Source organism: Streptacidiphilus pinicola (assembly GCF_003258295.1).
GTDB lineage: Bacteria > Actinomycetota > Actinomycetes > Streptomycetales > Streptomycetaceae > Streptacidiphilus > Streptacidiphilus pinicola.
Window position 1 is genome coordinate 1 of record NZ_QKYN01000086.1, and the last position, 57,671, is coordinate 57,671.

General features: G+C 71.5%; 48 protein-coding genes and 1 pseudogene. 9 read left to right on the forward strand and 40 right to left on the reverse strand.

Annotation, left to right across the window (positions count from 1 at the left end; all coding sequences use genetic code 11):
* The 5 genes from mltG to DN069_RS21815 all read right to left on the reverse strand — a co-directional run.
* A partial coding sequence (gene mltG / locus DN069_RS21795; RefSeq protein WP_111503353.1) for an endolytic transglycosylase MltG occupies nt 1–1,596 on the reverse strand: 1,596 nt, incomplete at its 3' end.
* A gap of 211 nt (nt 1,597–1,807) precedes the next feature.
* Nucleotides 1,808–2,275, reverse strand: a complete 468-nt coding sequence (gene ruvX / locus DN069_RS21800; protein WP_111503355.1) for a Holliday junction resolvase RuvX — start codon at nt 2,273–2,275, stop codon at nt 1,808–1,810.
* Between the two features lie 12 nt (nt 2,276–2,287).
* Nucleotides 2,288–4,960, reverse strand: coding sequence for an alanine--tRNA ligase (gene alaS / locus DN069_RS21805; RefSeq protein ID WP_111503357.1), 2,673 nt, complete (start codon nt 4,958–4,960; stop codon nt 2,288–2,290).
* Nucleotides 4,960–5,319 carry a DUF6167 family protein gene (locus DN069_RS21810; protein ID WP_111503359.1) on the reverse strand — a complete coding sequence of 120 codons (360 nt, stop codon included), beginning with the start codon at nt 5,317–5,319 and terminating at the stop codon, nt 4,960–4,962. The genes alaS and DN069_RS21810 overlap by 1 nt, the downstream gene beginning before the upstream one ends.
* Nucleotides 5,320–5,323: 4 nt before the next feature.
* Nucleotides 5,324–5,809 (reverse strand): DUF948 domain-containing protein, encoded by a 486-nt coding sequence (locus DN069_RS21815; RefSeq protein WP_111503361.1) that lies wholly within the window; start codon nt 5,807–5,809, stop codon nt 5,324–5,326.
* Between the two features lie 262 nt (nt 5,810–6,071).
* On the opposite strand from DN069_RS21815, the gene DN069_RS21820 reads away from it, so the two are divergent.
* Complete coding sequence (locus tag DN069_RS21820) at nt 6,072–8,234, forward strand: ATP-binding protein (protein ID WP_111503363.1); 2,163 nt, start codon at nt 6,072–6,074, stop codon at nt 8,232–8,234.
* On the opposite strand, the gene rpsD is transcribed toward DN069_RS21820, so the two are convergent.
* Entirely contained in the window at nt 8,222–8,836 is a 615-nt protein-coding gene (gene rpsD / locus DN069_RS21825) for a 30S ribosomal protein S4 (RefSeq protein ID WP_111503365.1), read from the reverse strand. The genes DN069_RS21820 and rpsD overlap by 13 nt on opposite strands.
* Before the next feature lie 395 nt (nt 8,837–9,231).
* Between rpsD and DN069_RS21830 the strand changes: the two genes are divergently transcribed.
* The gene (locus DN069_RS21830) at nt 9,232–10,677 is read left to right on the forward strand and encodes an amidase (protein WP_111503367.1); all 1,446 of its coding nucleotides are present in this window, start codon (nt 9,232–9,234) and stop codon (nt 10,675–10,677) included.
* Here the strand turns inward: DN069_RS21830 and DN069_RS21835 are convergent.
* The 5 genes from DN069_RS21835 to DN069_RS21855 are packed head-to-tail and all read right to left on the reverse strand — an operon-like array spanning nt 10,651 to nt 15,779.
* Nucleotides 10,651–12,075, reverse strand: coding sequence for a replication-associated recombination protein A (locus DN069_RS21835; protein ID WP_111503369.1), 1,425 nt, complete (start codon nt 12,073–12,075; stop codon nt 10,651–10,653). The two genes, DN069_RS21830 and DN069_RS21835, sit on opposite strands and share 27 nt — an antisense overlap.
* A gap of 30 nt (nt 12,076–12,105) precedes the next feature.
* Entirely contained in the window at nt 12,106–12,771 is a 666-nt protein-coding gene (locus DN069_RS21840) for a GNAT family N-acetyltransferase (protein WP_111503371.1), read from the reverse strand.
* A gap of 53 nt (nt 12,772–12,824) precedes the next feature.
* Entirely contained in the window at nt 12,825–13,439 is a 615-nt protein-coding gene (locus tag DN069_RS21845) for a cupin domain-containing protein (RefSeq protein ID WP_111503373.1), read from the reverse strand.
* Between the two features lie 16 nt (nt 13,440–13,455).
* Complete coding sequence (locus DN069_RS21850; protein WP_111503375.1) at nt 13,456–14,142, reverse strand: response regulator; 687 nt, start codon at nt 14,140–14,142, stop codon at nt 13,456–13,458.
* Nucleotides 14,139–15,779, reverse strand: coding sequence for a sensor histidine kinase (locus DN069_RS21855; protein WP_111503377.1), 1,641 nt, complete (start codon nt 15,777–15,779; stop codon nt 14,139–14,141). Before DN069_RS21855 ends, DN069_RS21850 begins: the two co-directional genes overlap by 4 nt.
* Nucleotides 15,780–15,938: 159 nt before the next feature.
* Between DN069_RS21855 and DN069_RS21860 the strand changes: the two genes are divergently transcribed.
* The gene (locus tag DN069_RS21860) at nt 15,939–17,288 is read left to right on the forward strand and encodes a cation:dicarboxylate symporter family transporter (RefSeq protein WP_111503379.1); all 1,350 of its coding nucleotides are present in this window, start codon (nt 15,939–15,941) and stop codon (nt 17,286–17,288) included.
* Between the two features lie 40 nt (nt 17,289–17,328).
* Here DN069_RS21860 and DN069_RS21865 read toward each other — a convergent pair whose 3' ends face one another.
* A complete protein-coding gene (locus DN069_RS21865) occupies nt 17,329–18,822 on the reverse strand; it encodes an MFS transporter (protein ID WP_111503381.1) in 1,494 nt (497 codons plus the stop codon).
* Between the two features lie 163 nt (nt 18,823–18,985).
* On the opposite strand from DN069_RS21865, the gene DN069_RS21870 reads away from it, so the two are divergent.
* Entirely contained in the window at nt 18,986–19,633 is a 648-nt protein-coding gene (locus DN069_RS21870) for a TetR/AcrR family transcriptional regulator (protein ID WP_111503383.1), read from the forward strand.
* A gap of 66 nt (nt 19,634–19,699) precedes the next feature.
* Here the strand turns inward: DN069_RS21870 and aspS are convergent, their stop codons facing one another.
* The 3 genes from aspS to DN069_RS21885 are packed head-to-tail and all read right to left on the reverse strand — an operon-like array spanning nt 19,700 to nt 23,488.
* A complete protein-coding gene (gene aspS / locus DN069_RS21875; protein WP_111503385.1) occupies nt 19,700–21,481 on the reverse strand; it encodes an aspartate--tRNA ligase in 1,782 nt (593 codons plus the stop codon).
* Complete coding sequence (gene hisS / locus DN069_RS21880; protein ID WP_111503387.1) at nt 21,478–22,758, reverse strand: histidine--tRNA ligase; 1,281 nt, start codon at nt 22,756–22,758, stop codon at nt 21,478–21,480. The genes aspS and hisS overlap by 4 nt, the downstream gene beginning before the upstream one ends.
* A 22-nt stretch (nt 22,759–22,780) precedes the next feature.
* Nucleotides 22,781–23,488, reverse strand: coding sequence for an MBL fold metallo-hydrolase (locus DN069_RS21885; RefSeq protein ID WP_111503389.1), 708 nt, complete (start codon nt 23,486–23,488; stop codon nt 22,781–22,783).
* Between the two features lie 214 nt (nt 23,489–23,702).
* On the opposite strand from DN069_RS21885, the gene DN069_RS21890 reads away from it, so the two are divergent.
* Both DN069_RS21890 and DN069_RS21895 read left to right on the forward strand, forming a co-directional pair.
* A complete protein-coding gene (locus DN069_RS21890) occupies nt 23,703–24,569 on the forward strand; it encodes a peptidylprolyl isomerase (protein WP_111503391.1) in 867 nt (288 codons plus the stop codon).
* A gap of 208 nt (nt 24,570–24,777) precedes the next feature.
* Complete coding sequence (locus DN069_RS21895) at nt 24,778–26,007, forward strand: DUF349 domain-containing protein (RefSeq protein ID WP_111503393.1); 1,230 nt, start codon at nt 24,778–24,780, stop codon at nt 26,005–26,007.
* A 63-nt stretch (nt 26,008–26,070) separates the two neighbouring features.
* On the opposite strand, the pseudogene DN069_RS21900 reads toward DN069_RS21895, so the two are convergent.
* The 18 genes and pseudogenes from DN069_RS21900 to DN069_RS21985 form a co-directional block, all read right to left on the reverse strand.
* A pseudogene (locus DN069_RS21900) lies at nt 26,071–28,470 on the reverse strand (RelA/SpoT family protein); the annotation flags it as partial.
* A 154-nt stretch (nt 28,471–28,624) separates the two neighbouring features.
* Nucleotides 28,625–29,170 (reverse strand): adenine phosphoribosyltransferase, encoded by a 546-nt coding sequence (locus tag DN069_RS21905; protein WP_111503397.1) that lies wholly within the window; start codon nt 29,168–29,170, stop codon nt 28,625–28,627.
* Nucleotides 29,171–29,195: 25 nt separating this feature from the next.
* Complete coding sequence (gene secF, locus DN069_RS21910) at nt 29,196–30,317, reverse strand: protein translocase subunit SecF (RefSeq protein ID WP_111503399.1); 1,122 nt, start codon at nt 30,315–30,317, stop codon at nt 29,196–29,198.
* 4 nt (nt 30,318–30,321) lie between these two features.
* Nucleotides 30,322–32,169 carry a protein translocase subunit SecD gene (secD, locus tag DN069_RS21915; protein WP_424556313.1) on the reverse strand — a complete coding sequence of 616 codons (1,848 nt, stop codon included), beginning with the start codon at nt 32,167–32,169 and terminating at the stop codon, nt 30,322–30,324.
* Nucleotides 32,170–32,315: 146 nt separating this feature from the next.
* Nucleotides 32,316–32,801: a preprotein translocase subunit YajC gene (yajC, locus tag DN069_RS21920; RefSeq protein WP_243639558.1), complete on the reverse strand. Its 486-nt coding sequence runs from the start codon at nt 32,799–32,801 to the stop codon at nt 32,316–32,318.
* 208 nt (nt 32,802–33,009) lie between these two features.
* Entirely contained in the window at nt 33,010–34,080 is a 1,071-nt protein-coding gene (gene ruvB, locus DN069_RS21925; RefSeq protein WP_111503401.1) for a Holliday junction branch migration DNA helicase RuvB, read from the reverse strand.
* 29 nt (nt 34,081–34,109) lie between these two features.
* Nucleotides 34,110–34,730: a Holliday junction branch migration protein RuvA gene (gene ruvA, locus DN069_RS21930; RefSeq protein ID WP_111503403.1), complete on the reverse strand. Its 621-nt coding sequence runs from the start codon at nt 34,728–34,730 to the stop codon at nt 34,110–34,112.
* The gene (gene ruvC / locus DN069_RS21935) at nt 34,727–35,251 is read right to left on the reverse strand and encodes a crossover junction endodeoxyribonuclease RuvC (protein ID WP_111503405.1); all 525 of its coding nucleotides are present in this window, start codon (nt 35,249–35,251) and stop codon (nt 34,727–34,729) included. Before ruvC ends, ruvA begins: the two co-directional genes overlap by 4 nt.
* 327 nt (nt 35,252–35,578) lie before the next feature.
* A complete protein-coding gene (locus tag DN069_RS21940; protein ID WP_111503407.1) occupies nt 35,579–36,340 on the reverse strand; it encodes a YebC/PmpR family DNA-binding transcriptional regulator in 762 nt (253 codons plus the stop codon).
* A 54-nt stretch (nt 36,341–36,394) separates the two neighbouring features.
* The gene (pdxT, locus tag DN069_RS21945) at nt 36,395–37,018 is read right to left on the reverse strand and encodes a pyridoxal 5'-phosphate synthase glutaminase subunit PdxT (protein ID WP_111503409.1); all 624 of its coding nucleotides are present in this window, start codon (nt 37,016–37,018) and stop codon (nt 36,395–36,397) included.
* A gap of 99 nt (nt 37,019–37,117) precedes the next feature.
* The gene (pdxS, locus tag DN069_RS21950) at nt 37,118–38,029 is read right to left on the reverse strand and encodes a pyridoxal 5'-phosphate synthase lyase subunit PdxS (RefSeq protein WP_111503411.1); all 912 of its coding nucleotides are present in this window, start codon (nt 38,027–38,029) and stop codon (nt 37,118–37,120) included.
* Between the two features lie 156 nt (nt 38,030–38,185).
* The gene (locus tag DN069_RS21955; protein WP_111503413.1) at nt 38,186–39,145 is read right to left on the reverse strand and encodes an ABC transporter permease; all 960 of its coding nucleotides are present in this window, start codon (nt 39,143–39,145) and stop codon (nt 38,186–38,188) included.
* Between the two features lie 15 nt (nt 39,146–39,160).
* Nucleotides 39,161–40,135: an ABC transporter permease gene (locus DN069_RS21960; RefSeq protein ID WP_111503415.1), complete on the reverse strand. Its 975-nt coding sequence runs from the start codon at nt 40,133–40,135 to the stop codon at nt 39,161–39,163.
* The gene (locus DN069_RS21965; protein ID WP_111503417.1) at nt 40,132–41,223 is read right to left on the reverse strand and encodes an ABC transporter ATP-binding protein; all 1,092 of its coding nucleotides are present in this window, start codon (nt 41,221–41,223) and stop codon (nt 40,132–40,134) included. The genes DN069_RS21960 and DN069_RS21965 overlap by 4 nt, the downstream gene beginning before the upstream one ends.
* Entirely contained in the window at nt 41,220–42,269 is a 1,050-nt protein-coding gene (locus tag DN069_RS21970) for an ABC transporter ATP-binding protein (protein WP_111503419.1), read from the reverse strand. The genes DN069_RS21965 and DN069_RS21970 overlap by 4 nt, the downstream gene beginning before the upstream one ends.
* Before the next feature lie 122 nt (nt 42,270–42,391).
* Nucleotides 42,392–44,236, reverse strand: a complete 1,845-nt coding sequence (locus tag DN069_RS21975) for an ABC transporter substrate-binding protein (protein WP_207892224.1) — start codon at nt 44,234–44,236, stop codon at nt 42,392–42,394.
* A 206-nt stretch (nt 44,237–44,442) separates the two neighbouring features.
* On the reverse strand, nt 44,443–44,982 hold the full coding sequence (locus tag DN069_RS21980) for a LemA family protein (protein ID WP_111503423.1): 540 nt from the start codon (nt 44,980–44,982) through the stop codon (nt 44,443–44,445).
* A 93-nt stretch (nt 44,983–45,075) separates the two neighbouring features.
* On the reverse strand, nt 45,076–46,278 hold the full coding sequence (locus DN069_RS21985) for a citrate synthase (RefSeq protein ID WP_111503425.1): 1,203 nt from the start codon (nt 46,276–46,278) through the stop codon (nt 45,076–45,078).
* Between the two features lie 77 nt (nt 46,279–46,355).
* Between DN069_RS21985 and DN069_RS21990 the strand changes: the two genes are divergently transcribed.
* Nucleotides 46,356–47,342: a DUF2332 domain-containing protein gene (locus tag DN069_RS21990; protein WP_111503427.1), complete on the forward strand. Its 987-nt coding sequence runs from the start codon at nt 46,356–46,358 to the stop codon at nt 47,340–47,342.
* Between the two features lie 7 nt (nt 47,343–47,349).
* Here DN069_RS21990 and DN069_RS21995 read toward each other — a convergent pair whose 3' ends face one another.
* The 3 genes from DN069_RS21995 to pgsA are packed head-to-tail and all read right to left on the reverse strand — an operon-like array spanning nt 47,350 to nt 50,143.
* Nucleotides 47,350–48,513, reverse strand: coding sequence for a glycosyltransferase family 4 protein (locus tag DN069_RS21995; protein WP_111503429.1), 1,164 nt, complete (start codon nt 48,511–48,513; stop codon nt 47,350–47,352).
* Nucleotides 48,510–49,478: a phosphatidylinositol mannoside acyltransferase gene (locus DN069_RS22000; protein ID WP_111503431.1), complete on the reverse strand. Its 969-nt coding sequence runs from the start codon at nt 49,476–49,478 to the stop codon at nt 48,510–48,512. The genes DN069_RS21995 and DN069_RS22000 overlap by 4 nt, the downstream gene beginning before the upstream one ends.
* Nucleotides 49,475–50,143, reverse strand: coding sequence for a phosphatidylinositol phosphate synthase (gene pgsA, locus DN069_RS22005; protein WP_111503433.1), 669 nt, complete (start codon nt 50,141–50,143; stop codon nt 49,475–49,477). Before pgsA ends, DN069_RS22000 begins: the two co-directional genes overlap by 4 nt.
* A 257-nt stretch (nt 50,144–50,400) precedes the next feature.
* Between pgsA and DN069_RS22010 the strand changes: the two genes are divergently transcribed.
* On the forward strand, nt 50,401–52,551 hold the full coding sequence (locus tag DN069_RS22010; RefSeq protein WP_111503435.1) for an elongation factor G-like protein EF-G2: 2,151 nt from the start codon (nt 50,401–50,403) through the stop codon (nt 52,549–52,551).
* Nucleotides 52,552–52,625: 74 nt separating this feature from the next.
* Here DN069_RS22010 and DN069_RS22015 read toward each other — a convergent pair whose 3' ends face one another.
* A complete protein-coding gene (locus DN069_RS22015; RefSeq protein WP_111503437.1) occupies nt 52,626–53,033 on the reverse strand; it encodes a thiol-disulfide oxidoreductase DCC family protein in 408 nt (135 codons plus the stop codon).
* Nucleotides 53,034–53,131: 98 nt separating this feature from the next.
* On the opposite strand from DN069_RS22015, the gene DN069_RS22020 reads away from it, so the two are divergent.
* Nucleotides 53,132–54,769 (forward strand): hypothetical protein, encoded by a 1,638-nt coding sequence (locus tag DN069_RS22020; protein WP_111503439.1) that lies wholly within the window; start codon nt 53,132–53,134, stop codon nt 54,767–54,769.
* Here the strand turns inward: DN069_RS22020 and DN069_RS40200 are convergent.
* The 3 genes from DN069_RS40200 to thrS form a co-directional block, all read right to left on the reverse strand.
* The gene (locus tag DN069_RS40200) at nt 54,741–54,899 is read right to left on the reverse strand and encodes a hypothetical protein (RefSeq protein ID WP_165845591.1); all 159 of its coding nucleotides are present in this window, start codon (nt 54,897–54,899) and stop codon (nt 54,741–54,743) included. The genes DN069_RS22020 and DN069_RS40200 overlap by 29 nt on opposite strands.
* Before the next feature lie 60 nt (nt 54,900–54,959).
* A complete protein-coding gene (locus tag DN069_RS22025; RefSeq protein ID WP_207892225.1) occupies nt 54,960–55,517 on the reverse strand; it encodes an HIT family protein in 558 nt (185 codons plus the stop codon).
* Nucleotides 55,518–55,590: 73 nt separating this feature from the next.
* Nucleotides 55,591–57,567 (reverse strand): threonine--tRNA ligase, encoded by a 1,977-nt coding sequence (gene thrS, locus DN069_RS22030; RefSeq protein WP_111503441.1) that lies wholly within the window; start codon nt 57,565–57,567, stop codon nt 55,591–55,593.
* Nucleotides 57,568–57,671 lie beyond the last annotated feature (104 nt).

Consider the following 57,671-nt stretch of genomic DNA (forward strand, 5'->3'; position numbering starts at 1 on the left):
GCCTACTTCGTCGCGGTCGACGTTCTGACCGTGCTTGGCACAGTAGGCCTGCACGTCGTTGAGGAACTGCGCCCAGGTCGCGGAGAAGCGGGTGTCGTTGGCGTCGACCGCGACGAAGTAGGCCCAGTCGCCCGGGGTGGGGTTGAGCACGGCCTGGATCGCGGCCTGCCCCGGGTTGTCGATGGGCGTCGGCGGCAGGCCCTTGACCACGTAGGTGTTGTAGCCGCCCTGCGGGAGCGCCTTCTGCGCATTGGTGAAGGTCTTGCTGCCCAGGCGGTACTGCAACGGCGTGTCCAGCTCCAGCCGTCCCCAGGTGACGTTGGTGTTGAGGCGGTTGTAGAGGACGCGGGCGATCTTGCCGAAGTCGCCCAGGTTGTTGCCCTCCGCCTGCAGGATGCTCGCCTCCTTCAGCACGTCGTAGGCGTTGTTGAGGTTGGCGCCCTTGCCGGCCGTGTCCAGGTTCAACGACTGAATCTCGCCCTTGGCGTTGCCGACCATCTGCTTGAGCAGGTCGATCGGCTGCATGCCCTTGGTGATCGAGTAACGCGCCGGCCACAGGAAGCCCTCGGGGTTGCCGTTCGCCTCGGAGGGCAGACCGAGCTGTGCGACGTCGTCCTTGGCCGACTTGGCCGTCGTGCCCGCGGGCAGTTTCAGCCGCGAGTCGAGGAGCGCGTAGATCGCCTTCGACGTCATGCCCTCAGGGACGATGACGACCGCGCCGCCCGCCTGGTCCTCCAGCGACTTGAGGGCGGCCGCGCCCGACATCTGCAGCTTCAGCGTGTAGTAACCCGGCTGGATGGTCGAGGCCTTCTTGAGGTCCCCGTTGTAGGCGTTGACGAAGGCCTGCGCGGACTCGACCACGCCGGCTGCCTTCAGGGCGTTGCCGATCACCCATCCGGTGGCGCCGTCCGGCACCTGGACCTGCACTTCGGTCGTTCCGTCACCCGTGAAGTCCGCAGGCGCCCCGTAGTGGCTCTTGTAGTACTGGTAGCCGAAGTACCCGCCACCGCCGAGAAGGCCCAGCAGCAGCACCGTGACGCCGAGACAGGCCACACCGCTGCGCTTGCGCTCCTTGCGGCCCTTGGCCTCGTCCTTGCGACGACCCGAGCGGCTCTCGTCGTCGTCGGAGAGGAACTGCATGTACTCGTCGTCGCCGAGCTCCCCCTGCTCCTCGACGTAGACGTCCTCGTCGGACTGGTACGCGTACTCGTCCTCGGCGGGAGCCTCGCCGCGCCCCTCGGCCTCCAGCTTCGCGGCCTCGGCGACCCAGTCGATCCCGTCCGGCCCCGGGCCGGAGGGCGGCGGGGTCTGTGGACGCGGGCGCTGCGGCGGCTGCGGGGGCTGCTGCTGATAGCCGGGGTACTGCTGCGGCTGCTGACCGTACGGAGGCTGGTTGTACTGCGGCTGACCGTACGGAGGCTGGCCGTACTGCGGCTGCTGCTGCCCGTACTGCGGTTGCTGCTGCCCGTAGGGGTAGGGCTGCTGCGGCTGCTGTCCGTAAGGATGGGGAGCCTGCGGGGGGTACCCGCCCTGCCCGCCGTACGGGCCGGCCTGGCCCCACGGTTCGGAGCCGTAGCCCCGGCCCTGGTCGGTCATGCGTCCCCTCGGATTCGGCGGAAGCGGCAGGTGGTTCGACGTGGCGAATCGAACCGGCGTGCCCATGGGCCCGCTGTGGACGGAACGTTACCCGACCGAGGCCAAGCCGTGTCGGCGGGCACGTCCGCGCCACGCAGAGCTCTCACAAAGCGTCGCTCACAGTGACGAAAGGGGCCCACCAGACGGTGGACCCCCTTGAACCGGCGTCAGCCTACAGCTCCTCGGTGACCGGAAGAACGGTTTCGCCCGGAGGACGTCCGCTGGACTTCTCGGTCTCCAGCGCGGCCTGCAGGATCACCACGGCCGCCGCCTGGTCGATCCGCGAGCGCCCCTGCTTCGACTTCACCCCGGCGGCGCGCATGCCCGCCGCCGCGGTGACGGTCGTCATCCGCTCGTCGACCAGCCGCACCGGCACCGGGTAGACCCGACCGGCCAGCCGGGCGGCGTAGTCGCGCACCTTGGCGGCCGCCGGGCCCTCGCGCCCGCTCAGCGAGCGCGGGAGCCCGACCACGACCTCGATCGCCTCGTACTCCGCGACGATGGCGGTAAGCCGTCCGAGGGATTTCTTACCTGCCGGGACCGTCTCCACCGGGGTGGCCAGCAGCCCGTCGGGGTCGCAGGAGGCGACCCCGATCCGGGCGTCGCCGACGTCCACCGCGATCCGGCGTCCTCGACGCATCGGCGACCGACCTCAGGCCTTCTCGGCGACCAGCGCGCGCACGGCCTCGACGGCCTGCGGCACCGCGGTCGCGTCCTGGCCGCCGCCCTGGGCGACGTCGTCCTTGCCGCCACCGCCGCCGCCGAGCGTCTTGGCCGCGGCGCGGACCAGCTCGCCCGCCTTGATGCCGCGCTCGCGGGCGGCCTCGTTGGTGGCGATGACGGTCAGCGGACGGCCGTTGGCGACGGTGAACAGCGCGACGACAGCGGCGCGGCCGCCCTGGGCGACGCGGTTGCGCACGTCCAGAACCAGCTTGCGCAGGTCGTCGGCGCCGGTGCCGTCCGGCACCTGACCCGTCACCAGCGCGGCGCCGCGGATGTCCTCGGCGCCCTCGGCCAGCCCGGCGGCGGCCTGCAGCACCTTCTCGGCGCGGAAGCGCTCGATCTCCTTCTCGGCGTCCTTGAGCTTGGCGAGCATCCCGGAGATCTTCTCCGGCAGCTCCTCCGGGCGGCCCTTGACCAGCTCGGTCAGCTGGGCCACGACGGTGTGCTCGCGGGCGAGGAAGTTGTAGGCGTCGACGCCGACCAGGGCCTCGACACGGCGCACGCCGGAGCCGATGGACGACTCGCCGAGCAGCTTCACCAGACCCAGCTGGGCGGTGTTCTGCACGTGCGTGCCGCCGCACAGCTCCTTGGAGAAGTCGCCGATGGTGACGACGCGGACCTTCTCACCGTACTTCTCACCGAACTCGGCGATGGCGCCCTGCTTCTTGGCCTCGTCGATGCCCATGATCTCGGCGGTGACGTCCAGCTCGCGGGCCAGCACCTCGTTGATCTTCTGCTCGACGTCGGTCAGCACCCCACCGGGGACGGCGGTCGGCGAGCCGAAGTCGAAGCGGAAGCGGCCCGGGGAGTTCTCCGAACCGGCCTGGGCGGCCGTGGGACCGAGCGCGTCGCGCAGCGCCTGGTGGGTCAGGTGGGTGGCGCTGTGGGCACGGGCGATGGCCCGGCGGCGGCGCACGTCGATCTCGGCGTGCACCGAGGCGCCCACGGTGACCTCGCCGACCTGGACGACACCCTTGTGCACGACGACGCCGGGCACCGGCTTCTGCACGTCGTGGATCTGGATGACGGCGCCGGTGTCGGTCTTGATCCGGCCGTGGTCGGCGAGCTGGCCGCCGCCCTCGGCGTAGAAGGGGGTGCGGTCGAGGACGAGCTCGACGTCGTCGCCCTCGGACGCGGCCGGCGAGGGCACGCCGTCCACGAGCAGGCCGACGACGGAGGCCTCGTTCGCGTTGCTGGTGTAGCCGGTGAACTCGGTCTCGCCGGAGCTGTCGGCGATCGAGCGGTAGGACTGGACGTCGGCGTGGCCGGTCTTCTTGGCCTTGGCGTCCGCCTTGGCGCGGTCGCGCTGCTCCTTCATCAGGCGGCGGAAGCCGTCCTCGTCGACGGAGACGCCCTGCTCGGCCGCGATCTCCAGGGTGAGGTCGATCGGGAAGCCGTAGGTGTCGTGCAGTTGGAAGGCGTTCTGACCGGACAGCACCGTGCCGCCGCCGGAGCGGGTCTCGGTGATGGCGGTGTCGAGGATGTTGGTGCCCGCGCGCAGCGTCTTGAGGAAGGTGGCCTCCTCGGCGAGCGCGACGGTCTCGATGCGCTTGCGGTCGGTGATCAGCTCCGGGTACTGCTGGCCCATCGTGGTGATCACGACGTCGAGCAGCTGCTCGACGACCGGGCCGGTGGCGCCCAGGATCCGCATGTTGCGGATGGCACGGCGCATGATGCGGCGCAGCACGTAGCCGCGGCCCTCGTTGCCCGGCGTGACGCCGTCGCCGATGAGCATGGCGGAGGTGCGCATGTGGTCGGCGACCACGCGCAGCGAGACGTCCGAGTTGTGGGCGGCGCCGTAGTGGACGCCGGTCAGCTCGGTGGCCTTGTCGATGACGACGCGCAGGGTGTCCGTCTCGTACATGTTCTGGACGTTCTGCAGGATCATCGCCAGGCGCTCGAGACCGAGGCCGGTGTCGATGTTCTTGGCCGGGAGGTCGCCCAGGATCGGGAAGTCCTCCTTGCCGTCGCCCGCGCCGCGCTCGAACTGCATGAAGACCAGGTTCCAGATCTCCACGTAGCGCTCGTCGTTGACGGCCGGGCCGCCCTCGACGCCGAACTCCGGACCGCGGTCGTAGTTGATCTCCGAGCACGGACCGCAGGGGCCGGGGACACCCATGGACCAGAAGTTGTCCTTCTTGCCCAGGCGCTGGATGCGCTCGGCGGGGACACCGATGACGTCACGCCAGATCTGCTCGGCCTCGTCGTCGTCCAGGTAGACGGTGACCCAGAGCCGCTCCGGGTCCAGGCCGTAGCCACCGTCGGCGAGGGAGGAGGTCAGCAGCTCCCACGCGTACTTGATGGCCCCCTCCTTGAAGTAGTCGCCGAAGGAGAAGTTGCCGCACATCTGGAAGAAGGTGCCGTGCCGGGTGGTCTTGCCGACCTCCTCGATGTCCGGCGTGCGCACGCACTTCTGCACGCTCGTCGCGCGCGGGAAGGGCGGCTTGACCTCACCCAGGAAGTAGGGCTTGAACGGCACCATGCCGGCCGGGACCAGCAGCAGGGTGGGGTCGTCGGCGATGAGCGACGCCGAGGGGACGACGGTGTGGCCGCGCTCCTCGAAGAAGCGCAGCCAGCGGCGGCGGATCTCAGCCGACTCCATTACAGGTCCTCATTCCGGTCGAGCTTGGTGATGACGTTGTCGATTGGTACAGGGGTGCCGGGCGGGAGCGCCGCACGGACGGCTGCGGCGCGCAGCACGCGGGCGTCCTCGGAGTAGCCGGGCGTGGCCAGCACGCTGCCGTCCAGGCCGAGCTGACGGTTCAGCTGGAGCTCGCGCTGGAGCATCCCGGCGCGCACCTCGTCCCTGAAACTCCGCACGGCCTTGCCGACTTCGAGCGAGCCGAGGGCCGCACCCTCGGCCAGGCTGCCCGGGGTGAGCGAACGCGCCACGCGGTTCGCCTTGTTGATGGTCCAGACGGTGGCGCCGGCGCCCACCGCCATCCAGAAGATCCTGCGCATCGGCTCAGCCCCTCCTTCCGAGGCCCACCAGGCGCAGCAGCCCGTTGCGACGTACCGTCGCCCGCTGCACCTCGGCCTTCACCATCCGTTCGATGATCTCCCGCTCCGACTGGTGCGGGACGTACTTCTCCGGACGTCCGGCCGCGCGCTGCTTCGCCACCGCGCTGCGCACGCCGTAACTGAACGCGGAGAGCTTGACCAGCGGCCCGCCGAGGGTCGCGGCCATCGTGGAGGAGAGCGCCTGCGCGTTCGCGGCGGCGTCCTGGACGTCGGCGGTGATCGCGTCGACGCGCGCCAGCTGGTCGTTGGCGGCGCGCAGGGTCTGCGCGGCCTCGTCGAGCAGCGGCACGGCCCGCTCGGTCACGGACTCGACCAGCGCGGTGGCCTCCCGCAGGGCGCGCGCGAGGCGCACCAGCACCACGGCGAGGAGGGTGACCAGCACCGCCCAGAACACGGCGACGACGAGGCCCGCAACCTCTCCACCCGACACCTTGGCGCTCCCTCGCAGCAAAAGCTGGTCTATCTGCGAAACCCTATCGCGCCGAACGCCCTAATCCCGACTGCAATAACCGGCGCCGCCCGGGGCATGACCAGCCAGCCAATCAGCCGGCGCAGCGATCGCGCAGGGTTATCCCCGTGTCGGTGGTTGCTCGCGCAGTTCCTCGCGCCCCTGGGGGCACTGCCACGTAACCTACCGATCAGTCAGCTCGTTGGGCCGTCCAGGGGACGATCAACCTCCGGAGGAGGTCACGGTGACAGCCAACGGCAATCTGCCCGCCGAGCTCACCGGGTTCGTGGGCCGCACGGTCGAGCTCGCCGTCGCGCAGCGCCTGCTGCGCCGCGCCCGGCTGGTGACCGTCGTCGGTCCCGGCGGCGTGGGAAAGAGCCGGCTGGCCCGGCGAGCCGCCGCGGGCGCGCTGCCCGACTTCGCCGACGGCGCCTGGCTCGTCCCCTGCGCCGAACTGAGCGACCCCGCCCTGCTCTGCCACGCCGTCGCCGAGGCGCTGCGGCTGACGGACGGCACCGCGCGCCCGGCGCGCGAGGCGCTGCGGGACTTCCTCGCGCCACGCCGCCTGCTGCTGGTCCTCGACGGCTGTGAACACCTGGTCGAGGAGGCCGCGCCGCTGCTCGCGTCGCTGCTGACCACGGCGCCGGGGCTGAAGGTGCTGGCGACCAGCCGCGAGCCGCTGGGCGTGGAGGGCGAGCAGCAGCTGCCGCTCTCGCCGCTGCCCACCGAGGGCCCCGACGCGGACGCGGTGACGCTCTTCGCACAGCGCGCCGTGGCCGCTCTGCCCGGCTTCGCCGTCACGCCGGAGAACGCCGAGCAGGTCGGCGCGCTCTGCCGCCGGCTCGACGGCATCCCGCTGGCCCTCGAGCTGGCCGCGGGCCGGCTGCCGCTGCTCTCGGTGCAGCAGATCAACGAGCGGCTCGGCGACCGCTTCGCCCTGCTGACCGGCGGGGCGCGCACCGCCCTGCCGCGCCACCAGACGCTGCGCACCGCGATCGGCTGGAGTCACGAGCTGTGCAGCGCCCAGGAGCGCCTGCTCTGGGCGCGTCTCTCGGTCTTCGTCGGCACCTTCGACCTGGACGCCGCGCAGTACGTCTGCTCCGGCGAGGGCCTCACCGCGGAGGAGGTGCTGGAGACGCTCGGCGCGCTGGTCGCCAAGTCCGTGCTGCTGCGCGAGCCGGGGCTGGTCGACGGCGTGGCGCGCTACCGCATGCTCGACACGCTGCGCGAGTACGGCGCGCAGTGGCTGCGCGCCGCCGACGGCGAACACCTGCTGCGGCGCCGCCACCGGGACTGGTACCTGGGCCTGGCCACCTGGGGCGAGGTCGAGTGGTTCAGCCCGCGCCAGCTGGAGACCTCGGTGCGGACCGAGGCCGCGCACAGCAACCTACGCGCCGCGCTGGAGTACTGCCTGACCGATCCGGGCGAGGAGCAGCTGGCGCTCTTCCTGGCCGGCACGCTCTGGTACTTCTGGGTCGGCTGCGGTCACCTCGGCGAGGGCCGGGTCTGGCTGGACCGCGCGCTGGACCTGGCGCCGGAGCCGACGGAGGCGCGCGCCAAGGCGTTGTGGGTCACCGGCTACCTGTGCATCCTGCAGGGCGACCGCCTGCACGCGATCCGGCTGCTGGAGGAGTGCCGGCAGCAGGCGCTGGACACCGGCGACGACCGGGCGCTGGCCTACGCCGTGCACCGACAGGGCTGCGCGGCGCTGATCGCCGACGACCTCGACCGGGCCGTCTCCCTGTTCGACGAGGCGCTGTGGCACTACGACCAGCTCGGCGAGCTGAACAGCAACGTGCTGATGGGCATGTTCGAGCTGGGGCTCGCGCACACCTTCCGCGGCGACGCGGCCACCGGCGCGGCGTGGATCGGCAAGGTGCTGGTCGAGTGCGAGCGGTTCGGCGAGCGCTGGGCCTACGCCTACGGGCTCTTCGCCTCCGCGTACGCGGCCTGGTCCGTCGGGGACACGGCCAAGGCCCGGGCGCAGGCCCGCGAGTGCGTCCGGCTCAACCACGCCTTCCGGGACCTGGTCGGCCTGGTGCTCGGCATCGAGCTGCTGGCGCTGCTGGCCACCGAGCCGGGCGACGACGGCACGCCGGGCGATCTGCGCGAGGCCGCGTTGCTGCAGGGCGCCGCGCACACGCTGTGGCGCTCGGTCGGCGAACCGCTCTTCGGCTCGGACAGCTTCAACGCCGCGCACCACGCGTGCAAGCAGCGGGTCCGGCACGGCCTGCCCGAGGCCGAGGCCGCCGAGGCGTTCCGCCGCGGCACCACCTTCGCCCTGGACGAGCTGGTCGTGCGCGCCCTGGCGCAGCAGCCGGCCGCACAGGCCGGGACAGCACAGCGCCCCCACGACCGAACGGCCGTGGGGGCGCTGCGAGAACCGCTCGCGGGTCAGCGCGAGTAGTACTCGACGACGAGCTGCTCGTCGCAGATGACCGGAACCTCACGCCGCTGGGGCAGGCGGTCCAGACGGAAGGCCAGGGCCTTCAGGTTGACCTCGAGGTACTTCGCGGTCTGACCCTCACCCGCGTTGCCACCCTCGCGGGCGACGACGAACGGGGTCTTCTCCTTGGAGCGGTCGCGGACCGTCACGACGAAGCCGGGCTTCATCTGGAACGACGGACGGTTGACCTTGTGGCCGTTGACCTCGATGTGGCCGTGGACGACCATCTGACGGGCCTGGTAGATCGTGCGGGCGATGCCCGAACGCAGGACCAGGGCGTCGAGACGGGTCTCGAGCAGCGCGACCAGCGCCTCACCGGTCTTGCCCTCGACCTTGCGGGCACGGTCGAACGCACGGGCCATCTGGGTCTCGGACAGGTCGTACTGGGCGCGCAGACGCTGCTTCTCGACCAGACGGACCTTGTAGTCCGAGTTCTGCTTGCGGCCACGGCCGTGCTGCCCCGGCGGGTACGGGCGGGCCTCGAAGTACTTGACGGACTTCGGGGTCAGCGGAATGCCCAGGGCACGGGCAATCTTGACCTTGGGGCGCTTCTGGTTCGCCATGAACCATTACCTCTTTCGGTTGTTTACTGGCTCACCGCTGTTGAAGGAGGTCGCCTCTCGCGGTCCGGGAAACCGTCCCGCCGTGAAGGCGGGCCGGCAGCCGCTCCCGGGACCGGGCACAACGTGCTGCACGCGAGTGGCCCACCGACCCTGCTGGGTGGTGGGCTGCACGCGACACCCGAAGGGTGCGCGACGCTCCTGCCGTCCGCCCTCGCGGGCAGGCGGCCTGTATGACGCCCCGACGGTGATGCCGCATCCTGCGATGCGACCCGGGACGTCTCGCTCGGGAAAGTCTACAGGCTCGGCCACCCCTCGCTTTCCATGCCCCGCCCAGTGGCTCCATTGCCATTGTCAATGCTATTGACACTGGCGTTGACCCTGGTGAGGGTATCCGCATGGACTCACTCGAACTCGCCTACCTGCCCGCGACCGACGCGCTCCGCGCGTTCCGGCAGCGCCTGCTCTCCCCCGTCGAGCTGATGGAGGCCGTCATCGACCGGGCCGAGCGCACCGAGCCCGACGTCAACTGCCTCAGCGAGCGCCTCTTCGAGGAGGGCCTCGCCGCCGCGCGGGAGGCCGAGCGGCGCTACCTCGGGCACGGCCCGGCACCCCGGCCGCTGGAGGGGCTGCCCGTCGCCGCCAAGGACGAGCACCCGATCGCCGGACGCCTCTGCACCGAGGGCTCGCTGCTCCTCGCGGACGAGATCGCGACGGAGACCCACCCGGTGATCCAGCGGGTCCAGGCGTCCGGCGGCATCATCCACGCGCGGACCACCACGCCGGAGTTCTGCTGCGCCGCGTTCACGCAGTCCAAGCTCTGGGGCGTCACCCGCAATCCCTGGTCGCTCGCGCACTCCTGCGGCGGATCCTCCGGCGGCTCCGGCGCCGCGCTCGCCGCGGGCAACGCGCCGCTGGCGACCGGCTCGGACATCGGCGGATCGATCCGGCTGCCCGCCTCCTTCAACGGCGTCGTCGGCTTCAAGCCGCCCTACGGGCGCGTCCCGGCGCTGCCGCCGTTCAACCTCGACACCTTCTGCCACGACGGCCCGATGGCCCGCACGATCGCGGACACGGCCCTGCTGCAGAACACCATCGCCGGCCCCTGGCCCGGCGACGTCGTGTCACTGCGTCCGAAGCTGGAGCTGCCGACGGCGTACGAGGGTGCGGCCGGCGTCGCGGGGATGCGGATCGCGCTCTGCGTGAACCTCGGCGACTACACCGTGGACCCGGACGTCGAGGCCAACACCCGCGCCGTCGCGGACGCGCTGCGGGACGCCGGGGCGATCGTCGAGGAGGTCGCGCTCGGCTGGACCCGCGAGCTGATCGACCAGGCCGCGTGGGCGCACTTCGGCGCCATCTTCGGGCCGTCCGTCGGACAGGCCGCCGAGGCGGCGCCCGAGCTGCTGACCGGCTACGCCCGCGCTTTCGCGCAGCGCGCGGCCGAGGCGGCCGAGGAGATCACCTTCCTGGAGGGGCTGGAGCTGGAGGGCCGCCTCTACGCCGAGCTCGGCGCCGTCCTGGAGCGCTACGACGCGCTGCTCTGCCCCACCGCCGCGATCCCGGCCCTGGCGGCGGACGACGAGTACACCGAGACCCGGCTCTCCATCGCCGGGGTCGAGCAGGAGCACTACATGGCGATGGCGATGACCATCGGGTTCAACATCTGCTCGCGCTGCCCGGTGCTCTCCGTCCCCTCCGGCTTCGCGGCGAACGGCGTGCCGACGGGTGTGCAGATCGTGGGCCGGACCTACGACGACGCCACCGTGTTCCGCGTCGGCGCGGCGATCGAGGAGACCCGGCCGTGGGCCTACGTCTCAGGCCGACGTCCCCTGGTCGGCTGACGGCTCGGGCTTCTCGGGCTTCTCCGCCGTCTTGGGCTTCTCCGCCGGCGGGTTCTCGCCGCGCAGACGAGCGCGGGTCCAGCTGACGGCGTCGGCGTAGCGGGCCTCGGCGCCGTGGCGGGTGGGGCGGTAGTACTGCTTGCCGTGCACCTGATCCGGCGCGTACTGCTGGGCGGCGATGCCCTCGGGCAGGTCGTGCGGATAGACGTAACCCTGCGCGTGGCCGAGCTTCTTCGCGCCCGCGTAGTGCCCGTCGCGCAGGTGCGGCGGCACCGCGCCGGCCAGCCCGGCGCGGACGTCGGCGAGCGCCTCGCCGATCGCGACGGTGGCGGCGTTGGACTTCGGCGCGAGGGCGAGCGCGATCACCGCGTGTGAGAGCGTCAGCGACGCCTCCGGGAAGCCGATCATCGCCACGGCCTGCGCGGCGGCCACGGCCGTCGGCAGCGCGGTCGGGTCGGCGACGCCGATGTCCTCGCTCGCGGAGATCATCAGCCGGCGGGCGATGAACCGCGGGTCCTCGCCCGCCTCGATCATGCGGGCGAGGTAGTGCAGCGCGGCGTCGACATCACTGCCGCGGATCGACTTGATCAGCGCGCTGGCGACGTCGTAGTGCTGGTCGCCGTCCTTGTCGTAGCGGACGGCGGCGCGGTTGACGGCGGTCTCGGTCAGTTCGAGCGTGACCGTCGGCAGCCGCTCCTCGATCGCGGCGCCCGCGGCGGCCTCCAGCGAGGTCAGCGCCTTGCGGGCGTCCCCGCCCGCGATCCGCACCAGGTGCTCCTGGGCCTCCTCGGCCAGCTCGACGGTGCCGTTCAGCCCGCGCTCGTCCGCGACAGCGCGGCGCAGCAGGACCCGGATGTCGTCGTCGGTGAGGGATTCGAGCGTGAGCAGCAGCGAGCGGGAGAGCAGCGGCGAGATCACGGAGAAGTACGGGTTCTCGGTGGTGGCGGCGATCAGCGTCACCCAGCGGTTCTCCACGGCGGGCAGCAGGCTGTCCTGTTGGGCCTTGGAGAAGCGGTGGATCTCGTCGAGGAAGAGCACCGTCTCCTTGCCGGTGGTGCCGATGGTCCGGCGGGCGCCGTCGATGACCGCGCGGACCTCCTTGACGCCCGCGGTGATCGCGGAGAGCTCGACGAACCGCCGGTCGGTGGCCTGGCTGATCACGTAGGCGAGCGTGGTCTTGCCCGTCCCGGGCGGGCCCCAGAGGATCACGGACGAGGTGGCCGCCGGACCGGTCGTCGCCGCGACGAGCCGCCGCAGCGGCGAGCCCGGCTTGAGCAGATGCTGCTGGCCGGCGACCTCGTCGAGCGAACGCGGCCGCATCCGCACCGCGAGCGGGGCACGCCCGGGCTCCTTGCTCTGGATCTCCTCGGCCGCGGCGGTGAACAGGTCTGGCTCCACGCTCCAGACCCTACCTGCGGCCACCGACAGTCAGTCGCCGTCCGTGCCCGGGCGCACCGGCGGCGGTGCACAGGCGGCCAGCGGGCTGTGCCGGGTCCACCCCAGGGTCTCGTACAACGCCCGCCCGGCATCGCTGGCGCCGAGCACGCCCACCTCCGCTCCGCGGGCCAGAGCCCGGTCGGTCAGCGTGCGCATCACCAGGCTGCCCAGCCCACGACGCCGGTGGGCCTCCTCGGTCCGGACGCGGTCGACCACGGCGGTCCGCCCGACGACGGCCAACTGCCCGTGCGCCGCGACCGCGCCCGTCGCGTCGAGCACCCGAACGTAGGTGACGTCGTCCTCTTCCGTCGTGGTCAGGGCGTAGCCGCCGGGAGCCGGGGCGGCGGACGCACCCAGCTCGGCGGCCATGAGGTGGCCGGACTCCGCGGGATCCACCCGCCAGCCGGCGGGCAGCCGCTCCGCGACCTCGTCCAGCGGGCCCGGCACCTCGAGCCAGACGTCCCCGGTCGTGACCGAGGCGCAGGCGTCCCGAATGCAGGACTCGTCGGCCCGTTCCACCACATGACGCCCCGCCAGTTCGGGTTCCGCCACGTCGATGTAGAGCCCCCACGGCCGCTCGGTCGGCCGGGGCTTGCGGCGGGAGACGGCCCACCCCACCGCCCACGCGCGCACCAGGTCCGCAGTCCTCGGATCCATCACATCCCCCTAGCGTGTTCGATATTAAGCACACTAGAGCAAAATATCGTCCATCAGTAGAGGCTGGAGAAGAGAACAGCCACCATCCGGGCCGGCTCGTCGGTCTCGTTGCGGAAACTGTGCGGGCGGCCGGCGGACCACTGGGCGCAGTCCCCCGCCCGCAGCACGTGGTCGCGGCCGTTGTAGCGCACCACCAGCGTGCCCAGGGTCACCGTGACCAGGTCGGAGCCCTCGTGCTGCAGGTCCTCGACGAGCCCGCTGTGCGGCGCGAAGTCGCCGGTGACGACCTGGTACCCCAGCTCCGGGGCGCGCAGGATCCGATAGACGACCCCGGGAGCCCGCGTCAGCGTCTCCTGCTCCTCGCGCGGGTAGACCGAGGCGCTCGCCCGGCCCTGCGCGAAGCCGAGGAACGAGCCGACGTCGTGGCCGAACACGGCGGCGAGCCGGGCCAGCCGTTCGAGCGCGATGTCGGTCTCACCCCGCTCCAGGGACGCCAGGAAGGACACCGACAGCCCGCACTCCGCAGCCACCTGACGCAGCGACATCCCCCGCTGGGTCCGCAGCCGGGACAGCACCGCCCCGGGCGACGGGAAGCCCAACTCCGGATCCCGCTCGCCCCTCCTGCCCCTGACGTCCGGCTCTCGGTCCCGCTCCCGCTCTGCTTCCATGGGCCCATCCTGGCCCCTAGCGCCAGCGGTAGACGAGCTCCGGCCTGCCCACCTGTCCGTACTGCGGTTCGCGGCGGGCCCGGCCGGTCTCGACCAGGTGCTCCAGATAGCGCCGGGCCGTGATCCGCGAGACGCCCGCCGCCGTGCCGACGGCCGCCGCCGACAGCCCGGTGTCCGCCTCCCGCAGGACGGAGGCGACCGCGTCGAGCGTCGCGGTGGTGAGGCCCTTGGGCAGGGTGGTCCCGCGCGGGGTGCGGAGCTCGGCGAAGGCCTGGTCGACCTCGTCCTGGCCGAGCGCCTCGCCCCCGCGGTCCAGGCTGGCGCGGTAGCGCGCGTAGCGCGCGAGCCGGTCCTGCAGTGTCGCGGCGGCGAAGGGCTTCAGCAGGTACTGGACCACGCCGATGGAGACCGCGCGCCGCACCGTCGCGAGGTCGCGCGCGGAGGTGACGGCGATGATGTCGGCCGCGTGCCCGGCGGTGCGGATCGCGCGGACCAGGTCGAGCCCGTGCCCGTCGGGGAGGTAGAGGTCCAGCAGGATCAGCGCGACCGGAGCCTCCTCGCGCCGCGTGCGGTCCAGGAAGCGCAACGCCTCGGTCGCACTGTGCGCCACGCCGGCGCAGCGGAAGCCGGCCGCGCGCTCCACGTAGCTGCCGTGCGCCTCGGCGGCGACGGGGTCGTCCTCGACGACCAGCACGTCGATCATCCGGCCACCTCGTGCCGGACGGGGATACGCACGGTCAGCACCGCGCCACGGCCGCGTCCGACCTCCACGCTCCCCCCGTTGCGCCGCGCGGTCTGCGCGACGAGCGCGAGTCCGATCCCCCTCCCCCGCGCCTGCTCCGGCCGCTTGGTCGACCAACCGCGCTCGAAGATCCGGTCCACGGCGTCCGGAGCGATGCCCGGCCCGGTGTCGGCGACGCGCAGCAGCAGCTCGCGGCTGTCGGTGCGGGCGGTGACCGTGACGGTCGGCGGGCCCGGGTGCTCCCCGGCGCCCTCGATGGCCGCGTCCGTCGCGTTGTCGATGAGGTTGCCGAGCAGCGTCACCAGATCGCGGGCGCTCAGCCGCTCGGGCAGCGCGTCGTCGATCCGGCTCTCCTCGGTCAGCACCAGGTCCACGCCCCGCTCGGCGGCCTGCGCGGCCTTGCCGAGCAGCAGCGCGGCCAGCACCGGCTCGTTGACCGCTCCCACCACACGGTCGGTGAGCTGCTGCGCGAGCTCCAGTTCGGCCGTGGCGAAGTCGACCGCCTGCCGGTGGCGACCGGTCTCGATCAGCGACACCACGGCGTGCAGGCGGTTGGCCGCCTCGTGCGCCTGCGCGCTCAGGGCCTCGGCGAAGCCGCGGACGGAGTCCAACTCGCCGCTGAGGGCCTGGAGTTCGGTGTGGTCGCGGAGGGTGACCACGGTCCCGAGGTCCGGGCCGTCGCCGATCGGCGAGGTGTTGACGACCACGACGCGGTCGGCGGTCAGGTGCAGCTGGTCACGGACCGGCTCGGGCCCGGCGACGGCCGCGCGCAGCGGTCCGGGGAGGGCGAGCCCGGCGAAGGGGCGGCCCTCGGCCGGGCCGTCCAGGCCGAGGAGCTCGCGCGCGGCATCGTTGCAGAGCACGACCGTGCCCGCGCGATCGAGCAGCACCAGGCCCTCGCGGACGGAGTGCAGCGTCGCCTGGTGGTACTCGTACAGGTGGCTCAGCTCCGCCGCGCCCATGCCGTGGGTGTGCCGCCGCAGGCGGCGGTTGGCGAGCCAGGTGCCCAGTCCGCCGAGCGCGAGGGCGGCCGCGGCGACCACGACCAGCGCGGTGATCGCCCCGCTCAGCTTCCCGCTGAGCTGCTGGACGGTGATGCCGACGCTGACCAGCGCGACGACCGTGCCGGCGGCGTCCCGCACGGGCGCGACCGCGCGCACGGAGGGGCCGAGCGTGCCGGTGTACGTCTCTGTGAAGGTGTGTCCGGCGAGCGCGGGGCCGATGTGCCCCAGGAAGTGCCGGCCGATCTCGGCCGGGTCCGGGTGCGTCCAGCGGACCCCGTGGGTGTCCATGATCGTGACGAAGTCGACGTGCGCGTCCCGGGTGACGCGGAGCGAGTAGGGCTGCAGCAGGGCCGTCGGGTCGGTTCCCTGGACGGCCTGGGCCACGCTCGGCGCGTCGGCGACCGCCGTGGCCGTCGCGACCACCTGCTGCTCGGCCGCCTGCTCGGCGCGGTCGCTGGTCAGCACGTAGGCGAGCACCGCCCCGCCGGCCACCACGAAGGCGACGATCAGCACCTGCACCGCGAACAGCTGCCCGGCGAGGCTCCGCGCGACGCGGTGACGTCGCGCCGGACGCGGGGTGGTGCTGGCAGGCATGTCGGCCAGTGTGCACGGTGAGCACGCCGGATGAGTAGCCGCGTGCCGTGAACGATATGAACGCAAACGTGACGGCCGCCACGCCCGCCCGGATATTCGTCGGAACCGGCCCGCCACCCGAGGCCGGTGGGGACGTCATCCGGCAAGGGAGCCGCAGCCATGAGCAGCGCCGTCAGAAGCACCGCCCGCGAACGCACGCACTATCTGTATCTGGCCGTCATCGCGGCCGTCCTCGCCGGCATCGTGGTCGGCCTCGTCGCTCCGCACTTCGCCGTGCAGCTGAAGCCGGTCGGCACGGGGTTCGTGAACCTGATCAAGATGATGATCAGCCCCGTCATCTTCACCACGATCGTGCTGGGCATCGGCTCGGTCACCAAGGCCGCCAAGGTCGGCAAGGTCGGCGGACTGGCGCTCGGCTACTTCCTGGTGATGTCGACGATCGCGCTCGCCCTCGGCCTCGTCGTCGGCAACCTCGTCGACCCCGGCCACGGCCTCCACCTCACGCAGGAGCTCGCCAAGGCGGGCCACGCCCAGGCGGCTTCGGGCGGCGCCGAGGGCACCTCGGACTTCCTCCTCGGCATCATCCCGACCACCCTGGTCTCCGCCCTCACCGGCGGCCAGGTCCTGCAGACGCTGCTGGTCGCCCTGCTGGTCGGCTTCGCCCTGCAGTCCCTGGGCGCCTCGGGCGCGCCGATCCTGCGCGGGGTGGAGCACCTGCAGAAGCTGGTCTTCCGGGTGCTGTCGATGATCATGTGGGTCGCCCCGGTGGGCGCGTTCGGCGCGATGGCCGCCGTGGTCGGCGCGACGGGCTGGGCGGCGCTGAAGTCGCTACTCATGATCATGCTGGGCTTCTACCTGACCTGCGCGATCTTCGTACTGGTGGTGCTGGGCCTGATGCTGCGCCTGATCGCGGGCGTCAACGTCTTCGCCCTGCTGAGGTACCTCGGCCGCGAGTTCCTGCTGATCCTGTCCACCTCGTCCAGCGAGAGCGCGCTGCCGCGCCTGATCGCCAAGATGGAGCACCTGGGCGTGAGCCGCCCGGTCGCGGGCATCACCGTCCCGGCGGGCTACAGCTTCAACCTGGACGGCACGGCGATCTACCTGACCATGTCCTCGCTCTTCATCGCGCAGGCGATGGACCGTCCGATGTCGATCGGCCAGCAGATCTCGCTGCTGCTCTTCATGGTCATCGCCAGCAAGGGCGCCGCGGGCGTCACCGGCGCCGGCCTCGCCACCCTGGCCGGCGGGCTCCAGTCCCACCAGCCCGCGCTCGTCGACGGCGTCGGCCTCATCGTCGGCATCGACCGCTTCATGAGCGAGGCCCGCGCCCTGACCAACTTCGCCGGCAACGCCGTCGCCACCGTCCTGATCGGCCACTGGACCCACGAGCTCGACCGGGACCGGATGCAGCTCGTCCTCGGCGGCCGGCTCGCCTTCGACGAGTCGGCGGTGGACGCGGCCAAGGACGCCCCGTCGGCCGTCCCGGCCCAGGCCCCGGCCACGGCGTAGGCACGGGCGCCGGACCGGTCGGGCCTGCCTGCCCGGCCGGTCAGGCGGCGGCCTCGTCGCCAGCTGCCGCCTCGCCGTCGTGGGCCTCCTCGACGCTGTGGGAGTCCGTCAGGCTCAGCGCGCCGCCCACCGCGATCAGGCCGACGACGACGGCGAGCAGGGCGTAGGTGATCCGCTCGCCCCGGAAGAACGACTCGACGAGGCCGCTGCCCCAGGCGCCCCTCGGGAGCCGCGTGGTGACCAGCGCGGCGATCATGGTGCCGACGACGGCGGTGCCGACGCTGGAGCCGACCTCCTGGGCGGTGTCGTTGAGGGCCGCGCCGATGGAGGTGCGGTTGCGGGGCATCGCGTCGACGAGGGCGACCGCGCTGATCGTCATCACGGTGCGCAGCCCCACGGTCATGACCACCATGCAGACGGCGATGGCGGCGTAGCCGTGGCCGACACCCCAGGACAGGCCCGCCAGCGCGGCGGCCAGGCAGACCGCGCCGATCAGGCAGGCGATGCGGTGGCCGAACCGGCGCACGAGCCACTCGGACAGCGGGGTCGCGGCCAGCATCGTCACGATGATGGGCAGGTTGGCCAGGCCGGCCCGGACCGGGCTCCATCCGTAGGCGTACTGGAAGTGCAGGATCAGCCCGAACATCACGCTGGCCATGGCGATCGAGGTGCCGACCTGCGCGATGGCGGCGCCGCGCACGGCGCCCCGGGAGAAGAGGCGCAGGTCCAGCATGGGCGCCGGGCTGCGCCGCTCGTGGCGGACGAACGCGACGCCGGCCGCAGCCGCGCCCGCGATCGACCCGAGGGTGATCACGGAGCGCCAGCCGTGCTCCACGCCGCTGGTCAGCGCGTAGCAGGCGAGCCCGATGGCGGTGATGCTCAGGGCCGCACCCGGCAGGTCGAGCGCGTCCTTCGTCAGATCCTGCGGCCGGTCGGCCGGCACGCCCAGTCGGACGCCGATGCAGGCGAGCACCGCGATCGGGGCGTTGACGACCAGCAGCCACTGCCAGCTCACATGGGCCAGCGCGGTGCCGCCGAGCAGCGGACCGAGGACGAAGCCCGACATGCCGACGACGATCATCACCGTCATGGCGCGCATCTGCAGGGCGCGGTCCTCGAACAGCCGGAAGACCAGCGAGTTCGTGATCGGCGCCATCGCCGCCGCGGCGACGCCGAGGGCGGCCCGCAGGGCGATGAGCTCCCCCGCCGAGCTGACCAGGACGACGCACAGGCTCAGCGCGCCGAACACGGCCAGTCCGACCAGCAGCACCCGGCGGCGGCCGAACCGGTCGGCCGTCGACCCTGCGGTGAGCAGCAGCCCGCCGAAGGTCAGCGAGTAGGCCCCGGTGACCCACTGGAGGGCGGTCGTGCCGCTGCCGAGGTCGCGGCCGATGGTCGGCAGCGCGATGGACAGCAGCGTGTTGTCGACCATCTCGACGAAGAAGGCCAGGCAGAGCGCGGCCAGGGGTATCCACGCCGCGCGCAGCGACGCGTAGGTGTGCTGCGCGGGGCGTTGCAGCGTTGCGGTCGTCATGGCAGTCCTCCTCGTCCGATCGAACGCCGTCCGAGTATCGAACGGCGTACGATGAAGTACGATAGAACACCGTTCGATGCTGTGCAAACCCGGAGGGACGCGCGCCATGGCAGCACGCCAGCAGAACCGTTCGAGCCAGGGACGCCGACGGGCCTCGCACTCGATGGAGTCCGTGCTCACGGAGGCCGTGGCCCTGCTCGACGAGGCCGGCGCGCCCGCGCTCACCTTCCGCGCGCTGGCCCAGCGCCTCGGCGGCGGCGTCGCCAGCATCTACTGGTACGTCGCCAACAAGGACGAACTGCTCGACCTCGCCACCGACCACGTGATCGGCTCGATCCTGTCCGACGTCGAGGCGCTGCCGGGCGGCGACGACCCGGTCGACGACCTGCGCGCGATCGCCGTGACCTTGTTCGACGCGATCGTGGCGCGGCCCTGGCTGGGCGCGTACTTCATGCGCAACACCAACGCGCAGAGCAACTCGCTGCGCCTCTACGAACACCTCGGCGCGCAGACCCTCCGCCTCGACCTCACCGCGCGCCAGCGGTTCCACGCCGTCTCCGCGATCATCGGCGTCGTCGTCGGCTCCGCCGTCGACCTGGGCCAGGAGCCACCCCAGGAGGTCCTCGACGGCCACCTCGGCCGCGACGAGTTCCTCGGCCGCGCCGCCCAGGCCTGGCGCGAGCTCGACCCTGCGGACTTCCCCTTCGTCCACGGGATCGTCGACGAGTTCGACGGCCACGACGACGCCGACCAGTTCCGCTCCGCCCTGGACCTCACCCTGGCGGGCCTCCGCCTGCAGGCCGGGACGTGAACAGAACGAAGAGCGGGGCCCCGCCGACGGCAGGGCCCCGCTCTTCGCCACGTACTGCGGTGTGTCCTACTGCTCGGCCTTCGCGGCCGGCTGCTCGGACTTCGGCTTCGCGTCGACGCCGGCCTCCTTGCGCTGCGCCGCCGTGATCGGCGTCGGCGCGCCGGTCAGCGGGTCGCCACCCGTGGAGGTCTTCGGGAAGGCGATCACGTCGCGGATGGTGTCGTAGCCGCCCAGCAGGGTGACCAGACGGTCCAGGCCGAGCGCGATGCCGCCGTGCGGCGGCGGGCCGAAGTCGAAGGCGTTCAGCAGGAAGCCGAACTGCGACTGGGCCTCCTCCTGCGAGAGCCCGATCGCGTCGAAGGCGCGCTTCTGCACGTCCTTCTGGTGGATACGGATCGAGCCGCCGCCGATCTCCGAACCGTTGAGCACCAGGTCGTACGCGTTGGAGAGCGCGCTGCCCGGGTCGGTGTCGAAGGTGGCCATGGACTCGGCCGTCGGGGCCGTGAAGGGGTGGTGCACCGCGTGCCAGCCCTGGAACTCGCCCTTGTCGTCCTCGATGGGCTCGAACATCGGGAAGTCGACGACCCAGAGGAACGCCCACTTGGACTCGTCGATCAGGCCACAGCGCTTGCCGATCTCCAGGCGCGCCGCGCCCAGCAGCTCCTGCGAGGCGGTCTTCTTGCCGGCGGCGAAGAAGACGCAGTCGCCCGGCTTGGCGCCGACCGCGTCGGCCAGACCGGCGAGGTGCTCCTCGCTGAGGTTCTTGGCGACCGGGCCGCGCAGCTCGCCGGTCTCCTCGTCGATCAGGACGTACGCGAGGCCGCGCGCACCGCGCGCCTTCGCCCAGTCCTGCCACGCGTCCAGCTGCTTGCGCGGCTGCGAGGCGCCGCCCGGCATCACCACGGCGCCGACGTACGGGGCCTGGAAGACGCGGAACTCGGTCCCGGAGAAGTACTCGGTCAGCTCGGTCAGCTCGTTGTCGAAGCGGACGTCGGGCTTGTCGGAGCCGTAGCGGTTCATCGCGTCCGCGTAGGACATGCGCGGCAGCGGCAGCGGCACCTCGTAGCCGAGGACCTCGCCCCAGACGCGGGAGACGACCTGCTCGCCCAGCTCGAGGATGTCCTCCTGGTCGACGAAGGAGGCCTCGACGTCGAGCTGGGTGAACTCCGGCTGGCGGTCCGCACGGAAGTCCTCGTCACGGAAGCAGCGCGCGATCTGGTAGTAGCGCTCCATGCCGGCGACCATCAGCAGCTGCTTGAACAGCTGCGGCGACTGCGGCAGCGCGTACCAGTGGCCCGGCTGCAGGCGGACCGGCACCAGGAAGTCGCGGGCGCCCTCGGGCGTCGAACGCGTCAGGTACGGCGTCTCGATGTCGAGGAAGCCGTTCTCCTCCATCACCGTGCGGATGATGTGAGTCGCGCGCGAGCGCAGCCGCAGCGCGCGGGCCGGGCCCTCGCGGCGCAGGTCGAGGTACCGGTAGCGGAGGCGGACCTCCTCGTTGACCGAACCCGGCTCGTACTCGGCGACCTGGAACGGCAGTGCGGCGGCCTCGGAGAGCACCGTCAGCTCGTTGACGACGACCTCGACCTGGCCGGTCGGGATGTCGGGGTTCTCGTTGCCCTCGGGGCGGACCCGGACGTCACCGGTGATCTTGACGCACCACTCGGAGCGCAGCTCGCCCACGGCCTCCAGGTCGCGGAAGACGACCTGGACCGTGCCGGAGGCGTCCCGCACGTCGACGAAGGCCACGCCGCCGTGGTCGCGGCGGCGGGCGACCCAGCCGGCGAGGGTGACGGTGGTGCCGGCGTGCTCCGGGCGGAGCGTGCCGGCCTCGTGGGTGCGGATCACTGGAGCTTCTCCTTCAGGGTGGTGACGAGAGCGTCGAGGGCGACCGGGGTCTGGTCACCGGAGCTGAGGTCCTTCAACTGGACCACACCGTCGGCGAGATCACGCTCGCCGGCGACGACGGCGAAGCGCGCGCCGGAGCGGTCGGCCGCCTTCATGGCGGCCTTGATGCTCTTGCCGCCGAAGACCAGGTCCGCGGAGACGCCGGCGCGGCGCAGCTCGGTGACCGCACCGAACAGCACGCGCCTGGCCTGCTCGCCGAGCGGGACCGCGAACACGTCGGTGACGGCCGGGATGTCGAGGGTGACACCCTCGGCCTCCAGCGCCAGCACGGTGCGGTCGACGCCCAGCGCCCAGCCGACGGACGGCAGTTCGGGGCCGCCGATCATCTCGGACAGGCCGTCGTAACGACCGCCGCCGCCCACCGCGGACTGCGCGCCGAGGCCGTCGTGGACGAACTCGAAGGTGGTGCGGGTGTAGTAGTCGAGGCCGCGGACCAGCTTCGGGTCGTCCTCGAAGGCGACGCCGGCGGCGGTCAGCAGCTCGCGGACCTGCTCGTGGTAGGCCTTGCAGTCCTCGCAGAGGAAGTCGACGAGCATCGGCGCGCCGCCCAGCTGGTCCTGGACCGACTCGCGCTTGTCGTCGAGCACGCGCAGCGGGTTGATCTCCGCCCGGCGCAACGTCTCCTCGTCGAGGTCGAGGCCGCGCAGGTAGTTCTGCAGGGCCTCGCGGTAGACGGGGCGGCACTGCTTGTCGCCGAGGCTGTTCAGCAGGATGCGGAAGTTGCGCAGGCCCAGCGAGCGGTAGGCGTCGTCGGCCAGGATGATCAGCTCGGCGTCCAGCGCCGGGTCCTCGGCGCCGATCGCCTCCGCGCCGACCTGCCAGAACTGGCGGTAGCGGCCCTTCTGCGGACGCTCGTAGCGGTACTGCGAGCCGCTGTACCAGAGCTTGACCGGCAGGTTGCCGATCCGGTGCAGGTTGGCCTGCAGCGCGGCGCGCAGCACGGAGGCCGTGGACTCGGGCCGCAGCGCGAGCTCCTGACCCTCCTCCTTGCGCGTGGTGAGGGTGAACATCTCCTTGGTCACGATGTCGGTGGACTCGCCGACACCGCGCGCGAAGAGGTTCACGTCCTCGAAGACCGGGGTCTCGATGTATCCGTAGCCGGCCCGGCGCAGCGGTGCGGCCAGCGCCTCGCGCACGGCGAGCACCGCGCCCGCGGTGGCGGGGAGGACGTCGTAGGTGCCCTTGGGGGCCTGGAAGGCCTGCGAAGAACTGCTCACGTCTTGTACGTCTCGTCTCTGTCTACAGTCCGCGGCGCTGGGCGCCGGTCGGCGCGGCGCTGCCGGCGACCTGAAGCAGGTACGGGTTGGCGGCGCGCTCGCGACCGATGGTGGTCTGGGGGCCGTGCCCGGAGAGGACCACGGTCTCGTCCGGCAGCGGCAGGCACACGCGGGCCAGCGACCGCAGGAGGGCGTCGTGGTCGCCACCGGGAAGATCGGTGCGTCCGACGGAGCCGGCGAAGAGCAGGTCGCCCGAGAAGAGCACCGGAGGGAGCTCCGGAGCGGCGGGCGTCCTGAAGGTCACCGACCCCCCGGTATGGCCGGGCGCATGCTCGACCGTGAGGCTCAGGCCCGCCAGCCCCAGCACGCTGCTGTCGCTCAGCACCCGGACGTCGTCCGGCTCGCCGACGGTGATCTCGCCCATCAGCTGCGCGCCGAGGGAGCGGCCCAGCGCCTTCTCCGGGTCGGAGAGCATGTAGCGGTCCTCGGGGTGGATCCACGCCGGGATGCCGCGCGCGCCGCAGACCGGCACGACCGAGGCGACGTGGTCGATGTGCCCGTGGGTGAGCACCACCGCGACCGGCTTCAGCCCGTGCTCGCGCACCGCCTCCTCGACGCCGGCCGCCGCCTCGTGGCCCGGATCGACGATGACGCACTCCTCACCGGCGGCGGGGGCCACGAGGTAGCAGTTGGTGCCCCAGGCTCCAGCGGGAAAGCCGGCGATGAACACGTGGGTCCCTACTCACGTCGAGGAATGGCTGCGGATGCTGTCAGCAGGGTACCGGCGGTAGGGGACGGATCGCGAACCGTATCCGGGGGCGCCTGTCGCCCCGTCGGCGGCTTTCACCGCGCGTTTACAGACTTGCTCCCTACACTGGGCCGCCGTCGGGTGGGAAGATCCCCGCGACAGCACGGAAGACGACTTCACGGTAGGAGTGTGGGCGGTGGCCCCCAACGACACGCAGCGGCCGAAGGCTGGGCCTCTCCCCAAGGACCCTGAGAAGCGCCGCCGCGAACTGCAGCGCAGGAAGCTGGAGCGCCAGGCCCAGCTGCGGGCCCAGCGGGTGGCCGAGACCCGCAAGCGGACCCTGATCATCGGCGGGTGCGTCGTCGCGGTCGCCGCGATCGCGGCGGGCATCGTGGCCGTGATCCCGTCGAGCAAGCCCTCGAAGTCGGCCTCCGCGGACACGGCGAGCAGCTCGCCCTCGACGGCCGCCAACACCCCGGCGGCGGCGAAGGCGAACTACACGATCACGCCCAAGAAGAACGAGGGCAGCTGGAAGACCGAGCCGCCGATGACGATCGACACCTCGGCGAACTACACCGCGAAGATCACACTCGGCCAGGGCCCGGTCACCCTCAAGCTGGACGCGGCCGCCGCGCCGCACACGGTGAACTCCTTCGTGTTCCTCGCCAACCAGCACTTCTTCGACGGCGTCTACTGCCACCGGCTCACCACGACCGGCATCTACGTGCTGCAGTGCGGCGACCCGACCGGCACCGGCTCCGGCGGTCCCGGCTACCAGTTCAAGGACGAGAACCTCACCGCCTCCGCCGTCAAGGGCGGCACCTACCCCGCCGGCACCGTGGCGATGGCCAACTCGGGCCCCAACACCAACGGCTCGCAGTTCTTCCTCGTCTACAAGGACAGCCCGCTGCCGGCCAGCTACACGCCGTTCGGCACCATCACCGGCGGCCTCGACGTGCTGAACGCGATCGCGGCCAAGGGATCGGACAGCGCGAACGGGCAGGGTGACGGAAAGCCCGTCGAACCGGTCATCATGAACACAGTGACCGCGTCGAAGAACTGAACGATGTAGGTCACGGGCGGGCGGCGCAGCCAAATCAACCTCGCGGGGATACGGACAGCGCCCCTGCCCGTCGCCTATGTTGGCGTCTTGTAGGGTGCGCTTCTGCGCTTCCCGGCGGCGCGGAATCCAAACCGGCCGGGCAATCGAACGTGGACGGCGGCCGCCCCGCCTGGAGCAGGACCCGCGGCCGCCATATGGAGGAGGCGCTGTGACCAGCGACCCGTGGGGCCGTGTCGACGACGAGGGGACCGTCTACGTGCGGACGGCCGACGGCGAACGCGTCGTCGGTTCGTGGCAGGCAGGCTCCCCCGAGGAGGCACTTGCCTACTTCACCCGTAAGTACGAGGGCATCGCCGTGGAGATCGGCCTGCTGGAGCGCCGCGTGCGTACCACGGACCTCGCCACGAAGGACGCCCAGACGGCCATCGAGCACCTGCAGGCGCAGGTGGACGAGGGCCATGCGGTCGGCGACCTGGACGCCCTGGCCAAGCGCCTGAAGGCGCTGTCCGGGGAGGTCGAGTCGCGCCGCGAGGAGAAGAAGGCCGCGCGCGCCAAGGCCCAGGACGAGGCCCGCGCGTCCAAGGAGGCGCTGGTCGCCGAGGCCGAGCAGTTGGTGGAGTCCACCCAGTGGCGCGAGGCGGGCGACCGCCTGCGGGCCCTGGTCGACACCTGGAAGGGCCTGCCCCGGCTCGACCGCAAGTCCGACGACGAGCTGTGGCACCGCTTCTCGCACGCCCGCTCCGCGTTCTCCAAGCGCCGCAAGGCGCACTTCGCGCAGCTGGACCAGCAGCGCGAGGACGCCCGCCTGAAGAAGGAGAAGCTCGTCGTCGAGGCCGAGTCGCTGGCCGACTCGACCGACTGGGGCGCCACGGCGGCCCGCTACCGCGAGCTGATGACCGACTGGAAGGCCGCGGGTCGCGCGCAGCGCGAGGCCGAGGACGAGCTGTGGACCCGCTTCCGCGGCGCGCAGGACGTCTTCTTCCAGGCCCGCTCGGCGGTCTTCGACGAGCGCGACGCCGGCGAGCGCGAGAACCAGCACGCCAAGGAGGCGCTGCTGGTCGAGGCCGAGGCGCTGCTGCCCATCTCCGACCTGAGGACGGCGAAGAACCACTACCGGGACATCGCGGAGCGCTGGGAGGCCATCGGCCACGTCCCGCGCGACGCCCGCCCCCGCCTGGAGTCCCGCCTCCGCCACGTCGAGCAGGCCATCCGCGAAGCGGAGGAGGCCGAGTGGCAGCGCAGCAACCCCGAGGCGCGCGCCCGCGCCGCGGGCATGACCGGGCTGCTCCAGGCCGCGGTCGACAAGCTCGAGAAGCAGATCGCCGCCGCCGAGGCCAAGGGCGACACCCGCCAGGTCACCAAGCTGCAGTCCGAGCTGGACGGCCGCCGCGAGCTGCTGGCGCAGGCCCAGAAGGGCCTCGAGGAGTTCAGCGGCTGAGGTGACCCCACGTCGAAGGGGGGTACGGGGCTTCGGCCCCGTACCCCCCTTCGCGTTTGTCGCTCAGCGCGCCTTCGCCGAGGTGACCCGGTAGACGTCGTAGACGCCCTCGACGCCGCGGACGGCCTTCAGGACGTGGCCGAGGTGCTTCGGGTCGCCCATCTCGAAGGTGAAGCGGCTCATCGCCACCCGGTCGCGCGAGGTCTGGACCGCCGCCGACAGGATGTTGACGTGCTGGTCCGAGAGCACCCGGGTGACGTCGGAGAGCAGGCGGGAGCGGTCCAGCGCCTCGACCTGGATCGCGACGAGGAAGACCGAGGACTGCGTCGGCGCCCACTCGACCTCGACCATGCGCTCCTGCTGCTGCGCGAGCGAGTCGACGTTGACACAGTCCGTGCGGTGCACGGAGATGCCGTTGCCGCGGGTGATGAAGCCGACGATCGGGTCGCCCGGGACGGGCGTGCAGCAGCGGGAGAGCTTCACCCACACGTCCGCGACGCCCTTGACCACCACGCCCGGATCCTGCGTCGCGCGCCGCTGGCGGCGGTTGCGGGTCGGGGACGGAGTCGTCAGCTCCTCGATGTCCTCGGTCGCGCCCTCCTCGCCGCCGAGCGACTGGACGAGCTTCTGGACGATCGTCTGCGCCGCGACGTGGCCCTCGCCGATCGCCGCGTAGAGCGAGGAGATGTCGGGGTAGCGCATCTCGTGCGCCAGGGTGACCAGCGAGTCGCCGGTGAGGATGCGCTGCAGCGGCAGGCCCTGCTTGCGCATGGCCCGGGTGATCGCGTCCTTGCCCTGCTCGATGGCCTCCTCGCGGCGCTCCTTGGAGAACCACGCACGGATCTTGTTGCGGGCCCGCGGCGACTTGACGAAGGAGAGCCAGTCCCGCGAGGGGCCGGCGTTCTCGGCCTTGGAGGTGAAGACCTCGACCGTGTCGCCGTTCTCGAGGGTGGACTCCAGTGGCACCAGGCGGCCGTTGACGCGCGCCCCTATGGTCCGGTGGCCGACCTCGGTGTGGACCGCGTAGGAGAAGTCCACCGGGGTGGCCCCGGCCGGGAGCGCTATGACGTCGCCCTTGGGGGTGAAGACGAAGACCTCGTTGTTGGAGAGGTCGAACCGCAGCGACTCCAGGAACTCGCTCGGGTCCTCGGTCTCCTTCTGCCAGTCCAGCAGCTGCCGCAGCCAGGCCATCTCGTTGACGGTCTCGCCCTGGCCGGCGGGGGTGTCGGTGCGGATCTTGGAGGCGCCGGCGACGGCCTGCTGCTTGTACTTCCAGTGAGCGGCGATGCCGTACTCGGCGCGGCGGTGCATGTCGAAGGTGCGGATCTGCAGCTCGACCGGCTTGCCCTCGGGCCCGATGACCGTCGTGTGCAGCGACTGGTACATGTTGAACTTAGGCATGGCGATGTAGTCCTTGAACCGCCCCGGCACCGGGTTCCACCGCGCGTGGATGGTGCCCAGCGCCGCGTAGCAGTCGCGGACCGAGTCGACGAGGACGCGCACACCCACCAGGTCGTAGATGTCGGCGAAGTCCCGGCCGCGCACGATCATCTTCTGGTAGACGCTGTAGTAGTGCTTCGGGCGGCCCTTGACCTCCGCCTTGATCCGCGCGGTCCGCAGGTCGTCGGTGACCTGCTCCAGGACCGTGCCGAGGTACTCGTCGCGCTTCGGCGCGCGCTCGGCGACCAGCCGGACGATCTCGTCGTACATCTTGGGGTAGAGGATCGCGAAGGCGAGGTCCTCCAGCTCCCACTTGATGGTGTTCATGCCCAGCCGGTGCGCCAGCGGTGCGTAGATCTCCAGCGTCTCGCGGGCCTTCTTCTCCTGCTTCTCCCGCTTGAGGTAGCGCATGGTGCGCATGTTGTGCAGGCGGTCGGCCAGCTTGATGACCAGGACGCGCGGGTCCTTGGCCATGGCGACGACCATCTTGCGGACCGTCTCGGCCTGCGCGGCCTCGCCGAACTTGACCTTGTCCAGCTTGGTGACGCCGTCGACCAGCATGGCCACGGTGTCGCCGAAGTCCCGGCGGAGCTGGTCGAGACCGTAGTCGGTGTCCTCGACCGTGTCGTGCAGCAGACCCGCCATCAGCGTCGGGGCGTCCATGCCGAGCTCGGCGAGGATCGTCGCGACGGCGAGCGGGTGGGTGATGTACGGGTCGCCGCTCTTGCGCTTCTGACCGCGGTGCCACTTCTCCGCGATCTGGTAGGCGTGCTCCAGCTTGTGCAGGTCGGCCTTGGGATAGTTGCTGCGCACTATCCGGAAGAGCGGCTCCAGCACCGGGTTGAAGGTGCTGCTGCGCTGGCCGCCGAGGCGGGCGAGACGTGCGCGGACCCGGGAGGGCGAGGGCGCGGCAGAGCGCGGCGCGACGGCGTGGGCGCCGCCGGCGGCCTGGAACGTGGCCGGGACGGCTTTCGGAGGCGCGGGCTTCGGCGCGGCGGGTGCCGGCGCCGGGCGCTCCTCCTGCGTTCCAGCGGCTGTGGGCACGACCTCTTCGGGCAACTGCACTCCTCGGGAGCGAGACCGGAACCTCAATGGTACCGAGGGTCACAGACCCCCGCGCTCACCGGCCCTGAAGGGGGGCCCTGAGGTACGTGCAACTACCGGCGGTAGCGAAAGCTCAGATCGAGATGACGGTCCCCAGCGGAGCGTCCCCCAGCAGAGGTGCCAGGCGATCCCGTCCACCGAGGAAGCCGAGCTCCATCAGGACCTCCACCCCCGCCAGCTCCGCGCCCGCCCGCTCGATGAGCGACAGCGCCGCCTCGACCGTGCCGCCGGTGGCGAGGACGTCATCGACGACGAGAACGCGCTCGCCCGGCAGGAACGCGTCGGTCTGGACCTCGATGACGGCGGAGCCGTACTCGAGGTCGTACGCCTGCCGGTAGCAGCCTCCGGGCAGCTTGCCCTCCTTGCGGACGGGCACGAAGCCCGCGCCGGCGGCGTACGCCGCCGGCGCGGCCAGGATGAAGCCGCGGGCTTCGAGGCCGACGATCTTGGAGGCACCCAGCGCCTTGGCGCGTGCCGCGAGGTGGTCCACCAGCGCGGCCAGCGCCTCGGCGTCGGCGAGGAGCGGTGCGATGTCCTTGAAGACCACGCCGGGCTTCGGGTAGTCCGGGACGTCGCGGATCTTGGCGGCGAGAAGGCCCGCCAGGTCGGTGCCGCTCATGCGGTCGTCTGCTCCTCGTACGGTGTCAGCGGCGGCCGCCGGAGGACCGGCGGTCGCTACGGCTGCGGTTGACGGGCTGGTTGCGCGGACCACCGGTCGGCGCCGGCACGGTGACCTCGCCCTGCGGGGTCTCGTCGTCCAGCGTGCGGCCCTCGGCCGCCGCCTTGGCCTCGGCAGCGCGGCGCTGCTTCACCTTGCGGGCCAGCTCGACGTACTCCGGGCGCTTCTCCTGGAGCCAGGCGACCATCGGCGTGGCCACGCAGATCGAGGAGTAGGCACCGGCCGTCAGACCGACGAACAGCGCCAGCGAGATGTCGTTGAGGACACCCGCGCCCAGCAGACCGCCACCGATGAACAGCAGCGCGGCGACCGGCAGCAGGGCCAGCACCGAGGTGTTGATCGAGCGGACCAGGGTGCTGTTCAGCGAGAGGTTCGCCGCGTCGCTGTAGGTCAGCTTGTTCTGACGGGTCAGCTTGTTCGTCGCCGACTTGAGACCGTCGAAGACGACGACCGTGTCGTAGAGCGAGTAACCGAGGATCGTCAGGAAGCCGATGACCGTACCGGAGGTGACCTCGAAGCCGACCAGGGCGTAGACGCCGATGGTGATCACGAGGTCGTGCAGCAGCGCGACCAGCGCGCCCACCGCGAGCCGCCACTCGAAGGCGAAGGCCAGGTAGAGCGTCACCAGCACCATGAAGGCGATCAGACCGTAGAGGGCCTTCTGGCTGATGTCCTGACCCCAGCTGGCGCTGAGCGACTGGGTGCTGATCTGGTCCGTGCTCAGGCCCAGCGAGGACTTGAGCGCGTCCTGGCCGACCGTCGGGTCGATCTTCTCGGCCGAGCTGATCTGGATGAGGATCTGCTCACCCTTGCTGCTGTTGGCCGTCTGCACCAGGGCGGAGGTGTCGCCCGTGAGCTTGTTCGCAGCCGTCTGGGCCTGAGAGACCGTGACGCCGGGCTTGGTGACGGTGTAGATCTCACCGCCCTTGAACTCGATGCCGAGGTTCAGGCCCCGGACCGTGAGGCCCAGGATGGCGGCGACCAGGATGACGCCGGAGATGATCGTCCACAGCTTCCGCCGACCGACGAAGTCGAAGCTGACCTCACCGGTGTAGAGGCGGTGGCCGATATTGCCGAAGCGAGACATCGGGTCAGGCCTCCTTGCCGGCGGCGGGACGAGCCGGACGCCGCGAGTTGCGGCTGTCGCGGAGCGGGTTGCGGACGCCGAGGCGCTCGGGCGAGAGCCCCGACCACGGGTGGCCGGAGTTGAAGAACTTCCGGCGGGCGAGCAGGGTCATCAGCGGCTTCGTGAAGAGGAAGACCACGACGACGTCGAGCAGGGTGGTCAGGCCCAGCGTGAACGCGAAGCCCTGCACCTTGCCGACGGTGAAGAAGTACAGCACCGCGGCGGCCAGGAAGGAGACGAAGTCCGACACCAGGATGGTACGTCGGGCTCGCGGCCAGGCGTTGCGGACGGCCGGACGCAGCGAGGCGCCCTCGCGCAGCTCGTCACGGACGCGTTCGAAGTAGACGACGAACGAGTCGGCGGTGATACCGATGGCGACGATGGCACCGCAGACGGCGGGCAGGTTCAGCGCGAAGCCGATCGCGCCACCGAGGAGCGACATCAGCGACCAGGTGAGGACCGCGGAGACGATCAGCGAGGCGACCGCCACCAGGCCGAGGCCGCGGTAGTAGGCCAGCGAGTAGAGCACGACCAGGATCAGACCGATCAGGCCGGCGATCAGGCCCGCGGTGAGCTGGCTGCTGCCGAGCTCCGGCGAGACCGTCACGACCTCCTGGATCTGGAAGTTCAGCGGAAGCGAGCCGTAGCTGAGCACGTTGGCCAGGGAACTGGCGCTCGCCTGGTCGAAGCTGCCGGAGATGGTGGCCTGGCCGCCGGTGATCGCCGAGCTGACGGTCGGCGCGGACTGCACCTTGCCGTCGAGCTGGATGGCGAACTCGTTGGTCGGGGGCTGCGGGTTCTTCGCCAGCTGACCGGTGACGTTGGCGAACTGGCCGCTGCCGTGCGAGTCGAAGGAGAGGTCGACCTCCCACTGCCCGGTCTGCGTGCTCAGGTTGGACTGGGCCTTGGTGATCGAGGTGCCGTCGACGGCGACCTTGTCCAGGGCGTACTTGACCCAGGTGCCGCCGCTGGCGTCCTGGGAGCAGGCGACGACCTGGTCGGTCTCCGCGGCCTTGTTCGCGGCGAGCTGCGCGGCGGCCTGGCCGGCCTCGGTGGTGCAGTCCGTCGCGGCGAACTGCGTCTGCAGCGCGGCCGGGACCGTGCCGCCGACCTGGCCGGAGACGGCGCCGGTCGGCGCGGCGCTCGGGGTCGCGGCGGCCTTCGGGGTGCCCGCGGCGGCCGCGGACGAGGAGGCGTGAGCGGTGGCCGAGGCGGAGGCGTGCGGCGAGGCGGACGAGCTGGCCTTCAGGTCCTGCGAGACCGCGTCGCCCTGGGTCTTGCTCGCACTCGGCGAGGCGGTCGCACCGCTGCCCGTCGCCTGCGGCTTGCCGGACGCGCTCGCCGAGGCGGACGGTTTGGCACCGCCCGTGGACGAGGCGGACGGCGAGGCGCTGCTCTTCGGCAGCGTCGCCGCGTTGGCCTGCACCTGCTCGGCCAGCACCGGACGGAAGAAGAGCTTGGCGGTCTGGGCCAGCTCGTTCGCGAGCTGCGTCGAACTGGTGCCCTTGGGGGCGTTGACGACGATCTCGTCGTTGCCCTGGACCTGCACCGTGGCCTCGGTGACGCCGGTGCCGTTGACGCGGTCGCGCATGATGCCGGCGGCGGTCGCCATGTTGGCGGGGTTGATCGCGCTCTGCTGATTCGACGTCGCCTTGAGCGTCACACTGGTACCACCGGCGAGATCGATGCCGAGCCGCGGCGTCGTGTTGCCGGTCCCGAGCATGACCGCCACCAGGGCGACCATGACCACCAGGATCAGGCTCAGCGCACGCCCCGGGTATCCGTCACGGGGACGGGACTTGGGTGATGCCACCTTCTCGATTCTCTCTGTCCATGCCGTGGGCAGGTCAAGTCGCCCACACCGGGGTACCGGCGGACAGGGGGCGGCTCGGCCACGACGCAGCGGTCCTTGGTCCCGGTCGGGCGGTTACGACCGACCGGGCTCCGTAGCGCGCAAGGCTACTTGGCGGGAGCGTCCTTGTCGCCACCCACCTTGGCGTCGACCTTGCCGGTCTCGGCCGCGGCCTCAGCCGGGGTCTCCGCGGCGGCGTCGGTCTCGGCCTCGACGGCCTCGTCCTTCGCACCCTCGGCGGGGGTGGCATCCTCGACGACGGCCTCGGCCGCGGCCTCGGTCTCGTCGGTGGCCTCGTCCGTCTCCGGCTCCTCGCCGTGGACGATGCGGTTGTACTCGACCGGGTCCAGGACCTGGGCGATCGCCTGCTTCGAGTACAGGGCGAAGACGCCCGGAGCGACCTCGAGCTCGACGGCCTCGTCGGTCACGTCCTTGACCAGCGCGTACATGCCCCCGATGGTGCGCACACCGGCGCCCGGCTCCAGCTGGGCGCGCAAGTTCTGCGCCTGCTGCTGACGCTTCTTGTTGCTCCGCATCGTCACGAACATGAGTCCGGCCAAGACGATGACCATGAAGAAGAGCGGGTTACCCACGGCTGACAGTCCTTTGCGCGGCCGCAGGGGGGCAGCGGCCAGTCGGTATCGGGGGCCCGCCCCGAAAGGGCGGGAGCGGGCGGAGTCTAGGGGACCGCTCGCAGTACAACAACGTCCAGCATGTCATCCGAGTGAGGCGAATGGCGAGTGACGTGACGGACTCGACGTGTACAGAGCCCGTTCAAGGCTGCTAGAGGAGCCTCTCGACTCACCCTTCCGACGGACCGAACAGCTCCGCCTGCTGCGGGACGGACGTCCCGGCGACCTGCGGCGGCGGGGTCAGGCCGAGGTGCTGCCAGGCCGCCGCGGTGGCGATCCGGCCGCGCGGGGTGCGGGCCAGCAGACCCTCCCTGACCAGGAACGGCTCGGCGACCTCCTCCACCGTCTCGGACTCCTCCCCCACGGCCACAGCCAGCGTGGACAGGCCCACCGGGCCGCCGCCGAAGAGCTTCAGCAGCGCGTGCAGCACGGCCCGGTCCAGCCGATCCAGACCGCGCGGGTCGACCTCGTAGACGGCCAGCGCGGCGGCCGCGATCTCCTCGGTGACCAGGCCGTCGTGCCGCACCTGCGCGAAGTCGCGCACCCGGCGCAGCAGCCGGTTGGCGATGCGCGGCGTGCCGCGCGACCTGCGGGAGATCTCGGCGGCGCCCTTCGGGTCGATCTCGACGGCGAGCAGCCGGGCGGAGCGGTGGATCACCCGCTCCAGCTCCTCGGGCGCGTAGAACTCCATGTGGCCGGTGAAGCCGAAGCGGTCGCGCAGCGGCGGCGGCAGCAGGCCGGCCCGGGTGGTGGCGCCGACCAGGGTGAACGGCGGCAGCTCCAGCGGGATGGCGGTGGCGCCCGGCCCCTTGCCGACGATGACGTCGACCCGGAAGTCCTCCATCGCCATGTAGAGCATCTCCTCGGCGGGCCGGGAGAGGCGGTGGATCTCGTCGAGGAAGAGGATCTCGCCCTCGGTGAGCGAGGAGAGGACCGCCGCGAGGTCTCCGGCGTGCTGGATCGCCGGGCCCGAGGTGATCCGTATCGGAGCGGCCATCTCCGCCGCGATGATCATCGACAGCGTCGTCTTGCCCAGTCCGGGCGGACCGGAGAGCAGCACGTGGTCGGGCGTGGCGCCGCGGTGCCTGGCCGCCTGCAGGACGAGCGAGAGCTGCTCGCGCACGCGCTCCTGGCCGATGAACTCGTCCAGGTCACGCGGGCGCAGCGCCGCCTCGACGGCCCGGTCCTCGCCGTCCGCGGCGGCGGTGACCAGGCGGTCGGCTGCGGCGTCGTCGTACATGCTCTCTCGGCTCCTCGGAAGGGTGGAATTCAGCGGGTGCGGTTGCGGCTCTGCAGGGCGGTGCGCAGCAGCGCGGAGACGTTGGGCTTCTCCATGGTCTCGGCCTCCGGCGTCACCGCCACGACCGCCTCCTCCGCCTCACGCGGCGCGAAACCGAGGCCCACCAGCGCGGCGTGCAGCTGCTCGTGCCACGGCGCGGGCGCGGCGGCGACGGGCCCGGCGGCGTGCTGGCTCGGCACGGCGCCTGTCGGCGCGCCGAGCCGGTCCTTGAGCTCCAGCAGCAGCTTCTGAGCCCCCTTGGGCCCGATCCCGGGCACGGCGGTCAGCGCCTTGGCGTCCCCGCGCGCGACGGCCACGCGCAGCGCCTCCGGGCTGTGCACGGCGAGCATCGCCTGCGCGACCTTGGGCCCGACACCGCTGGCGGTCTGCAGCAGCTCGAAGGTCTGCCGCTCGTCGTCGTCGGCGAAGCCGTAGAGCGTGAGCGAGTCCTCCCTGACGACGAGGGAGGTGGCCAGTCGCGTCTCCTCCCCCAGGCGCAGGCGTGCGAGCGTGCCCGGGGCGCAGTGCACGAGCATGCCCACGCCCCCCACCTGGATGACGGCGCTGGAGGGCGTGAACGCGGCCACGGGGCCGCTGACGAAGGCGATCACGGTCGGGGCTCCCTGACGCGACTGAGGGCGGCGGCGATCCTGTTGTTGGCGGTGCCGCGCCAGATGTGGCAGATGGCGAGCGCGAGCGCGTCGGCGGCGTCGGCCGGCTTCGGCGGCGCGTCGAGGCGGAGGATCCTGGTGACCATGGCCCCCACCTGGGCCTTCTCGGCCCTGCCGGAGCCGGAGACGGCGGCTTTCACCTCACTGGGCGTGTGCAGGGCGACCGGTATGCCGCGCCTGGTCGCACACAGCATGGCGACTGCGCTGGCCTGCGCGGTGCCCATCACCGTCCGCACGTTGTGCTGGGCGAACACCCGCTCCACCGCGACCTTGTCCGGCCGGTGCCGGTCCAGCCACTCCTCGATGCCCTGCTCGATCTGCAGCAGGCGCAGCGCGATGTCCTCCTCGGCGGGCGTCCGCACCACGCCGCAGGCGACCATCGTCAACGGCCGCCCCGGCGCCCCGTCGACGACCCCGACCCCACAACGGGTCAACCCCGGATCCACCCCTAGAACACGCATGCCCGCAGGCTATCGGCTGGGACCGACAGAACTGTTCAGGGGCGCGAGGCTGTACCGACGCGCGGCTCCGCCGCACGGGCGCGAGCCAGGTCGGCCGAGCCCCCGCAGGCCATTGCAACCACCAGGGGCGCGAGGCTGTACCGACACGCGGCTCCGCCGCACGGGCGCGAGCCAGGTCGGCCGAGCCCCCGCAGGCCATTGCAACCACCAGGGGCGCGAGGAACTGCGCGACAAGCCACCCACATAGGTAGAGCCCCGATCGCGCAGGGCCATCCGCTGTCGGTGGTTTCTCGCGCAGTTCCCCGCGCCCCTGAGGAGGTGGTGCGACTACTCGTCGGCGTCGAGTTCGGCCTCGACCTCGGGGGTGAGGTCGAAGTTGGCGAAGACGTTCTGGACGTCGTCGCTGTCCTCGAGGGCGTCGATGAGCTTGAAGATCTTGCGGGCGCCGTCCGCGTCCAGCTGGACCTGGACGGAGGGGACGAAGTTGGCCTCGGCCGAGTCGTAGTCGATGCCGGCGTCCTGGAGCGCCGTACGCACCGCGACCATGTCCGTGGCCTCGGTCTGGATCTCGAACGTGTCGCCGAGGTCGTTGACCTCCTCCGCGCCCACCTCGAGGGTGACCTCCATGATCGTGTCCTCGTCGACCTTGTCGACCTTCGGCACGATGATGACGCCCTTGCGGGAGAACATGTACGACACCGAGCCCGGGTCGGCCATCGAGCCGCCGTTGCGGGTCATCGCGACGCGGACGTCGGACGCGGCGCGGTTGCGGTTGTCGGTGAGGCACTCGATCAGGACCGCCACGCCGTTCGGGCCGTAGCCCTCGTACATGATGGTCGAGTAGTCGGCGCCGCCGGCCTCCGCGCCGGAGCCGCGCTTGACGGCGCGGTTGATGTTGTCGATCGGGACCGAGCTCTTCTTCGCCTTCTGGATGGCGTCGTAGAGCGTCGGGTTACCGGTGGGGTCTCCTCCGCCGGTACGGGCCGCCACCTCGATGTTCTTGATCATCTTGGCGAAGAGCTTGCCGCGCTTCGCGTCGATGACGGCCTTCTTGTGCTTGGTGGTAGCCCACTTGGAGTGGCCGGACATCGAGTTGCTCCTTAAAACAGGCCCAGGTGGAAGTGAACGATGGAGATCTTACCGTCACCCGCCGTGACTGACGGCGCGGACCATCTCCACGAAGAAGGCGTGCACGCGGTGGTCGCCGGTGAGCTCCGGGTGGAACGACGTGGCCAGCAGGTTCCCCTGACGGACCGCCACGATGTGCTCGGCCTCGGTGCCCTCGTGCAGCGAGGCCAGGATCTCGACGCCGGCGCCGACCGACTCGACCCAGGGGGCGCGGATGAAGACGCCGTGCACGTCGCCGCCCTCCAGGCCGGTGAATGCCACGCCCTGCTCGAAGGACTCGTTCTGCCGGCCGAAGGCGTTGCGGCGGACGACCATGTCGATGCCGCCGACCGTCTCCTGGTCGTCGCGGCCGTCGAGGATCTTGTCGGCCAACATGATCATGCCGGCACAGGTCCCGTAGACCGGCATGCCGGCCGCGACGCGGGCCCGCAGCGGCTCCATCACGCCGAAGAGCAGGGCCAGCTTGGACATGGTGGTGGACTCGCCGCCGGGGATGACGAGCGCGTCGATCTCGGCCAGCTCCTCGGGGCGGCGGACCGGGCGGGCGAGCGCGTCGGCCTCGGCGAGGGCGACGAGGTGCTCGCGCACGTCGCCCTGGAGAGCGAGGACGCCGATGACGGGGGTGGAGCTGGACGACACGGGGAGGACCTCTTCAGGGACGTATGGACGAACGGGAGGAGCCCCGGCCCCACTCGGGGGCCGGGGCTACCGCACGGAAAGCGAGCGAGCGCGAGGGAGTTACCAGCCGCGGTTGGCGTAGCGCTCGGTCTCCGGCAGGGTGTCGCAGTTGATGCCGACCATGGCCTCGCCCAGGTTGCGGGAGGCGTCCGCGATGATCTTCGGGTCGTCGTAGAAGGTGGTGGCCTTCACGATAGCCGCGGCGCGCTTGGCCGGGTCGCCCGACTTGAAGATGCCGGAGCCGACGAAGACACCCTCGGCGCCCAGCTGGCGCATCAGCGCGGCGTCGGCCGGGGTGGCCACGCCACCGGCGGAGAAGAGCACGACCGGGAGCTTGCCCAGCTCGGCGACCTCGGCGACGAGCTCGTAGGGGGCGCGCAGCTCCTTGGCGGCGGCGTAGAGCTCGTTGTTGTCGTAGCCGCGCAGCTTGGCGATCTCGCCCTTGATCTGGCGCAGGTGGCGGACGGCCTCGACAACGTTGCCGGTGCCGGCCTCGCCCTTGGAGCGGATCATGGCCGCGCCCTCGGCGATGCGGCGCAGGGCCTCGCCCAGGTTGGTGGCGCCACAGACGAAGGGGGTGGTGAAGGCCCACTTGTCGGAGTGGTTGACCTCGTCGGCCGGGGTCAGCACCTCGGACTCGTCGATGTAGTCGACGCCGAGGGCCTGCAGCACCTGGGCCTCGACGAAGTGGCCGATGCGGGACTTGGCCATGACCGGGATCGAGACCGCGTCGATGATCTCTTCGATCATGTTCGGGTCGGACATGCGGGCGACGCCGCCGTCCTTGCGGATGTCGGCCGGGACACGCTCCAGTGCCATGACGGCCACGGCACCGGCGTCCTCAGCGATCTTCGCCTGCTCGGCGTTGACCACGTCCATGATCACACCGCCCTTGAGCTGCTCGGCCATGCCGCGCTTGACGCGGGCGGTGCCGACGGCCGGCTGGGAGGAGGAGGGGGTGTTGGTGGACACGAATGACCTCACTGAAGACGCGGATTCGGTGCGATAAGCCCAATGGTAGGCGTGTACCGACCTTATCCGATGCTCCACCCGGTCCAGCGGGACGCCACCCCACACGCCACTACGGCGCACTCGGGGCGGCGTCCCGCCGCTGTCCTCGGCCCGTGCTCAGGTGAGCCGCACGCGCGGGTCGAGCACCGCGTAGAGCAGGTCCACCACAATGTTGGCCAGCACGATGAAGACCGCCGCCAGCAGCACCGTCGCGATGACGACCGGCTGGTCCTGGCGGACCACGGAGGTCACCGCGAGCCGGCCCAGCCCCGGCAGCCCGAAGATCTGCTCGGTCACGATCGCGCCGCCGAGCAGCGTGGCCAGGTCGATGCCGAACTGGGTGACCACCGGGGTGAGCGCCGCCCGCAGGGCGTGCCGGATGGTGACCCGGCGCCGGGAGATGCCCTTGGACCGGGCGGTGCGGATGTAGTCCTCGCCGAGCACCTCCAGCATCTGGTTGCGGGTGAGCCGGATGTAGGTCGCGGCGGTGATGAACGCCAGCGCGCACCACGGCATCACCAGATGGTGCGCCCACTCCACCGGATCACTGGTGATCGGGACGTAGCCGGAGGGCGGGAACCAGTCCATGCCGTGCGTGGTGAGCAGGAAGAACAGGAAGTACAGCAGCAGGATGCCGATCAGGAACGACGGCATCGAGAGCCCGATCAGGGCGAGGATGGTGCCGGCCCGGTCGAGCAGGCTGCGCGGCTTGACGGCCGAGATGACGCCGATGGAGACGCCGCCGACCAGCCACAGCACCGCCGCCCCGATCGCGAGCGAGATGGTGACCGGCAGCGCCTGGCCGATCAGGGTGTTGACCGACTCCGAGTTGTAGTACGAGTACCCGAGGTCGCCGTGGAAAAGGCGGTCCAGGAAGTGCCAGTACTGCGTCAGGATCGGCTGGTCGAGGCCGAGTTGCTTGGTGATCAGGTTGATCTGGGTCTGGGTGCACAGGCGTCCGCAGATCAGGCGCGGCACGTCGCCGGGGGCGACGAAGAAGAGCCCGAAGGTGAAGACGCTGATGAGCCAGAGCACCAGGACTCCGGAGAGCAGGCGTCGAAGGAGGAACCGCAGCATCGTCGTGTCTCCCGGTCAGTCCTGGGACAGGCGCCCGGCACGCGGGTCGAGCGCGTCGCGCACCCCGTCGCCGAGCAGGTTGAAGGCCAGCGTGGTGAGCAGCAGCGCCAGGCCGGGGAAGAGCGGGAACCACCAGGCCACCTGGTAGAAGTCCAGCGAGTCGCTGAGCATGTTGCCCCAGGTGGGGGTCGGCGGCACGACGCCGAGACCGAGGAAGGACAGGGTCGACTCGAAGACGATGGCGATCGGGATCAGCAGCGTCGTGTAGACGATCACCGGGGCGAGCACGTTGGGCAGCACGTCCACGAACATGATCCGCATGTCGCCGGCACCGAGTGAGCGGGCGGCCTCGATGTAGTCCTTCTCCCGGATCGACAGCGTCTGGCCGCGCACGATGCGGCCGACCGCGGCCCAGGTGAAGAAGGCGATGACGAAGACGGAGATGCCCAGCCCGCTGCCGTAGATCGAGACCAGCGCGATCGCGAAGAGCAGGAACGGGAAGGAGAGCACCACGTCCATGGCCCGCGACAGCACGCTGTCCACGACCGAGCCGAAGTAGCCGGCCGCGAGGCCGACCAGCACGCCCATGGCGACCGCGAGCAACGTGGAGGCGACGCCGACGAGCAGCGAGACCTGGGTGCCGTAGATGGTGCGCACCAGGATGTCCCGGCCCAGGTTGTCGGTGCCGAAGAGGTGCTGGGAGTTCGGCGCGACGGGCAGTCCGTCCACGGTGATGCCGTTGGTGCGGTCCTGGTCGGTCGGCCCGTAGCCGATCCAGTGCGCCAGCAGCGGCGCGGTGATCGCGACCAGCGCGATGAAGACGATGAACCCGAGGGAGATCATCGCGGCCCGGTCCTTGCGCAGGATGAACCAGGCCAGCTGCCAGGGGCTGCGGCCCTCGATCGCGCCGGCCGGGATCACGGCCGGCGCGGCGGTGGACCCGGTGGCCGTCTCGGTGAGGCTCGCGGCCACGGTCTCGTCGGCACTCATTCGGCGCGCTCCTCCTCGGGGATCGTCGCGGTGACCCGGGTGAGGTCCTCGCCGGGCTCGACCGGGAAGTGGCAGGCCGTCAGGTGCGTGTCCGGGTCGCCCGCCCGGGCCACCAGCGGCGGCTGTTCCTGGACGCAGATCGCCTGGGCCTTCGGGCAGCGCGGGTGGAAGCGGCAGCCGGTGGGCGGCGCGACCGGGGAGGGCACGTCGCCGGTCAGCACGATCCGCTGCCGGGCCGCCGCCTGGTCGGGGTCGGCCACCGAGGCGGCCGAGAGCAGCGCGTTGGTGTACGGGTGCCGCGGCCGGTTGTGCAGTTCCTCGGAGTCGGCGAGCTCGACGACCTGCCCGAGGTACATCACCGCGATCCGGTCGCTCACGTGCCGCACCACGGACAGGTCGTGGCTGATGAACAGGTACGTGAGCCCGAACTCCTGCTGCAGGTCGTCCAGCAGGTTGATGATCTGCGCCTGGATCGACACGTCCAGGGCGGAGACGGGCTCGTCGGCCACGATCAGGCTCGGCTTGAGGGCGAGCGCGCGGGCGACGCCGATGCGCTGCCGCTGGCCGCCGGAGAACTCGGCCGGAAACCGGTTGTAGTGCTCCGGGTTGAGCCCGACCAGCTCCATCAACTCCTGGACCTTGGGCTTGCGTTCGTCCCGGTCCCCCTCGCCGTGGATGGCGAAGGGGTCGCCGATGATCGAGCCGACGCGGCGCCGCGGGTTGAGCGAGCCGTACGGGTCCTGGAAGATCATCTGCATCCGGCGCCGGTACGGGCGCACCCGGGAGCGGCTCAGGTCGGTGATGTCCTGGCCCTCGAAGAGGATCTGACCCGAGGTCAGCGAGTGCAGCCGGGTGACGCAGCGGGCCAGCGTGGACTTGCCGCAGCCGGTCTCGCCGACCAGCCCCAGCGTCTCGCCGCGGCGCACCGAGAGGCTGACGCCCTCGACGGCGTGCACCCGGCCGATCTCGCGTTTGACGACGACGCCCTGCTTGATCGGGAAGTACTTGACCGCGTCGCGGATCTCGACCAGCATCTCGGACGCGTCGTTCGTGGGTCGGTTCGTGCTCTCGTTCACGTTGACGCTCATGCCGCGCCCTCCTCGACCACGCCGCCGCGTCCGGCGGCGCTCGCCGCCCGGCGGTCCTCCTTGACCTGCTCGTTGGTGCCGAGCAGGTCGGGCGGCAGCCAGCACGCGGAGGTGTGCCGGGGGCTCTCCTCGACCACCGCCAGTTCCGGCTGCTCGGTGCGGCAGCGGTCCATGGCGAACGCGCACCGGGGGTGGAAGGCGCAGCCGGAGGGCAGCCGGATCAGGCTGGGCGGCTGGCCGGGGATCGGCCGCAGCCGCGCGCCGGCCCCGCTGGAGGCCGGGATCGACTCCAACAGGCCGTTGGTATAGGGGTGGTGGGCCCGGTAGTAGAGCCCGCGACGGTCGGCCCGCTCGGCGGCCCGGCCCGCGTACATCACCATGACCTCGTCGGCCAGGCCCGCGATCACGCCGAGGTCGTGCGTGATCATGATCAGTGCCATCCCGTGCTCCTGCTGGAGGCGCAGCAGCAGGTCCAGGATCTGCGCCTGGACGGTGGCGTCGAGCGCCGTGGTGGGCTCGTCCGCGATGACCAGCTTCGGCTCCAGTGCGAGGGCCATCGCGATCAGCGCGCGCTGCCGCATGCCGCCGGAGAACTGGTGCGGGTAGTCGTCGATGCGCTGCGCCGGGTGCGGGATGCCGACGGAGCCGAGCAGGTCGATCGCGCGACGCCGGGCGACGGCGCGGCTGACCGGCTCGTGCGCCTGGATCATCTCGACGATCTGCCAGCCCACCCGGTAGAGCGGGTGCAGGCTGGAGAGCGGGTCCTGGAAGATCGCGGCGATCCGCGCGCCGCGGACCGAGCAGAGCTCGTCCTCGGTCATGGTGAGCAGGTCCTCGCCCTCGAACCGGGCGGAACCGGTGACCTTGGCGCCGGTGGTCAGACCGAGCAGCGTCTGGGTGCACACGCTCTTGCCCGACCCGGACTCGCCGACGATGCCGAGCGTGCGCCCGGGTTCGAGGTCGAAGGAGACCCCGCGCACGGCCTGGACCTCGCCGTCGGCTGTGCGGAAGGAGACGCGGAGGTCGGAGACCTCGAGAAGGCTCATCGTGCCTCGCAGGGGATGGCCGGCCCCGGATCCGGGGCCGTGCAGGGATGCCGGACCCGCCCGGCGCGGGTTCACCGCGCCGGGCGGGGTGGTGCGGGACGGGCCGGCGTTGTCGCGTGACGTCAGCTGTTGGGGGACAGCCAGATCTCGGTGACGTCGTAGTTCTGCGCGAAGGGCTCGAAGATCGCGTTGTGCACCCGGTCGGAGCGGAACACCGCGGTGCTCTGCGCCTCGAACGGGACGATCGCCGCGATGGCCATCAGCCGCTGGTCGGCCTGGGCCCAGAAGCCCGCCGCGGTGCTCTCGTCGGGAGCACCCAGCGCCTTGTCGATGAGCGCGTTGACCTGCGTGTCGTTCACGTCGCCCCAGTCGGTCGAGCCGGGGGCGTAGCCGCGGCCGTCGAAGAGCGGCTCGATGTTGGCGCGACCGTTGTTGCCGAACCAGTCCGGGATCCAGCCCGGCTCGCTGATGTCCCAGCCGCCCGACTTGGCCAGGCTCGGCACCGACAGGTACTTGCCGTAGTAGTCACCCTGCGGGACCGGCACGATCTGGGTGGTGACGCCGCACGCCTTCATGTCCGTCTGGATGGACTGCGCCACGGCCGGGTGCTTGCCCGCGTTGCGGACCAGGTCCTTGAGCACCAGCCCGTTCGGGTAACCGGCCGCGGCCAGCATGGACTTGCACTTGGCCGGGTCGCCCTTGCTGCCAGGCGTCGCGTAGGGGTCCATCTTCTGGTAGCCGAGGCTGCCGGGCGGGATGGTCTGGTCCAGCGGCGTGTTCAGCGAGGGGCCGCCGTAGATCTGACCGATCGCCACCTTGTCCACGGCGTACTCCAGCGCCTGCCGCACCGCCGGCTTGCTGAGCGCGCTGCCGTTGCTCGGGCTCTGGAAGTTGAAGACCAGGAACGGGTTGCTGATGCCCGCGGTGTAGATGCCCAGGCGCGCGTCCTTGGTCGCCTTCAGCGCCGGGATGGAGGCGGTGGGCACGGTGGTGTCCCACTCCATGTCCGCCGTGCCGGCCTGGATCTGCTGCTGCACGGCGGCCTCGTCCGGGCCCTCGGTGACGTCGATGTGGTCGACGTACGCGTCACGCACCGGGTCGGAGGCCTTGGCCCAGGCGGGGTTGCGGTCCAGCTTGACGGACTGCCCCGCCGTGTAGGCGGTGATCTGGTACGGGCCGTCGGAGATGGTGTGCTGACGGAAGGTCGCGTCGTCCGGCATGTAGTTCAGGTACTCGACCGGAGCGGGCGAGGAGAACGGCATCGCCAGGATGTTGAGGAAGTCGCTGGCGGGCTTGACCAGCGTGAACTTCACCGTGCTCGCGTCGACGGCCTGGACGCCGGAGATGTCGTGGCCGGTGATGTACGCCTTCATGTCGGCGATGTCCGGCTTCACCTTGGCGAACGCGTTGCAGTAGTCGGCGAAGCCGGCGATCACGCCGGCGTAGTAGCTGAGCGCACCCACGGCGTTCGGGGTGGGGTTGCACAGCCGCTTCATCCCGAGCACCTCGTCCTGCGCGGTGACCGCGCGGGCCGGGGTGGTGTTCCACATCGCGCCCTGGCGCAGGTGGATGGTGTAGGTCAGGCCGTCGGCGCTGAGTCCGCCGTTGGCGGTGGTCGGCAGGTCGGTGGCGAGGTCCGGGACGACCTCGTTGACCTTGTTCGGATCGGTCGAGGCCGGATAGGTGAACAGCTGCCGGGCGTAGGCGCGTTCGACGGTGTAGGAGGTCGCGTAGTAGGCGCTCGCGGTGTCGAGGTGGTCGACGTCGCTGTTGCCGAGGACCTTGAGCGTGCCCCCCTTCGTCGGCGTGCCCGTCGCGTTGACGTTGGCCGAGTCGGAGCTGTTGCCGGGGCTGTTGCCCGGCCCCGGCTTGCTGCCGGAGCTGCAGCCCGCGGCGGCGAGCGCGACGCTCGTCAGCAGGGCGCCCATGGCGAGGGTGCGTGATCTGTGGTGCGTGGAACGTGGCATGAGGAGCGCCTCCTGCGATCGAGTTCGGAAGATCGATGCACAAGTGGCGCCGTGGGGGCGGGCAGGGGTGCCCCGCTCTGAAGTCCACGACGTCGTGATGCCCGGTGAGGCAACGTCAGTAATCTCGGGCTGCCCGGGCCGTCTGTCCACAACACGGACACCATCGAAATCATGGCGTTATACGATCGCCGCTGATTGACACCCCTTCAGGTGCGTACGGCTTCGAGTGTGCGCGGAGCTTCGTCGTCCATCTCGAAGGCCAGCGGGAACGGCGCGCGCCCCGCGAGACGGAAGAGCCGCACGATCCGGTGTCGTCGCACGGCGCGCGCCGCGCGCACCGAGTCGTTGTGGAACCGCCGCGCCATGGGCACGCGCCGGGCGGCCTCGCCCAGTTCCACGAGCGCGTCCGTCCCGCCCGGCAGCGAGGCGAGTTCGTCCACTTGCTCCTGCTCCCTGAAGACCGCGCGCAGCGCCTGCGAGAGCTCACTCTCGGCGATCTCCCGCGCGTCGTCCTGCGCGGTGCGGGCCGCGTGCGCGGCCTGGTACAGCAGGATCGACGCGGCCGGGTCCAGCATCGTCGACGTCGCCAGCTCCAGGGCGCCCGAGGCGCGCCGCAACAGCGCCGCGTCCAACGCGGCTCGCGCGGCGTCGATCCGCGCGTGCAGCCGGTCGAGCCGCCCGGCGGTCCAGCTCAGGTACACCCCGAAGGCGACAACGACAACGCCGATCCAGATCCATGTGCTCACAGGGTGTGACCCTATCGGGAGCGCGAGTGGCAACCTCCAGGGGCGCGAGGCTCGCGCCCCCGAGGGGAGTGCAGCTGCCACGCCTGCCCAAGGTCAGCCACGGGCGCCGGTGTACACCCCGGAGGGGCGGTGGCGGAGGGGAGGGGCCGCGTACTCCTCGAGGGCGTGGGCGAGCCAGCCCGCCGTGCGGGAGAGGGCGAAGATGGTTTCCTCCGCGTCCGGGGGGAAGGCGGCGAGCTCGGTGAGGAGGGCGAGGGCGAGGTCGCTGTTGGGGAAGGTGCCGAAGCGGTCGCGGGCGACCGCGATGAGGTCGGTGCAGGCGGCGCGGAGGCCGCGGGGGTCCGGGAGGGGGTCGAGGAGGCGCAACAGCGTGTCCGCGCGCGGGTCGCGGGCGCGGTAGAGGACGTGGCCGAAGCCCGGGACGGCGCCGGTCTCGCGCAGCGTCGTGGCGAGCGCCGTGACGGGGTCGGTCTCGTGCGCCCGCACGAGCACGCCGCGGGCACGGGCGCCCGCGCCCCCGTGCAGGGGGCCGTCGAGCACGGCGAGCCCCGCGGTGACGACGGCGTACGGGTTGGCGCGCGTCGACGCGGCGAGGCGGGCCGCGTACGTGGAGGTGGCCATGTCGTGGTCGGCGAGCAGGATCAGCGCGGCGTCCAGCGCGCGCAGCGCGTCCGCGCTCGGGGCGTCCGCGCCGAGCCGGGCCCAGAGGCGCTCCGCCACCGACTCCCCTCCCGCGGCGCGGCGTTCCGGCACCGCGGCCAGCAGCGCGCCGATCAGCGCGCGGCCGGTGGCGACGACGCTGTCGGGCCGCAGGTCGAGGCTGAGCGGGTCGGCCACGGACGCGGCCAGCACCGCGGCCTTGAACCGGTCGACCGCCCGCGCGGAGGCGGGCAGCGCGTCGGCGCAGGCGCGTACGGTCTCGGCCAGGCGGGCGGGCGGCGGTGCGAAACGAGCGTCGGGCTCGTCCCGGCCGGTCCACAGCCACACCGCCGTGGCCTCGAAGGTCGACCGCTGGGCCAACTCCGCGGCGTCCAGGCCGCGGTAGCGGAGCCGGTCGTCCTCCAGCAGGGTCAGCCCGGTGCGGATCGCGGGGCCGGCGGCGGCCGGCTCGGCCGGAGCTCCGCCGCGCCCGGCGGCGTTGCGCTCGGCGAGGGCCTCGACGTCGGCGGCGGCGAAGAGGCTGCCCTTGCCGTCCGCGGCCCGCACGCGGGTGATCAGGCCGCGGCTGACGTAGGCGTACAGCGTCTGCGGCTTCACCCCCAGCCGCTCCGCGGCCTCCTGCGTGGTCAGCATCATCGCCCGGGCACCCCACCGTACATTGATTGACTCGATCAACATTGACAACTATGGACGGCCGCGTCGAGATTGGCAATATGACCGCTACAGAGACCGCCGAGGCGTACCGCGTCTTCGGGACCGTGCACACCAAGGGCCACTCCCCCGCCTACGAGCGGGTCGGCGTGGCCGTCGCCGACTCGGCCGAGCTGCTGGAACGGCTGGTGGCGCTGCCGCCCGTCAAGCGGCAGCCGAACCTGCTGCTGGCGGCCGTGCGGTACCTGGACGGCCCGGTCGACTCCGGCGAGGCCTTCGTCGGGTGGGCGCTCGCGCACTGGGAGCAGGTGCGGGCGGTGATCCTGGCCCACGCCACGCAGACCAACGAGGCGGGACGCTGCGCGACCCTGCTGCCGCTGCTCGCGGCGCTGCCGCAGCCCCTGGCGCTGATCGAGGTGGGGGCCTCGGCAGGGCTCTGCCTCTACCCGGACCGTTACCGGTACCGCTACGACGACACGCCCGCGTTCGGCGCGGCCGAAAGCCCGGTGACGGCCGTCTGCGCGACCACCGGGCCCGTCCCGTTCCCCGCGCCGGACCGGATGCCGCAGGTGGTCTCCCGCGCCGGCGTCGACCTGAACCCGCTCGACCCGGCCGACGCCGACGACGCGCGCTGGCTGGAGAGCCTGGTCTGGCCCGGCCAGCAGACCCGCCTGGACCGGCTGCGCGCCGCGCTGACGGTGGCCCGGACCGAGCCGGAGCCGGCCCGGATCGTGCGCGGGGACCTCAATGAACGGATCGCCGAGCTGGTGGCGGGCGCGCCGAAGGGCGCGACGCCGGTGGTCTTCCACACCGCTGTGCTCTGCTACCTGCCGCCGGAGGCCCGCCGCGCCTTCACCACCGCGATGCGGGAGCTGCCGTGCCGCTGGATATCCAACGAGGCGCCCGACGTCCTGCCCGAGATCGACGCCCGGCTGCCCTGCCCGGCCCCGACCGATCGCGGCGTCAACATCCTTGCCCTGGACGGCGAGCCGGTCGCCTTCACCGGCCCGCACGGCGAGCGCCTCGACTGGTTCGCCCAGGCCCGCTGACCCTGGCTCAGTCCCGGGCCAGCCCCAGCTTCGAGCGCCAGCCCGGGGCCGGCTCCGCGTCGGTGACCGCCGCGGCGCCCGTCGCCACCGTCTCGTAGACGGCGAGAATGTCCGCGCCGACCGTGGACCAGTCGAAGCGGCGGACGTGGCGGGAACCGGTGTCGCGCAGCGCCTCGCGGCGCTCCGGATCGGCCAGCAGCCGCAGCACCGTCTTGGCCAGCGAGTCCGCGTCCTCGACGGGGAAGAGCTCGCCGCTGGAGCCGCCGTCCAGGACCTGGCGGAAGGCGTCCAGGTCGGAGGCGACCACGGGCGCGCGCGCGGAGAGGGCCTCGACCAGGATGATGCCGAAGCTCTCGCCGCCGGTGTTCGGCGCGACGTAGACGTCGACGCTGCGCAGCAGCCGGGCCTTGTCCTCGTCGGACACCAGCCCGAGGAAGGTGATCCGGTCGCGGACCCCCTTCGGCAGGTCCTTGACCGCCTCCTCCTCGTCGCCCTTGCCGGCGACCAGCAGCCGCACCTGGGGGCGGGCGGCGAGGATGGTCGGCAGCGCCTCCAGCAGCGTCGGCAGGCCCTTGCGCGGCTCGTTGATCCGGCCGACGAAGCCGATGGTGTCGCCCTGCCACTCCGGCCGCGGCTCCGCGCTCGCGAAGAAGTCGACGTCGACGCCGTTGGGGATGACGACCGCGTCACCGCCCAGGTGCTCGACGAGCGTGGTGCGCGCGTACTCGCTGACCGCGATCCGCGCGGAGATCTTCTCCAGCGCGGGCTGCAGGATCGGGTAGGCCGCGATCATCGCGCGCGAGCGCGGGTTCGAGGTGTGGAAGGTGGCCACGATCGGGCCGGTGGCGGCCCAACAGGCCAGCAGCGAGAGGCTGGGCGTGGCCGGCTCGTGGATGTGCAGCACGTCGAAGTCGCCCTCGTGCAGCCAACGGCGCACCCGCGCGGCGGACAGGAAGCCGAAGTTGAGCCGGGCCACCGAGCCGTTGTACGGCACCGGCACGGCACGGCCGGCGGAGACCACGTAGGGCGGCAGCGGCGTCTCGTCGTCCGAGGGGGCCAGTACCGAGACCTCGTGGCCGAAGCCGATCAGGTGCTCGGCGAGGTCGCGCACGTGGAACTGGACGCCGCCGGGGACGTCCCACGCGTACGGGCAGACGATGCCGATCCTCACGCCTGGGCCTCCACGGGCTGCGGGTCCGCGTCGGGGCCGTCCGGATCGGCGTCGGGCCGGACGTTCGGCTTGTCCGGCCGCGGCTCCAGATCGGCCAGCCAGAAGCGCTGCAGCATGTGCCAGTCCTTGGCGTGCTCGCGCACACCCGCGGCCCAGACGTCGGCCATGGCCTGCGTCATCGCGGCCGACTTCTCGCGGCGCGTGCCCTCCTCGGGGACGAGGATCTCCTCGTGCACGCAGCCGCGCATCACCTTGGTCTCGTCGTACCAGAGCGTGACGGGCAGCAGCGCGGCGCCGGTCTGCGCGGCGAGCGCGGCCGGTCCGGCAGGCATCCGGGTCTTCTCGCCGAGGAAGTCGACCTCGATGCCGGAGGCGGACAGGTCGCGGTCGCCGACCAGGCAGACCAGCTTGCCCGCGCGCAGCCGCTTGGCCAACGTGGCCATGGTGTGCGCGCCGCCGGTCAGCGGCAGCACCTCCATGCCGAGGCCCTCGCGGTAAGCCATGAACCGCTCCCAGAGCTTCTCCGGCTTGACCCGCTCGGCGACGGTGCTGAACGGGTAGCCGCGGACCACGACCCAGGCGCCGGCCAGGTCCCAGTTGCCCATGTGCGGCAGCGCCAGCACCACGCCGCGCCCGGCGGCGAGGGTGTCGTCGAGCCGCTCGATGTGCTCGGGGGTGAAGGAGGCGCGGATCCGCTCCTTGCCCCACCCCGGCATCCGGAAGGACTCGCACCAGTAGCGCAGGTAGGAGCGCATGCCCTCGCGGCTGAGCTCGCGGATCCCGGCCTCGTCCAGGTCGGGGCGGACCCGGCGCAGGTTGGACTCCAGCCGCAGCACGCTCTTGCCCTGCTTGCGCCACGCCATGTCGGCGATGCGCCGGAACAGCGCGTCGGCGACGGGCTCGGGCAGGCGCTTCACCAGGCCCCAGCCCGAGGCGTAGGCGAGATAGGTCAACTGGTCCTTCACTGCGCCTCCCCGGTGGCCGCCTGCGCGGCGTTCACTTCCGCCAACTCCGCCGCCTCGCGTCGGACGGTGAGCACCCGCTGGAACACGGTGATCAGGCTGCCCACGGCGACCGCCCACAGGGCGATCGGCAGCAGCCACTGGATCCCCGGCACGCCGAACTGGTGCAGGCCGGAGAGACCGGCCGCGACCAGTGTGCCGACCAGCCGCTCCGCGCGCTCGACGACGCCGTTGACGTCACACTTGAGTCCGAGGCTCTCGGCGCGGGCCTTGGTGTACGAGACCACCTGGCCGCTCGCGAGGCAGAACAGCGTGACCGCGCAGAGCAGCAGGTTGTCGCCGCGGCCCGCGTACCACATGGCGATGCCGCCGAAGATCGCGCTGTCCGCGACGCGGTCCAGGGTGGAGTCCAGGAACGCGCCCCACGGGCCGGAGCGGCCCGCCTGCCGGGCCATGTTGCCGTCGACCAGGTCGGAGAAGACGAAGGCGGTGATGACGACCGTGCCCCAGAAGAAACTGCCGCGCGGGTAGAAGACCAGGGCCCCGGCCACCACCCCGGCGGTGCCGACCAGGGTCACCGCGTCCGGGCTGACGCCCTTGCGCAGCAGGAATGCCGCGAGAGGGGTGAAGACGCGGGTGAAGAAGGCTCGGGCGTATTTGTTGAGCATGGGTCTTCCGACCGCTCCGTTCCAGGCAGGGTCCGGCGGGTTCCGGCGGGGCGCTGGTCGTCCAGGCGCGCGTTGTCCAGGTGAGCGTCATGCTATCGGGCCGACTGCACCTGACCGGCGTATGGACCTGCGGCGAACAGAGTGGGAGGCTCCAAAGTACCGCGGGTGATCTGCGTCACATCACTATCCTCATCCAGCTCACCCGGCGCGGGCCCCGTGGCGTCCCTCAAGCGCGTGTGCGGGAGGAGATCACGATCATGGCTGACAAGTCGAGCAACGCCTCAGGGGCCGCCGGCAGGGCACCGTCGGCCGACCGGCCCGAGCAGATTCGGAACGTGGTGCTGGTCGGCCACAGCGGAGCGGGGAAGACGACGATCGCCGAGACCCTCGCCCTGGCCACAGGGGCGATCAACCGGGCCGGCCGGGTTCAGGACGGCACGACCGTCTCCGACTACGACGAGATCGAGCACCGCCAGCAGCGCTCGGTCCAGCTCTCGCTCGTCCCGCTGGAACACGCGGGCTTCAAGATCAACCTGCTGGACACCCCCGGCTACGCCGACTTCACCGGCGAGCTGCGGGCCGGACTCCGAGCCGCCGACGCCGCGCTCTTCGTCGTCCCGGCCAACGAGGGGATCGACGGCGCCACCCGCGGCCTGTGGGACGAGTGCGCCGCGGTGAACATGCCCCGCGCCCTGCTCGTCACCAAGCTGGACGCCCCCCAGGCCGACTTCGACACCACCGTCGAACGCTGCCGCGAGGCGTTCGCCCCGGAGGCCCCCGACTCGGTCCTGCCGCTCTACCAGCCGCTGCGCGACGGCCCGCCCGGCTCCGACGGCACCCCCACCGCGACCGGCCTGGTCGGCCTGCTCAGCCGCCGCCGCTACGACTACGCGAGCGGGAAGCGCGTCGAGACCGACGCCGGCCCCGAGCTCACCACGGAGATCGGCCCCGCACGGGAGCGGCTGATCGAGGCCGTCATCACCGAGAGCGAGGACGAGACGTTGATGGACCGCTACCTCGGCGGCGAGACCATCGACACCAAGACCGTCATCGACGACCTGGAGAGCGCCGTCGCACGCGGCCACTTCCACCCCGTCATCGCCGTCCTCCCCGCGGCCGAGGGCTCCAAGGAGGGCATCGGCACGGCGGAGCTGCTGGAGCTGATCACCTCGGCGTTCCCCTCGCCGGTCGAGCACGTCACCCCCGTCCACGAGGGCGAGGAGGCCCTCGGCTGCGACCCGGCGGGGCCGCTGGTGGCACAGGTCCTGAAGGTCACCTCCGACCCGTACGTCGGCCGGCTCACCCTCTGCCGCATCTTCTCCGGCACGCTGCGCCCCGACGGCCAGGTCCACATGGCCGACGCGGACACCGACGAGCGCGTCGGCGCGCTCTCCTCCCCCTTCGGCAAGACGCTCCGCCCCGTCCCGCAGGCCGTCGCCGGCGACATCGTCTGCGTCGCCAAGCTCACCCACGGCATCACCGAGGACACCCTCAGCCTCCCCGACCACCACGTGGGCCTCGACCACTGGGCACTCCCCGAGCCGCTGCTGCCCGTCGCCATCGCGGCCCACAGCAAGGCCGACGAGGACAAGCTCTCCCAGGGCCTCGCCCGCCTCGCGGCGGAGGACCCCACACTCCGCCTGGAGCAGAACCCGGAGACCCGGCAGCTGGTCCTGTGGTGCCTCGGCGAGGCCCACGCCGACGTCATGCTGGAGCGCCTGCGCGGCCGGTTCGGCGTCCACATCGACACCGTCGACTACATCGTCCCGTTCCGCGAGACCATCGCCGGCCACGCGACCGGACGCGGCCGCCACGTGAAGCAGTCCGGCGGCCACGGCCAGTACGCCATCTGCGAGATCGAGGTCGAGCCGCTGCCCACCGGGAGCGGCTTCGAGTTCGTCGACAAGGTGGTGGGCGGCGCGGTCCCGCGCCAGTTCATCCCTTCGGTGGAGAAGGGCGTCCGCGCGCAGCTGGCCCGCGGGGTCGCGGCGGGGTTCCCGCTGGTCGACGTGAAGGTCACACTGGTCGACGGCAAGGCCCACTCCGTCGACTCCTCCGACGCCGCGTTCCAGACCGCCGGCGCGCTGGCCCTCCGGGAGGCCGCGACGGACAACGTCCGGCTGCTGGAGCCCGTGGCGGAGGTCCACGTCCTCGTCCCCGACGACTACGTGGGCGCCGTCCTCAGCGACCTCTCCAGCCGCCGCGGCCGCGTCCTCGGCACGGAGCCTGTCGGCACGGGCGGGAGGACCGCGGTCCACGCGGAGGTCCCGGAACTCGAGATCGTCCGCTACGCCGTCGACCTCCGCAGCCTCAGCCACGGCGCCGGCTCCTTCACCCGCGCCTACGCCCGCCACGAAACCCTCCCGGAGGCGATCTCGCACAAGGTGCTCAGAGCCGCGGAGAAGTGATCATCAGCCGGTGGCAGCACGCCAGGGGCGCGGGGAACCGCGCCCCTCGGGTGTCCCCGGCGCCGACAGGCGCCCTAGCGGGGCCCGAGCGCGCAGGCGGGCGTTCCCCCTGGCAGACGGTGGCGGTTCGCGGCGACGAGACGGTAGAGCGCCGCCGTGGCCACCCGGACGCCCGGGAGGAGCGCGGTCGCGCCGAGGAGGACCCACGGCACCCGGCGGGTGCGCAGCAGGACCTTCGCGGCCGCGTCCGCGCCGCCGTGGACCTGGCCCGTGGGGGTGATCCAGAGGATCTCGCGTTCAGCGCGCTCGCGCGTGGCCGCGCCGCCGGTGAACGCCGCGAGCGCGTCCATGTCGGCGAACTGGAACGGGATCGACGCCCAGCCGTCCGTACCCAGCAGGCGCTCGCCGAACTGCAGGGAAGATGTGCAGAACGCACAGTCGCCGTCGAAGATCAGGACCGGCGTGCCCGCGGTGATGTCCATATCCGTATTGTCGCAGCTCCCGCTGACATGGCGTGATCCACAGCGATACGCTGACAGCGCACGCCCGTTGACACGCGTTCAGGGGAGGAACCGCGACGATGAGCGATGGACCCTTCGGGCCCCAGGTGCTGCGGACCGACCCGTCGCCGAGCTCCGGGGCCACGACCTCCCTGTCGTCCATGGCCTACCGGGACGGCGACTTCAAACAGCTGGTGGATCTGCATCCGGAGACCAAGTCCAAGCCGGGGCGGATCAAGCTGCTCGCCCCGAACCTGGGCGAGGCCTTCTGCGAGGCGCTGATCGCGCGCACGCTGAGCGTCAAGCGCAAGCCGATCGTGCCGTCGTACGGGCTGCAGCCGCGCATCGTCGTCGAGCACGCGCTGGAGGCGGAGGACGTCCGGCACCAGCGGGACAAGCAGCTCACGCTGGTCGCGGTGGTGTTCGGGCTGCTGTTCCTGCCCGGCACGCTGCTGTGGCTGCTGGTGTTCGAGCTGGCCCGGCGCGCGCCGGAGAAGAGCCGCGAGCTGTACCAGAACCTCGGCATCGTCGTGGTCGTGCTCATCGCGGGCCTGCTGGCGTGGCATCCGGGGAGCGTCACCGGGTTCTGGGGGATGTACCTGCGGGTGATGACGATCGTGCCGCTGGTCGGCTGGTACCTGGCGCGGCGGATCTGCCTCAACACCGCGCAGAAGCTGCGCGACCGGTGGAACGGGCTGCTGGACGGCACCGCGGTCGGTCCGACCGTGCCCGGTGCGGTGCCGAAGGGGCCGGACGACCACAAGGCGGAGAACCAGCGGATGCGGCTGGCGGAGCTGCTGGCCGAGCAGGACACCAACATCGGGCACTACGCGGGCGCGAAGGGCATCCTCGGGATCGGGCCGCGCTGGGGCTCGTGGAGCCTGGCGGAGCAGCTGACCCCGGCGGAGGGGCACCAGGAGATCCGGCCGTTCCACAACTTCGACCTGATCCGCAAGATCGAGGAGCATCTGCACCGGCTCGGGCGCAGCGCGGTCGCCGAGGGCGGCATCCCGGGTGTCCGGGTGGACCACTGGGTGCTGCTGCCGGTCGGCGAGGGCGCCGACGAGATCTCCCGCCCCGCGGGGCCGGACATGGACGGGCACCGGATGCGCTCGGTCGCGGTCGCCGACCTGGCGAACAAGCAGACCTTCGGCGAGGGCCCGCGCCACTACCTCGGCGCCCAGTTCGTGCTCTGGAACGGGCAGTTGATCGTCACCCTGATGGCGAACGTCTCCGTCCTGCACGACACGCTGCGCATCGAGGTGACCGGGCACGCGCTCGGCCCGGTCAACCCGCTCTTCGGCAAGAAGGCGGCGCCGCCGGAGAAGACGGTGGCCAAGCGGGGCAAGTTCTGGGAGGAGGTGACGATCCAGCTGCCCATCGTGGACAACGCCGAGGTCGTCCGCCTCGCCACCCGCGCGCCGTTCACCTGGCCGTGGAGCGCGACGCTGCTCAACTGGCTCGGCGGCTCGGTCAAGCTCCCGGAGCCCTTCGGCATCCGCTCCGCGTGGGCGGGCCGGCCGTGGACCCACCGCTTCATGGCGGACGACGCGATCCGCGTGGCCACCCCGTTCCTCCGCGCCTGCCACGCGGGCACGATGGAGCTCCTCGCGGACCACGACGTCAACCTCGAACGCTTCCAGGCCCGCTCGCAACTCCTCGGCGCCGAGGTCCAGGGCGTCCGCCCCTTCAAGGCCGACGTCTACGACGCGGACTGATCTCGGCCCAGCGCCGACAGGAGTGGGCGTGGCGGTCGGGCTGCGGGTGCACGATGACCGACGCGGGAGCGGCCGCCGAGGTGTAGCCGGCGCTGTAGCTGAGCAGTTGGTGGACGTCCGCAGCGCTCACGCCGTGGCGGTCGTGGCGCTTGTACGGGCACCGTGCGCGGGTCGGAGTCCAGCCGGTGGATCACTCCGGCCAGGCGTCGGCGATCAACTTGCGGGTGTCGCCGAGCATCTGTGGGAGCACCTTGACGTGGCCGACCACCGGCATGAAGTTGGTGTCGCCGCCCCAGCGGGGGACGACGTGCTGGTGGAGGTGGGCGGCGATGCCGGCGCCGCCGGCGGAGCCCTGGTTGATGCCGATGTTGAAACCGTGGGCGTTGGAGGCGGCGCGGAGGGCCGTCATGGCCTGCTTGGTGAGTTCGGCGATCTCGACCGTCTCGTCCGCCGTCAGGTCGGTGTAGTCGGCGACGTGGCGGTACGGGACGGCCATCAAGTGGCCGCCGTTGTACGGGTACTTGTTGAGGACCGCGTAGGCGTGGACACCGCGGCGGACGACGAGGCCGTCCTCGTCCGTCATGGCCGGGATCGCGCAGAACGGGCAGCCGTCGTCCGGGGCCGGGCCGGTGGGCTTGGACTCGCCCTGGATGTAGGCCATCCGATGCGGGGTCCACAGGCGCCCGAACCCGTCGGGGGCGCCCGCTCCGTACTGCTGTTCCGGCTCCGTCGTCATGCTGATCAGCATAGACGCGAGGGCGGTCCCGTCGGGACCGCCCTCACGATCACAGCAGTGGAGCAGGATCAGACCTGGCCGCTGCTCAGACCTGAACCCTGCGCTCGACCACGTCGACCAGCTTGGCCAGGGCGTCGGCGCGGGAGACGCCGTTCTCCTGGGAGCCGTCACGGTAGCGGAAGGAGACCGTGCCGGCCGCCATGTCCTCGTCGCCGACGATGATCATGAACGGCGTCTTGAGCTTCTGGTGGTTGCGGATCTTCTTCTGCATCCGGTCACCCGAGGCGTCCACGTCCACACGCAGGCCCTTGGCCTTCGCCTCGCGGGCGAACTCCTGCAGGTACTCGACGTGGGCGTCGCCGATCGGGATGCCGACCGCCTGGACCGGAGCCAGCCACGGCGGCATCGCGCCGGCGTAGTGCTCCAGCAGCACCGCGAAGAAGCGCTCGATCGAGCCGAACAGCGCGCGGTGGATCATGACGGGACGCTGGCGCGAGCCGTCCGGGGCCGTGTACTCGAGGTCGAAGCGCTCCGGCAGGTTGAAGTCGACCTGGATGGTCGACATCTGCCAGGTGCGGCCGATCGCGTCCTTGGCCTGGACGGAGATCTTGGGGCCGTAGAAGGCCGCGCCACCCGGGTCCGGGACCAGCGGGAGGCCCTGCTTCTCGGCGGCCTTGCGCAGCGTCTCGGTCGCCTCCTCCCAGACCTCGTCCGACCCGATGTACTTCTCCGGGTCCTTGGTGGAGAGCTCCAGGTAGAAGTCGTTCAGGCCGTAGTCGCGCAGCAGGTCCAGCACGAAGGTCAGCAGCGAGTCGAGCTCGTCCGCCATCTGCTCCTTGGTGCAGTAGATGTGCGCGTCGTCCTGGGTGAAACCGCGGGCGCGGGTCAGGCCGTGCACCACGCCCGACTTCTCGTACCGGTACACGGTGCCGAACTCGAACAGGCGCAGCGGCAGCTCACGGTAGGAGCGGCCACGCGCGTCGAAGATCAGGTTGTGCATCGGGCAGTTCATGGGCTTGAGGTAGTAGTCCACGCCCTCGTCGAGCTGCATGGGCGGGTACATGCCGTCGGCGTACCAGTCCAGGTGGCCCGACTGCTCGAACAGGGTGCCCTTGGTGGCGTGCGGGGTGTAGACGAACTCGTAGCCCGCCTGCTCGTGCCGCGTGCGCGAGTAGTCCTCCATCGCGCGGCGGATGATGCCGCCCTTGGGGTGGAAGACCGCGAGGCCGGAACCGATCTGCTCCGGGATGGAGAAGAGGTCCAGCTCGGCGCCGAGCTTGCGGTGGTCGCGCTTCTCGGCCTCCTCGAGGAAGTCGAGGTACGCCTTCAGCTCGTCCTTGGACGGCCAGGCGGTGCCGTAGATGCGCTGCAGCATCGGGTTCTTCTCGCTGCCGCGCCAGTACGCGGCGGCGTTGCGCATCAGCTTGAAGGCCGGGATCAGGCGGGTGCTGGGCAGGTGCGGACCGCGGCAGAGGTCCTTCCAGCAGAGCTCGCCGGTCTTGGCGTCCAGGTTGTCGTAGATGGTCAGCTCGCCGCCGCCCACCTCGACGTTCGCGCCGTCCTCGGAGCTCGCGGAGCCCTTGAGGCCGATCAGCTCCAGCTTGTACGGCTCGCTCGCCAGCTCCTCGCGGGCGGCGTCCTCGGTCACCACGCGGCGCTGGAAGCGCTGGCCGCGCTTCTGGATCTCCTGCATCTTCTTCTCGATGACCTTGAGGTCCTCGGGAGTGAACGGCTTCTCGACGTCGAAGTCGTAGTAGAAGCCGTCCTTGATCGGCGGGCCGATGCCGAGCTTGGCCTCCGGGAAGACCTCCTGCACGGCCTGGGCCATCACGTGCGCGGTGGAGTGGCGCAGGATGTTGAGGCCGTCCTCGCTGGTGATCTCGACCGGCTCGACCTCGTCGCCGTCCTGCACGACATAGGTGAGGTCCTTCAGCTCGCCGCCGACCTTGGCGGCGACGACGGCGCGCTGGCCCTCGAAGAGCTCGGCGGCCGTCGTGCCCGTCGTCACCACGCGGTCTTCCCGATCGGGTTCGCGACTGATGACCACACGGACGTCCGACACCGGACTCTCCTGACTCTCGGTACCTCACGGAAGCGCAGCTGTCGACGCTGCGATCACGATGGTACCGACCCCGCGCCAGGATTCGCTCCCGCGCCCGGTTGCAG

What these genes read in the sequence shown, in the direction of transcription:
- ruvX (WP_111503355.1), bottom strand. Translation starts at nt 2,275, where the DNA reads ATGCGTCGAGGACGCCGGATCGCGGTGGACGTCGGCGACGCCCGGATC.
- alaS (WP_111503357.1), bottom strand. Translation starts at nt 4,960, where the DNA reads ATGGAGTCGGCTGAGATCCGCCGCCGCTGGCTGCGCTTCTTCGAGGAG.
- DN069_RS21810 (WP_111503359.1), bottom strand. Translation starts at nt 5,319, where the DNA reads ATGCGCAGGATCTTCTGGATGGCGGTGGGCGCCGGCGCCACCGTCTGG.
- rpsD (WP_111503365.1), bottom strand. Translation starts at nt 8,836, where the DNA reads ATGGCGAACCAGAAGCGCCCCAAGGTCAAGATTGCCCGTGCCCTGGGC.
- DN069_RS21830 (WP_111503367.1), top strand. Translation starts at nt 9,232, where the DNA reads ATGGACTCACTCGAACTCGCCTACCTGCCCGCGACCGACGCGCTCCGC.
- DN069_RS21840 (WP_111503371.1), bottom strand. Translation starts at nt 12,771, where the DNA reads ATGGATCCGAGGACTGCGGACCTGGTGCGCGCGTGGGCGGTGGGGTGG.
- DN069_RS21845 (WP_111503373.1), bottom strand. Translation starts at nt 13,439, where the DNA reads ATGGAAGCAGAGCGGGAGCGGGACCGAGAGCCGGACGTCAGGGGCAGG.
- DN069_RS21850 (WP_111503375.1), bottom strand. Translation starts at nt 14,142, where the DNA reads ATGATCGACGTGCTGGTCGTCGAGGACGACCCCGTCGCCGCCGAGGCG.
- DN069_RS21855 (WP_111503377.1), bottom strand. Translation starts at nt 15,779, where the DNA reads ATGCCTGCCAGCACCACCCCGCGTCCGGCGCGACGTCACCGCGTCGCG.
- DN069_RS21860 (WP_111503379.1), top strand. Translation starts at nt 15,939, where the DNA reads ATGAGCAGCGCCGTCAGAAGCACCGCCCGCGAACGCACGCACTATCTG.
- DN069_RS21865 (WP_111503381.1), bottom strand. Translation starts at nt 18,822, where the DNA reads ATGACGACCGCAACGCTGCAACGCCCCGCGCAGCACACCTACGCGTCG.
- DN069_RS21870 (WP_111503383.1), top strand. Translation starts at nt 18,986, where the DNA reads ATGGAGTCCGTGCTCACGGAGGCCGTGGCCCTGCTCGACGAGGCCGGC.
- DN069_RS21905 (WP_111503397.1), bottom strand. Translation starts at nt 29,170, where the DNA reads ATGAGCGGCACCGACCTGGCGGGCCTTCTCGCCGCCAAGATCCGCGAC.
- secF (WP_111503399.1), bottom strand. Translation starts at nt 30,317, where the DNA reads ATGTCTCGCTTCGGCAATATCGGCCACCGCCTCTACACCGGTGAGGTC.
- ruvB (WP_111503401.1), bottom strand. Translation starts at nt 34,080, where the DNA reads ATGTACGACGACGCCGCAGCCGACCGCCTGGTCACCGCCGCCGCGGAC.
- ruvC (WP_111503405.1), bottom strand. Translation starts at nt 35,251, where the DNA reads ATGCGTGTTCTAGGGGTGGATCCGGGGTTGACCCGTTGTGGGGTCGGG.
- DN069_RS21940 (WP_111503407.1), bottom strand. Translation starts at nt 36,340, where the DNA reads ATGTCCGGCCACTCCAAGTGGGCTACCACCAAGCACAAGAAGGCCGTC.
- DN069_RS21955 (WP_111503413.1), bottom strand. Translation starts at nt 39,145, where the DNA reads ATGCTGCGGTTCCTCCTTCGACGCCTGCTCTCCGGAGTCCTGGTGCTC.
- DN069_RS21960 (WP_111503415.1), bottom strand. Translation starts at nt 40,135, where the DNA reads ATGAGTGCCGACGAGACCGTGGCCGCGAGCCTCACCGAGACGGCCACC.
- DN069_RS21965 (WP_111503417.1), bottom strand. Translation starts at nt 41,223, where the DNA reads ATGAGCGTCAACGTGAACGAGAGCACGAACCGACCCACGAACGACGCG.
- DN069_RS21970 (WP_111503419.1), bottom strand. Translation starts at nt 42,269, where the DNA reads ATGAGCCTTCTCGAGGTCTCCGACCTCCGCGTCTCCTTCCGCACAGCC.
- DN069_RS21975 (WP_207892224.1), bottom strand. Translation starts at nt 44,236, where the DNA reads ATGCCACGTTCCACGCACCACAGATCACGCACCCTCGCCATGGGCGCC.
- DN069_RS21985 (WP_111503425.1), bottom strand. Translation starts at nt 46,278, where the DNA reads ATGATGCTGACCACGCAGGAGGCCGCGGAGCGGCTGGGGGTGAAGCCG.
- DN069_RS21990 (WP_111503427.1), top strand. Translation starts at nt 46,356, where the DNA reads ATGACCGCTACAGAGACCGCCGAGGCGTACCGCGTCTTCGGGACCGTG.
- pgsA (WP_111503433.1), bottom strand. Translation starts at nt 50,143, where the DNA reads ATGCTCAACAAATACGCCCGAGCCTTCTTCACCCGCGTCTTCACCCCT.
- DN069_RS22010 (WP_111503435.1), top strand. Translation starts at nt 50,401, where the DNA reads ATGGCTGACAAGTCGAGCAACGCCTCAGGGGCCGCCGGCAGGGCACCG.
- DN069_RS22015 (WP_111503437.1), bottom strand. Translation starts at nt 53,033, where the DNA reads ATGGACATCACCGCGGGCACGCCGGTCCTGATCTTCGACGGCGACTGT.
- DN069_RS22020 (WP_111503439.1), top strand. Translation starts at nt 53,132, where the DNA reads ATGAGCGATGGACCCTTCGGGCCCCAGGTGCTGCGGACCGACCCGTCG.
- DN069_RS22025 (WP_207892225.1), bottom strand. Translation starts at nt 55,517, where the DNA reads ATGCTGATCAGCATGACGACGGAGCCGGAACAGCAGTACGGAGCGGGC.